Genomic DNA, 51,400 nt, shown 5'->3' with positions numbered 1-51,400 from the left:
GAGGGTTACGGCGGTTATGGCGGGAAGGAAACACCCGGTTACATTCCGAACCCGGAAGTTAAGCTTCTCTGCGCCGATGGTACTGCACTCGGGAGGGTGTGGGAGAGTAGGTCACCGCCGGACAATCGTTAATATGGGGGAGGCCCTCGACCAGTAGGTCGGGGGCTTTTCCTGTTTTGGCCTGCCATTGTTGGTGGGTGGGCCGGCTGAATGCGAACGAGGGCCACCCCCAGCAGCCGGGGTGGCCCTCTCTTGCGTTCGGGGACCGTGAGGTCAGGCGCGTTGCCACAGAGCGGGGACGTTGGGTGGTTCCCAGCCCGCCTGCGACAGATGGCCCTGCAGGCACCGGTACGTCGCGCCTCCATACGTGACCTGGTCACCCGCCTGATAGGTCACCCCAACCTGCCAGATGCCGCCGCCCGGAGGCGGGCTTGTCGTTGGGTCCGTGGGCGGAACGCCCGGGACGTTGAGCACGAAGTCGAAGGTGGCCTCCCTGCCGGTCCCCACCGTCCGTGCGTTCATCAGCAACGCCGGATCGAAGATGGTGTCGGTGTTGTTTCTGGGTTCGCCGGGGAAATAGAGCTGCGTGGTGAGCACGGGCCGGCCTGGCGCCTGGGCCTTCACGTGAATGTGCCGGGTGCGGCCGGGATAGAGGCCCGGCACGATCGTGGTGAGTCTGAAGGCGCCCTGGGCGTTGGTGTACTGGTGACCGCGGAAGTTGTAGGTGATGTTGTCGTACGCGCCGTTCCTGTCGGCCTGCCAGAAGTCGAGCAGTACGCTGGCCAGCGGTTGGCAGGCGAGCCCGAAGACGTACCCGCTGACGGTGAGTGCCCACCGGCGCGGGGCTCGTCCGCGTGGGCGTTCTCGCCTTCCACGATGTCCTCCTTGGGGGCGGCCTGCCGGGGGGTGGAGCAGGCTGTTCACCAAAGTGGCATTCGGGCGGGTCCGATGAGTGCCCTCCAGCTTTCTATCCGATCCGCGATATGTTCTGGCCCGCGTCCGGGCCGCTACGGGCGGTCAGTAGGGTTGAGGGGTGGATTATCGTGCGATAGAACGCGCGATCATGGAGCGTGGCGTCGAGTGGGATTTCGAGCCGACGCTTGACACGATCGCGGACCTCCTGGATGTGCTCGGCTCACCGCAACGGGCATATCAGGTCATACATATCGCGGGCACCAACGGCAAGACGAGCACCGCCAGGCTCGCCGAGGCGCTGCTCAAGGAGCGCAATCTGCGAGTGGGCCGGTTCACCAGCCCTCATCTGGTGTCGGTGCGCGAGCGGATCACCGTCGACGGGGAGCCGCTGAGCGAGGAGCGCTTCGCGGAGGTCTACGAGGAGATCATTCCCTACGTCGAGTTGATCGACGCGAAGGGGCGGCGGGTGCAGTTCTTCGAGCTGCTGACCGCGATGGCGTTCGCGGCGTTCGCCGACTGGCCGGTCGACGTCGCGGTGATCGAGGCCGGCATGGGCGGGTCCTGGGACGCCACCAACGTCGCCGACGGCGCCGTGTCCGTGATCACGCCGATCTCGCTGGACCACACCGACCGGCTCGGGTCCGACATCCCCAGCATCGCCGGAGAAAAGGCGGGCATCATCAAGCCGGGCACGACCGCCGTGCTCGCTCAGCAGGAGCTCGCCGCGGCCGAGGTGCTGATGCGCCGGGCGGCCGACGTCGGCGCGGTGGTGGCTCGTGAGGGGCTCGAATTCGGCGTGCTGAACCGCGAGGTGGCGATGGGCGGGCAACTGCTCACGCTGCGCGGGCTCAAGGGTGTCTACGATGAGGTCTACCTGCCGCTCTACGGCGCGCATCAGGCGAGCAACGCCGTCTGCGCGCTGGCCGCCGTCGAGGCGCTGACCGGGGGTGACGACCCGCTCGACGCCGAGCTCGTACGCCAGGCGTTCGCGCAGGCGTCCTCGCCGGGCCGGATGGAAATCGTACGCCGTACGCCGACGGTCGTGGTGGACGCGGCCCACAACCCCGGGGGCATGCAGGCGACGCTGGAGGGGCTGCACGAGGCGTTCGACTTCGCCAAGGTGATCGGCGTGCTCGCGGTCATGCGCGACAAGGACGTCGACAGTCTGCTGGAGCTGCTCGAACCAGTTCTCGACGAGATCGTCGTCACGCGTAACTCCTCGCCCAGGTCGATGTCGCCGGAGAAACTGGCGTCCCTGGCGGAGCCGCTCTTCGGCGAGGACCGGGTGCATGTCGTCGACCGGCTCGACGACGCCATCGACAGGGGCATCGCCATCGCGGACGCTGAAGGCGAGTTCAGCGGCACCGGCGTGTTCATCGCCGGATCCGTCGTCACGGCCGGGGACGCGCGGCGCCTGCTCAAGGTGGACGGTGAGCGATGAACTTCGAGGTCACGCCCGGTATGCGAAGGCTCGGCGCCAGCGTGCTCGGCATGGAGGCCATCGTGGCGGGGCTGATCACGCCGGTGGCGATCACCGTGGCCGGTGTGGAGCCGTGGCTGGCCGTGACCGCGGGCATCGGGCTCGCCGTGCTATGCGTCGTCGTCGCAGGCCTGCTCAAGCGGCCTTTCGGGTACGTCGCCGGTAGCGTCGTGCAGGTGCTGGCGATCTGCACGGGCTTTCTCGTGCCGACCATGTTCTTCCTCGGGGCGATCTTCGCGGCGCTCTGGATCACGGCGATTATCGTCGCTCGGCGTATCGAGGGCGCTACTTCCCGCTAAAGTCGGCCTACATGGCCGTTCCCCCGATCCAGCGGTCGCCTCGTCCGGCTGCCCCCAGACATCCGTGGTTGCTCGACACATTGCTCGGGCTGCTCGTCGTCGCCGCGCTGCCGCTGGCGATCGTCGCGATACCCAACACGCTCTCCGTCGTCGCCGAATTGCTGCCCGCCGACATCGACCAGGTCGGCTGGCGTCGTACCCACGGTCTCGCGCTGCCCGCGCTGATGCTGACCGTGCCGCTCGCGTCCCTGGCGCTGCGGCGGGTGAAGGCGGCTCACCTCCTGCTCGCCGGGGTGGCGCTGGTGGCCGTGACCGACGCCGCCGGCGGGTACGCCGCCTCCGAACTCGCAGTCGGGGTCATGCGCGTGCTGCGCGGCGCCGGATCCGGGCTGATCGTGACGGGCACGCTCGTGGCCGTCTGGGACCGGGTGCCGGCGCTGCGTGCGCTGTGGGTGGGCGTGTTCAGCCTGAGCCTGCTGGCGGCGCAGGCCCTGACGCTGTGGCCGCTGGACGACGTGAGCAGTTGGAAGGTGACGCTGCAGCCGTACCCGATGGTGACGGGTGCGGCGCTTGCCCTGGCTGCGGCGTACATGGTGGCTTTGATGCTGTTCGGGAGGTCTGCCTCGCCGGTGCCCGATACGGGCGAACGCGGGCGGCTGGGGATGGCCGTCCTGCTCGCGGCGGGCATCGGCGTCGTGGCGATCAGCACGGCTTCGGAGGGGTGGCGGGCCGTGCCCGTGATGCTGCTCGGGGCGCTGGCGATCGCCGGGCTGCTGGCGCTGGCCTCGGTGGGGGCGGCGGAGAGCCGTACGCTGGCGTACTCCATGGTGGCGGTGGGCGTGGTGCTGCTGCCCAGCGCGGCTCAGGTGACGCTGGTGGAGATGGGCGGGCTCGGCGGTCCTGGGCTGAGGGGCTTGTGGGTGCCGTACGGGGTGGCCGGGATGCTCGCGATCGGTGCCTCCGTCGTGGTGCGGCTGTTCGCGGTCGGCGCCGGGCGATGGCTGGCGCCGCTGGGGCTGCTGTCGATGGTCGCCGGGTTGTGCGCGGTGCGGCTGATGGTGCCATCGGAGGACGGGCTGGTGCTGGTGGCGCCGTTGACACTGCTCGCCGTGGGGGCGGCGGTGGCATTGACCGCGACGCTGCAGGAGGTGGGGATCGGGGCCGCGGTCTTCGGGTTGTCGTTGTGCTTCGCGGGGGTGCTGGCGGGGTTCCTGCTCGGTACCGGGGTGCAGATGAAGATGTTCGATGGGGTGACCTCGGCTCAGCAGCTGGTGGACAACTTCGTCGGAGCGCTGCACAAGTGGGCGTTGGTCGGTGGGTTCCTGCTGGTGGCGGTCATCGTGCTGGTGTCCGTGATGGCACGGCGGCCTCCGATGTCCGCGCAGATCTTCGATGGCGAGACGTCGCCTTCGGGGGGCGGTTCGGTCAGGGAGACCGCGTTTCCGGACGAGGAGGCGTCGGCGGCTTCGCTGGGTGAGGAGGCCTCGGGTGCGCGGAGTGGTTCCAGTGGTGAAGAGGGGTCCAGTGCGCGAGGCGGTTCTGTGGGTGGGGATGTGGCCGGTTCTGCCGGTACGGTGGTGTGGACCGGGCAGGACGTGCTGCTCGTGCGGTCGTCCGAGTCCGAGGCCGTACCTGCCGCTGCCGATGATGAGCGGCCGACCGGTGCCATTCCGCGCGTCGTACTGCCGGTGCCGTCCCAAGGGGCGTTCGGAGAGCGTGTGGGTGAGTCCGAGGCTGATTCGGCGGCCGGGGAGCTGCCGGCCGTGCCGCCGCCGAGCCAGTCACCTGAGGAATCCGCCTCCCCGTAGGCGGGGCTTTCCCCTACGGAAACGAGGGTGTGGGCGGGGGACGGTAAGCTGAGGGCCCGGCTATGGCGACGCGACGGCCCATGCCCCGCGAAGCGTTCTCGCGGTGAGGCCGGGCGCCTGTTGCCGCGACCCCACTCTGTTCGAAGGAGAACATCAAGTGTCCGAGCGCACTCTTGTCCTGATCAAGCCCGACGGGGTTAAGCGCGGCCTCATCGGTGACGTGATCGCCCGTGTGGAGCGCAAGGGCCTGAAGGTCGTGGCGATGGACCTGCGCACCCTCGACGCCGACACCGCCAAGACGCACTACGCCGAGCATTCCGAGCGGCCGTTCTTCGGGGAGCTTGTCGAGTTCATCACGTCCGGGCCGATCGTCGCCATGGTGCTCGAAGGCCCGCGCGCCGTCGAGGCGTTCCGCGCCCTGGCCGGCGCCACCGACCCGGTCAAGTCGGCTCCCGGCACCATCCGCGGCGACCACGCCCTCGAGATCGGTGAGAACGTCGTGCACGGCTCCGACTCGCCCGAGTCGGCCGCCAGGGAGATCAAGATCTTCTTCCCTGACCGGTTCTAGTCGGTCGGGTGACCCTTGGCGCGCCCGCGCAGCTCCGGCTGTGCGGGCGCGCGTCTTTGTCGGTCCGCCGCCGTATGGTTGCCCGTGGTGGGTGAAGCGGGTGAGATGGGTCTGTGCGGCTCGTGGGCGGCTTTCTGAGGGTGGCGGCGCCGTTCTTGGGGGAACGGATGCGGGGTTGGCGGATCGGGCGGCGAGCGGGCCGCTGAGGGACTGTGGCGTGAGGTGAAGAGCCCGTCGTGGTGGCGCGCCGACTCTACGCGGCGATCGGATGTTGTGGTGCAATCCGGGCAAAATTGCGGTTGAGGTAGGGGCTGGAGATTTTTGATGGGCGCGAGGGCTCATTGCGCCCATCGGTGGGTACGTCACGTTACGATTCGAATTCGATCCGTAGTCATTCGCGAACGACGTTACGGAGGGCTCCGTTCCCCATGGGCAGCAAGCTCGCGTTCCTCGGCCGTGACATGGCGGTCGACCTGGGCACCGCCAACACGCTGGTCTACGTGCGCGGCCGGGGCATCGTGCTCAACGAGCCGTCAGTCGTGGCGATCAACACCGTCACCAGCAAGATCGTGGCGGTCGGCATAGAGGCCAAGCGGATGATCGGTCGTACGCCTGGCAACATCGTCGCGGTCCGCCCGCTCAAGGACGGCGTGATCGCGGACTTCGACGTCACCGAGCGGATGTTGCGATATTTCATCCAAAGGGTGCACAGGCGGCGGCATTTCGCCAAGCCGCGCATCATCATTGCGGTGCCCAGCGGCATCACCAGCGTTGAGCAGCGTGCGGTGAAGGAGGCCGGCTACCAGGCCGGGGCCAGGAGGGTCTACATCGTCGAGGAGCCCATGGCGGCCGCCATCGGGGCGGGGCTGCCGGTGCACGAGCCCACCGGAAACATGGTGGTCGACATCGGCGGCGGCACCACCGAGGTGGCGATCATCTCGATGGGCGGCGTGGTCACCAGTCAGTCGATCAGGGTGGGCGGTGACGAGCTGGACCAGGCGGTGATCACGTTCGCCAAGAAGGAATATTCGCTGATGCTGGGCGAGCGCACCGCCGAGGAGATCAAGATGGCCATCGGCTCGGCCTGCCCGGGCGGCGAGGAGTCGCACGCGGAGATCCGCGGCCGCGACCTGGTCAGCGGGCTGCCCAAGACCATCATCGTGTCCAGCGAGGAGATCAGGAAGGCCACGGAGGAGCCGGTCAACGCCATCGTGGACGCGGTCAAGACCACGCTCGACAAGTGCCCGCCCGAGCTGTCCGGCGACATCATGGACCGCGGCATCGCGCTCACCGGTGGCGGCGCGCTGCTCAAGGGGCTGGACGAGCGGGTCAAGGCGGAGACGGGCATGCCCGTGCACCTCGTCGACAACGCGCTGGACTCGGTCGCCATCGGCTCCGGCAAGTGCGCGGAGGAGTTCGAGGCCCTCCAGCAGGTTCTTGTGCCGGAGTCGCGGCACTGATGAGAGACTCGCGCCGGGCCCGGCTGATCCTGGGAGTGCTGCTGATGGCGGCACTGGTCATCCTGACCGTCGACCACCGCACCGGCGACAGCTCACCGCTGGCCCCGCTGCGCTCGGCCGGCGCGTACGTGTTCGGGACGGCGGAACGGTTCGGCAGCGGGGTGGTGCGGCCGGTCGGCGGGTTCGTTCAGGCCGTTCTGAGCGCGCCCGGCGCCCAGGAGCGGATCGACGGGCTCAAGGAGGAGAACGCCAGGTTGCGGGCCGGGCTGGTGGCGGACAAGCTCGACGGGGCCAGGTCCAAGGAGCTCAGGAAGGTGCTGGGGCTGTCGGGAGCCGGCGGATACAAGGTGGTTCCCGCCAACGTGGTCGCGCGGCGCGGCCAACCGGGGTTCGAGGACACCGTGCAGATCGACGCGGGCACCGGCGACGGCGTCCGGTCGGAGATGACGGTGCTCAACGGCGACGGGCTGATCGGGCGCGTCGTCCACGCCTCCGCGCACACCTCGACCGTCGTGCTGCTCAGCGACCCGGCCTCGGCCGCCGGGGCGCGGCTGGAAGGCGGCAAGGAGATAGGTGTCGTGCACGGGGTGGGGGAGAACGGGCGGCTCGTCCAGTTCAGGCTCCTGGACTCGACGGCGCCGCTGACCCGTGGTGCGCGCATCGTCAGCTTCGGCTCCCAGAACGGCGCCCCGTACGTGCCGGGGGTGCCCATCGGGGTGATCGAGCGGGTGGAGTCCACGCCGGGGGAGTTGACGCGCATCGCGTACGCCAAGCCGTACGCGGATATGACGGCGCTCGACGTGGTCGGCGTGGTGGTGGAGGCGCCCAAGCGGAATCCACGTGACGCGGTGCTGCCTGACAAGGACGGCCCGCGGTGAGTGCGGGTGTGGGGTTTGTGGTGACTGTGGGGGATTGCGGTGACCGCGGGTGTGAGGGGCCGTTTGTGATCGGGGCTGCGGGTCGAGGCCGGGGTGGCTTTGTGGCGGTCCGGGGTGCTGGCCGGGGTGGGTTATGGCGGTCAGGAGTGGCGGTCGAGATGGGGCGAGCGGGGTGCCGGTTGAGGGGGGAGAGCGGTGATCGGGGGGCTGTGCGTGCTGCTGGCGTTGCTGGCGCAGGTCATGCTGGTCAATCGGGTGCCGCTGCCGGCCGGGGGCGCGCCTGATCTGGTACTGCTGGCCGTGATCGGCGCGGCGCTGGCGCGTGGGCCCGTCGCCGGGGCGGTGCTGGGCTTCTTCGCGGGTCTGCTGGTCGACGTCATGCCGCCCACCGCGCATCTCGTCGGACAGTACGCGTTCGTGCTGGCTCTCGTCGGATACGTGGCGGGACGCGGCGCGGGCGGGCCGGTGACGACCGTGGTGTTGTGCGTGCTGCTGGCGCCACTGCTGGCGGCGGCCGTGGGCGGGCTCATCTCCGATCCACGGGTGACGATGGCCACCCTGACCGGCTACGTGCCCGTCACCGTCGTCTACACGCTGCTCGTGTCCCCGATCGTCATCTGGCTGACGGCGCGTATCGGACGGCCGGGGTACTCGACATGATCCGGATGCGAGCCCGGCTGCTGGTGCTGCACGTGCTGGTGGTGACCATGCTGGTGGTGCTGGCCGGGCGTCTGTGGCAGGTGCAGGTGGTGCGCGGGCAGGAGTTCGTCACGCGGGCGACGGAGACCAGGACGCGGGCGGTGATCGTGCCGGCCGTGCGCGGGCAGATACTCGACTCGTCGGGGCGGCCGCTGGTGCGCAACAAGACGGCGCTGGTCGTCTCCGTGGACAGGACCATCCTGTCCAGGATGCCCGACGGCGGCGTCGAGGTGCTGCGCAAGCTCTCGAAAGTGCTCGGCAAGCCGGTGCCTGACCTGCAGCAGCGGATCACGCCGTGCGGGCCGGGGATCCGCAAGCCGTGCTGGACGGGGTCGCCGTACCAGCCGGTGCCGTTGGACGAGAAGGTCGACACCCGCGAGGCGCTGCAGATCCTGGAGCGGCAGGAGGAGTTTCCCGGGGTGACGGCGGAGATCCACTCCGTCAGGCAGTATCCGGGAGGCCGGGCCGGGGCGCAGATGCTCGGCTACCTGCAGCCGGTCACCGAGGCGGAGCTGGAAGAGCGGGAAGGGCTCAAGGCCAGCTTCTCCGGGGTGGACCTGGCCGGGCGTGACGGGCTGGAGTACGTCTACGACGACGCGCTGCGCGGCAAGTCGGGGCTGCGCAGGGTGCAGGTCGACCGGATGGGCAAGGCGCTCGGGCTCGAGGAGCAGGTGACGCCCGTGCCCGGCGACCACCTGGTGACCAGCATCGACTCGCGGATCCAGGCCGTGGTCGAGAAGGCGCTCGGCAAGGCGATGAAGTCCGCGCCGGCGGCCGACGGCGGCGCGGGGGTGGTGCTCGACGCGCGTACGGGCCGGGTGGTGGCGCTGGCCAGCGCGCCCGGCTACGACCCGGCGATCTGGGGCGGCGGGATCTCCGCGCGCGGATACCAGTGGCTGCTGTCGGAGAAGTCGGGCAAACCGCTGGTGTCGCGGGCGATCAACGGGCAGTTCGCGCCTGGTTCGACGTTCAAGATCTCGTCGGTGGCCTCGATGCTGCGGGCGGGCTACCCGCTGAACGGCACCTACTCCTGCCCCGGTTCAGTCGCGGTGGGCGGCCGGGCGTTCAACAACTTCCGCGGCATCCCGCTGGGCACGCTCACCCTGCACACGGCGCTGGTCAAGTCGTGCGACACGATCTTCTACAGGGCCGCCTACGAGCAGTACCTCAAGGACGGCGGGCGGACCCCGAAGAAGGCGCCGAAAGAGGTGTTCGCCAACACGGCCAGGGCGTTCGGGTTCGGCCGGCCGACCGGCGTGGACCTGCCGGGCGAGTCCGGCGGCCGCATCCCCGACCGGGCGTGGAAGAAGGACCTGTGGAACAGGACCAGCGCGGTGACCTGCGAGCGGTCGCGCAAGGGCTATCCGGAGGAGAAGGACAGGTCGCGGGCCGAGTTCCTCAAACGGCTCGCGCTGGAGAACTGCACCGAGGGGTTCCTGCTGAGGCCCGGTGACTCGGCGAACTTCTCCATCGGCCAGGGCGACGTGCTCGTCACGCCCATGCAGCTGGCCAGGGCCTACATGGCGCTGGTGAGCGACGGCAAGGTGCGCAGCCCGCGCATCGGGTGGGCGCAGGTGCGGCCCGACGGCAAGGTCGTCAAGACCATCCCCGTGCCGGTGGTCGGCAAGCTGCCGATCAGCGAGAAGGAGCGCCGCTACATCAAGAACGCGCTCAGCCAGGTCGCCGCCGACGGCACCGCGGCGGGGGCATTCGCCGGGTTCCCGATGGACAAGATCCGCATCGGCGGCAAGACGGGCACCGCGGAGGTGTGGGGCAAGCAGGACACCTCGTGGTTCGCGTCGTTCGCGCCGACGCGGAACCCGCAGTACGTGGTGGTCGTCATGGTCTCCCAGGGCGGGATGGGCGCGCAGACGGCGGCGCCGGCCGTACGCGAGATCTATGAGGGGATCTACGGCATCAAGCGGCAGGCGGCCGTGCCCGGCGGGCGGCTCACGACGAGGTTGCCGACGTTCGCGCCGGACGGAACGGTGGCCGGGGGGTGACCGGCCGTACGATCGCCGCGCGACGGCCCTCGCTCTTCCGGCGGGTGGTCGCCGAGGACTCGACGGTGCGGCGGCTCGACGGGCTGATGCTGGTGGCGGTGGCCGGGTTGTGCGTGATCGGCACGCTGCTGGTGTGGTCGTCCACCAGGACATGGGCGCCCGGGGCCACGGGGCTGGTGAAGAAACACCTGCTCAACGAGGTCATCGGGGTGGTGCTGTGCGCGATCGTGACCATGATCGACCATCGGGCGATGCGGGCGTACGCGCCATTGGTGTTCCTGTTGTCGCTGGTCGGGCTGGGGCTCGTGATCACTCCGCTGGGCGCGACGATCAACGGGTCGCATTCGTGGATCCTGCTGGGCGGTGGGTTCGCGGTGCAGCCGTCGGAGTTCGCCAAGGTCGGGCTGCTGCTCATCATGGCGATGTTGCTGGCGCAACCGGCCGAGGGGACCGATCGGCCGCGAGGGCTCGACATCGTCCTGGCGATCATCGCCTCGGCGATCACGATGGGGCTGGTGATGCTCCAGCCCGACCTCGGCACGGCGATGGTGCTGGCCGTGATCATGGCCGCCGGGCTGGTGATCGCGGGAGTGCGCAAGCGGTTGATCGCGGCGCTGGCGGTGGTGGCGGGGCTCGGGGTGTTCGCGGTGTTCTACTTCGAGATGCTGGAGCCGTACCAGGTGGCGCGGTTCACGGCGTTCGTCGATCCGAGCGTCGATCCGCGGGGCGTGGGCTACAACAGCACCCAGTCGATGATCGCGATCGGCTCCGGGCAGCTCCTGGGCAAGGGGCTGCTCGGCGGCGGGCAGACGACCGGGCGGTTCGTGCCCGAGCAGCACACCGACTTCATCTTCACGGTGGCGGGGGAGGAGTTCGGGTTCCTCGGGTCGGTCACGGTCGTGTTGCTGCTCGGCGTGGTGCTGCTACGCGGGCTGAAGATCGCCAAGCGGTGCGAGGACAGGTTCGGGACGCTGGTCGCGGGGATGATCGTGTGCTGGTTCGCGTTCCAGGCGTTCATCAATGTGGGGATGACGATCGGGATCATGCCGATCACGGGGTTGCCGTTGCCGTTCGTGTCGTATGGCGGCACCGCCACTTTCGCCAATCTCATCGGGATCGGGCTTCTTCAGGCCATCAGGATGCGCGGGCAGTCGTTTAATTAGAAGCATGTTCGTGGCCTATTGCGACGAGTGCGAGGAGCGCTTTCTGCTTCCCGCGAACCACGTCATCGGAGTGCACAATCTGGCGAGCGGCGTCATCGCCGTCGAGCTGACCTGCTACGAGGGGCACCACATCCTGGTGCTCAGCGGAAACGACATCGACATCCCCGGACCCGCCACCGTCTGAGCGCCGCTACGCTGGGCACTATGCCTGTCGAGTCGATTTTCCACCGCCTGGAGGCGCTGCTGCCCAAGGTGCAGAAGCCCATCCAGTATGTCGGGGGTGAGCTCAACTCGACCGTCAAGGACTGGGACTCCGCCGACGTGCGGTGGGCGTTGATGTACCCGGACGCCTACGAGGTCGGGCTGCCCAACCAGGGCGTGGCGATCCTCTACGAAATCCTCAACGAGCTCCCCGGCACGCTGGCCGAGCGGACCTACACGGTCTGGCCGGACCTGGAGGCCCTCATGCGGGCCGAAGGCGTCCCGCAGTTCACCGTCGACGCGCACCGGCCGGTGCGCGCCTTCGACGTGCTCGGGGTGTCGTTCTCGACCGAGCTCGGCTACACCAACATGCTGACCGCGCTCGACCTGGCCGGCATCCCGATGCTGGCCGTGGACCGCGGCGAGGACGATCCGATCGTGCTCGCGGGCGGCCACGCGGCCTTCAACCCCGAGCCCGTCGCCGACTTCCTCGACGCGGCCGTGCTCGGCGACGGAGAGCAGATCTCCATCGCCATCACCGAGGTCATCCGCGAGTGGAAGGCCGAGGGCAGACCCGGCGGCCGTGACGAGTTGCTCATGCGGCTCGCCGAGTCCGGCGGCGTCTACGTGCCGAAGTTCTACGACGTCGACTACCACCCGGACGGCCGCATCAAGCGCGTCGCGCCCAACAGGGCGGACGTGCCGTGGCGGGTGCACAAGCACACCGTGATGGACCTCGACGAGTGGCCCTATCCGAAGAAGCCGCTGGTCCCGCTGGCGGAGACGGTGCACGAGCGGTTCAGCGTGGAGATCTTCCGCGGCTGCACGCGTGGGTGCCGGTTCTGCCAGGCGGGCATGATCACCCGCCCGGTGCGCGAGCGCTCGATCACCACGATCGGCGCCATGGTGGAAAAGGGCGTCAAGGAGTCCGGCTTCAACGAGGTCGGCCTGTTGTCGCTGTCCTCCGCCGACCACTCCGAGATCGCCGACGTCGCCAAGGGCCTGGCCGACCGCTACGAGGGCACCAACACCTCCCTGTCGCTGCCCTCGACCAGGGTCGACGCGTTCAACATCGACCTGGCCAACGAGTTCTCCAGGAACGGCAGGCGTTCCGGCCTGACGTTCGCGCCGGAGGGCGGCTCCGAGCGGATGCGTAAGGTGATCAACAAGATGGTCACCGAGGAAGACCTCATCCGCACCGTCACCACGGCCTATTCGCAGGGGTGGCGGCAGGTCAAGCTCTACTTCATGTGCGGGCTGCCCACCGAGCAGGACGAGGACGTGCTCGGCATCGGCGACCTCGCCAAGAAGGTCATCAAGGCGGGCAGGGAGGCGACCGGCAGCCGCGACATCCGCTGCACCGTGTCCATCGGCGGCTTCGTGCCCAAGCCGCACACACCGTTCCAGTGGGCCGGGCAGGCCGACCACGAGACCGTCGACCGGCGGCTCAAGGCGCTGCGCGACTCGCTCAGAGGCGACAAGCAATACGGCCGGGCCATCGGCTTCCGTTACCACGACGGCAAACCGTCCATCGTGGAAGGCATGCTGTCGCGGGGGGACCGCAGGGTCGGGGCCGTGATCCGGGCCGTCTGGGAGGACGGCGGCAGGTTCGACGGCTGGAGCGAGCACTTCTCCTACGACCGCTGGATGGCGGCCGCCGAGAAGGCGGGTGTCGACGTCGACTGGTACACCACGCGTGAGCGGGAGGAGAACGAAGTCCTGCCGTGGGACCACCTCGACGCCGGGCTCGACCGCGAGTGGCTCTGGCAGGACTGGCAGGAGGCGGTCTCCGGTGGCGAGGTCGAGGACTGCCGCTGGACTCCGTGCTACGACTGCGGGGTCTGCCCGACCATGGGCACGGAGATCCAGATCGGTCCCACGGGGCGAAAACTCCTTCCGCTGACGGTGGTCTAGCGCGCTCAGTGGGCGCATCGTGCCTCGGCGTACACGGAGCATGCCCCGGAGCGGCTTATCCTGAGACAAGGAACTCTTACAAACGGAAGGACGACAAGCTCTGAAACCTGTTCCCGAAGGGCCTCCGCCCGCGCCCACGGTGCAACGCCTGCGTGTGCGTTACGCCAAGCGCGGCCGACTGCGCTTCACCAGCCACCGCGACATCTCGCGGGCCGTCGAGAGGGCGGTTCGCCGTGCGGGTGTCCCGGTTGCCTACAGCGCGGGCTTCTCGCCCCACCCGAAGATCTCCTACGCGGGCGCGGCGCCGACCGGTGTCGCCAGCGAAGCCGAATACCTCGAGATCGGCGTTACCACGCCGTGCGACTTCGACCAGGTCAGACAGGCCCTGGACGCGTCGCTGCCTCCTGGCCTCGATGTGCTCGACGTTGTGGAGGCGGGTCCGGGAGGGCTGGCCGACCGCCTGGAGGTCTCCGACTGGGAGGTGCGGCTGCCCGGTGCCGATCGCGAGCTCGCCGAGGTGGCGGCGGAGAAGTTTCTCGCGGCGGGCACCGTGGAGGTCGAGCGCCTCACCAAGAAGGGTCCCCGCCGCTTCGACGCGCGAGAGGCCGTCCTGGAGCTGACGGTGTCCGACGGAACAGATAGAACAGACAGAACCGCAGCTCAGGTGGATGGAGAGCCGTGTGTCATACTGCGCATGGTTGTTCGGCACATGACGCCTGCCGTTCGACCCGACGATGTGCTCACAGGGCTGCGCCTTGTGGCTGACTTCGCGCCGCCGGTTCCCCCCGAGGTGACCAGGCTGGCGCAGGGGCCGCTGGACGTCAGCACCGGTGCGCTTGCCGACCCGCTCGACCTGGACCGCGACAAGACGCGCGGCGGCGAGGCGGGACCGGCGGGTGAGCACGTCGCCGGTTAAGGAGGTGCCCGGCATGAGCCTGGCACGACTGCTGACAGGACTTGGCGCCGGTGCCCCCGTTCCGGGGACATCGGCGGACAACGAGACACGAGGGCTCCTGCGCGGCGCGGCGACGCGCCCGGGAGCTGACGGGAGAACGCCCGCATGCTCGACAACGAGCCCAACGCCGGGGCCACTGGCCCTGACGGGGAGACAACTGAACAGCCAGAGGTGACCGCGCGTCGCCGCTCCGCCAGCCGGCCCGCGGGTCCTCCGCCGGAGCTGCCGGAGGAGCCGGCCTCGGTTCCGGTCACCGTACCTGCCGCGCAGGCCGCGCCTTCCGTGGCCGACGTGCAGCCGGTGCAGATCAACGCCGCGCAGCGGGCCGCCGGTGAGCCCGATCCCGGGATCCTCGCCGCCGCCGCCGAATCCCGCGCGGTGACCCCCGACACCGGGGCGACCGAGGTGGTGAGCCCCGCCGAGGCCGCCGTTGCCGAGGCTGTCGCCGAATCCGCGCAGGAGGCCGCCCCCGCGCCCGATGTCGCGCGGGAAACCACGCCCGAGGAGAAGCCCAAGAGGGCCACGAGGACGCGCTCCACCGCCACGACGACGCGGCGGCGTACCACGAAGAAGGCCGCGGAGGCCGAGGCGGAGGCCGAGCAGGCGCTGCCGGAGGGCGGCGCGCCCGCCGAGGAGGCGCCGGTGAAGCGGCGCAGGACGCGCAAGAAGGCGGAGCAGGAAGAGGTCGTCGCGCCCGCCGGGGAGGCCGCGGCATCCGCCGGTGTGGAGACGCCGGAGGAGCAGGTCGTGGCCGGTGGCGAGGCGGCGCCTCCCACTGGTGGGACCGAGGGCGACGAGGACATCATCGAGATTCTGCCCGAGGACGAGCCCCTCGACGACGAGCCCGCGGGCGAGGACCTGGACGAGGACGCCGTCAGGCCGAGCCTGCTCGCTGACCCGTTCGGGCTGTCCGCGCGCGGGCAGGATCAGCCGGGCACCGCGTTCCAGCGCCCGGCGGCCATCTTCGCGCCGCTGTTCCAGGCGCCGGACCCCAGCCAGGCCAAGCCCGCCGTGACGCGGCGGCCCGAGCCCGAGCCCGTCGCCGAGCCGGAGGAGGCCGAGGAGGCCGAGGAGCCGGTCGACGAGTCGGCGACCGAGGAGGAGACCGACACCGACACCTCCGACGAGCAGGAGGAGGAAGGCGGCGGCCGGCGCCGTCGCCGCCGCCGGGGCGGCAGGGGTCGTGGCAAGTCACGCGAGCGTGACGAGTCCGACGAAGGCGACGAGGAGCAGGGCGAGGAGAGCCAGGAAGAGGAGGCCACCACCTCGCGCCGTCGTCGTCGCAGGCGCCGTCGCGGCGCGGACGAGGGCGCCGCCGAGCCGGCCACCGACGATCCGCCGAACACGGTCGTCCGCATCCGCGCGCCGCGTTCGGGGCGGGCGACCTCGCTCGACACCGCCACCGACGGCGTGCAGAGCGTGCGCGGCTCCACCCGGCTCGAGGCCAAGAAGCAGCGCCGCCGCGAGGGGCGCGAGCTCGGCCGCAGGCGGCCGCCGATCATCACGGAGTCGGAGTTCCTGGCCCGCCGTGAGTCGGTCGACCGCATGATGGTCGTACGCCGCCAGGGCGACCGTACGCAGATCGCGGTCCTGGAGGACGGCGTGCTCGTCGAGCACTACGTCAACCGTGAGGCCAGCCAGTCCTACGTCGGCAACGTCTACCTCGGCAAGGTGCAGAACGTCCTGCCGTCGATGGAGGCGGCGTTCGTGGACATCGGCAAGGGGCGCAACGCCGTCCTTTACGCCGGTGAGGTCAACTTCGACACCGTCGGCCTCGAAGGGCAGCCCAAGCGCATCGAGTCCGCGCTGAAGTCGGGTCAGTCGGTGCTCGTGCAGGTCACCAAGGACCCGATCGGGCACAAGGGCGCGCGGCTCACGTCGCAGATCAGCCTGCCCGGCCGCTACCTGGTCTACGTGCCCGACGGGTCGATGACCGGGATCAGCCGCAAGCTGCCCGACAAGGAGCGCACCCGGCTCAAGAGCATCCTGAAGAAGGTCATGCCGGAGAACGCCGGCGTGATCGTCCGTACCGCCGCGGAAGGGGCGTCGGAGGACGAGCTGGCCCGTGACGTGGCCAGGTTGTCCGCGCAGTGGGAGAACATCCAGAAGAAGGCCAAGGGGGCCAGCCCGCCGGAGCTGCTGTCCGCCGAGCCCGACCTGACCGTCCGGGTCGTCCGCGACGTGTTCAACGAGGACTTCACCTCGCTGGTCGTCCAGGGTGACGACGCGTGGGACACGGTCGACGAATACGTGAAGTACGTCGCGCCGCACCTGGCGGAACGCCTGTCGAAGTGGGACGGCGAGCAGGGCGACGTGTTCGGGTCGTACCGGATCGACGAGCAGCTCGGCAAGGCGCTCGATCGCAAGGTGTGGCTGCCGAGCGGCGGCTCGCTGGTGATCGACCGTACGGAGGCGATGACCGTCGTCGACGTCAACACCGGCAAGTTCACCGGCCAGGGCGGCAACCTCGAAGAGACCGTCACGCGCAACAACCTGGAGGCGGCCGAGGAGATCGTCCGCCAGCTCAGGCTCCGCGACATCGGCGGCATCATCGTGATCGACTTCATCGACATGGTGCTGGAGTCCAACAGGGACCTGGTGCTGCGGCGGATGCTGGAGTGCCTGGCGCGCGACAGGACCAAGCACCAGGTGGCCGAGGTGACCTCGCTGGGGCTGGTCCAGATGACGCGTAAGCGGGTCGGTCAGGGGCTCCTGGAGGCGTTCTCGACGCCGTGTGACTGCTGCAACGGGCGCGGCCTGCTCGTCTCCACGGAGCCGGTCGAGGCCAAGCCCGAGCCGCGTGGCACACAGGGGAAGATGGCCATCGAGAAGGCAGTCTCCGACAAGGTTTCCGCGGCGAAGGACTCCGCTGGTCGTGATACTGTGACCGGTGCGCTTGAGGACGTCCCGGTTGAGGACGACCAGGCCGGCCAGACTTCCGGCAGAGGGCGGCGACGCTCCCGCCGAACCAAGTCGGCCGAGTAGCACTCGGCGGGCTTCCGACGTTCCGTCCGGTTCGCCTAGGTGACCGTTAATCCGGTACCCTGGTGAATCGGTGCGTCAGGTGACGTGCCCTGTTGGCGCGCTTACTCGGGGTTCGTCGGTCGGAGACGGGCCGAATGACAGGCGCAGCATTCGGAGTCAACGGTCATTCCCGCATGGGGTGGCCGAGGATCGCAACAGTGAGTAAGTAGAAGGGTTCCGCGGTGTACGCGATCGTTCGTTGCGGCGGCAGGCAGCAGAAGGTCTCCGTCGGTGACGTCCTCGAGGTGGACAAGGTCGCCGGCGAGGTCGGCTCTTCGGTTTCGCTGCCGACGGTGCTCGTCGTCAACGAAGGCGACGTGACGACCGAGGCGGGCAAGTTCATGGTCAGCGCCGAGATCCTCGGTGAGACCAAGGGCCCGAAGATCCGCATTCTCAAGTACAAGAACAAGACCGGTTACAAGAAGCGCCAGGGTCACCGCCAGCGGTACACCCAGGTGAAGATCACCGGTATCGACCAGGCCTGATCGGGAGTTTGAGAGATGGCACACAAGAAGGGCGCGTCGTCCACCCGGAACGGCCGTGACTCCAACGCTCAGCGCCTGGGCGTCAAGCGCTTCGGCGGCCAGCTGGTCAACGCGGGCGAGATCATCGTCCGCCAGCGTGGCACCCACTTCCACCCCGGCGACAACGTCGGGCGTGGTGGCGATGACACGCTGTTCGCGCTCGCTGCCGGGCACGTGCAGTTCGGTCTCAAGCGCGGGCGCCGGGCCGTGAGCATCGTTCCCGTCGCGGAATAGGTTTTTCCTTCCGCGCGTTTTAGCTTGTCGCTTCAGGGGTGGATCGCTGATTGCCGATCCACCCCTTCGCGTTTTCCAGGTCCCAGAGGGCAGTCTCGGCAGGGCCTCTTTTGCTGGAATGAGACGCCCCTGACGGGGCGATGGAGGAGTGCGGGATGCCGGACTTTGTGGACCAGGTGGTCCTTCACATCGGTGCCGGTGACGGGGGGAACGGATGCGCCTCCATCCACCGGGAGAAGTTCAAGCCGCTCGGCGGCCCCGACGGGGGGAACGGCGGGCGCGGCGGTGACGTCGTCCTGGAGGTCGATCCCAACACCGCCACCCTGCTCGACTACCACAGGCGGCCGCATCGCAAGGCCGAGAACGGCAAGCAGGGGCAGGGGTCCAACCGCGACGGCGCCAACGGGGCGGACGTGGTTCTGCCCGTGCCCAACGGGACCGTGGTCAAGGACGCCGCCACGGGTGAGGTGCTGGTCGACCTCGTGGGGGCCGGCACGCGGTACGTCATCGCCGAGGGCGGCCACGGCGGTCTCGGCAACGCGGCGCTGGCCACGACCAGGCGGAAGGCGCCCGGGTTCGCGTTGCTGGGGGAGCCCGGGGACACGCTCGACGTCATGCTGGAGCTCAAGAGCGTCGCGGACGTGGCGCTGGTCGGGTTCCCGAGCGCCGGGAAGTCGTCACTGATCGCCGCGCTCAGTGCGGCCAAGCCGAAGATCGCGGACTACCCGTTCACCACCCTGATCCCCAATCTGGGGGTGGTGACGGCGGGCGACCACGTTTTCACCGTGGCGGACGTGCCGGGGCTGATTCCCGGGGCGTCGCAGGGCAAGGGGCTCGGTCACGAGTTCCTGCGGCACGTCGAGCGCTGCGACATGCTGGTCCACGTCATCGACTGCGCCACCATGGAGCCGGGACGGGATCCGATCACGGACTACGAGGTGATCGAGGCGGAGCTGCGGGCGTACGGCAAGCTCGAGGACCGGCCGCGGCTGATCGTGCTCAACAAGGCGGACGTGCCCGACGCGCGGGAGCTGGCCGAGCTGGTCACGCCCGAGTTCGAGGAGCGGGGGCTGCGGGTGTTCACGATCTCCGCCGCCACGCACGACGGGTTGCGGGAGCTCACGTTCGCGATGGGTGAGTGGGTCGCGGCGGCCAGGGCGAACAAGCCGGTCGAGGAGCCCACGCGGCTCGTCATCAGGCCCAAGCAGCTCGGGGACGCCGGGTTCCGGGTCCGCCGGGTCAACGAGAACCTGTTCCAGATCACCGGGGAGAAGCCCGAGCGGTGGATCAGGCAGACGGACTTCACCAACGACGAGGCCGTGGGATATCTCGCCGACCGGCTCGAACGGCTCGGCGTGGAGCAGGAACTGGCCAAGGCCGGGGCCACCGCCGGCGCGGAGGTGGTCATCGGGCCGATGGAGGGCGGTTACGTCTTCGACTGGCAGCCCACGCTCAGCGCCGAGTCGGTGCGGCAGGGGCCACGCGGCTCCGACAACCGCTTCTAGCCGCCGCCTCTGGGGGTGACGCGGGACCGGCCCGGCGGCCTCGGGGCGGGGGTTACGGGCGCAGGGTGGCTTCGGCGCCGCCGTCGGCGTACAGGATCTGGCCGGTCATGAACGCGTTGTCCGGGCCGGCCGTCCACGCCAGCAACGACGCGATGGCCGCCACCGGCCCGGGGAAGCCGAGCGGCTGCGGCATCGCGGCCGCCACGAACTCGCGGGTGGCAGGGTCGTCCAGGAACATCCGGTGGGCGGTCTCCGTGTCCACGACTCCCGGGGCGACCGCGTTGAGCGGGATGCCGGACCCCGCCCAGCCGGGGCCGCTCGGCCGGTCGGACGCCAGGAGCAGCGGGCGCAGGCCGTCCAGCGTCGCGATGGTGCCGAAGAAGCTGAGCCGTACGGTGAGCGGGCTCGGCGCGGCGATGCCGGCCACGGCCACCAGGCCGTCGATCCTCCCGCCGGAGACGGCTTCGACCTGCGAGACGAGATGCGAGCGACCGTCCTGGGCGGTCAGGTCGGCGATCACGTCGGCGTCACGCACGTCGCAGCGGATCACCCGCGCTCCGGCGGCCGACAGGTGGTCCGCGGTGGCCGCGCCGATGCCCGAGGCGGCGCCGGTGACCACATAAGTACGCTCTTCCATGGGTTATTACTACATTGACTGTACGAATGCAGTCAATGTAGTGAATAACCGTGCCCGTTCGGGAGCGGATAGGCTGCCCTACGTGCGGGAACAGATCAGCTCAGCGTCGAAGGTCGTCGTCAAGGTCGGCTCTTCCTCGCTCACGACCCCCCAGGGCATGATCGACGTCGATCGCGTCGATGCCCTGGTGGACGTACTGGCGGCGCGGCGGCGTACCGGGACGCGGATCGTCCTGGTCTCCTCCGGGGCGATCGCGGCGGGCCTCGGCCCCCTCGGGCTGAGCGCGCGACCGCGCGACCTCGCCACCCAGCAGGCGGCGGCGTCCGTCGGGCAGGGCGTGCTCGTCGCCCGCTACACCTCCTCCTTCGCCCGCTACTCCCTGCGCGTCGGCCAGGTCCTGCTGACCGCCGACGACATGATGCGCCGGGCCCACCACGCCAACGCGCAGCGCACCCTGAACCGGCTCCTCGAGCTCGGCATCGTGCCCATCGTCAACGAGAACGACACCGTGGCCACCGACGAGATCCGCTTCGGCGACAACGACCGGCTGGCCGCGCTGGTGTCGCATCTGATCCACGCCGACGCGCTGCTGCTGCTGTCCGACGTGGACGCCCTGTACGACGGCCCGCCGAGCCGCAGCGGATCCCGGCGGCTGGCCGACGTCCGCGGGCCGGAGGACCTGGCCGGGGTCGAGCTGGGCAGGAACGGCGCGGCGGTCGGCACCGGCGGCATGGTGACCAAGGTGCAGGCCGCCACGATCGCCACCGGGGCCGGGGTGCCCGTGGTGCTCACGGCGGCCGCTCACGCGGCCCAGGCGCTCAGCGGAGCCGAGGTCGGCACCTACTTCCACCCCGGCGGCCGGCATCCGGGCACGCGCCTGCTGTGGCTCGCGCACGCCACCACCGGGCGCGGCCGGCTCCATCTCGACCAGGGCGCGGTGGAGGCCATCGTGGCGCGGCGCAAGTCGCTGCTGCCGGCGGGGGTGACGTCCGTGGAGGGTGAGTTCGCGGCGGGTGATCCCGTGGACCTGTGCGAGCCTCAGGGGCTCGTCGTGGCCCGCGGCCTGGTCAACTTCGACGCCGCCGAGATCCCCGGCCTCCTCGGCCGCTCCACCAGGGAGCTGGCCAGCACGCTCGGTCCGGAATATGAACGCGAGCTCATCCACCGCGACGACATCGTCATACTGGAAGCCCGCTCTTGACCAGGTAAGAGCGGGGCTTGATGAGCCCGGAGGAGCGGAACAATGAGTACTGAGTTCCTGAAGGTCGCCCGCGCGGCACGAGAGGCCGCCGCCGAGCTGGCCCCGCTGCCGCGGGCGCCCAAGGACCGGGCGTTGCGCGCCGTCGCCGACGCTCTGGTCGCGCGCTCCTCGGAGATCGTCGAGGCCAACGCCAAGGACGTCGAGCAGGCCAGGGCGCAGGGCACCGCCGAGGCGATGATCGACCGGCTGCGGCTCGACGAGGCCAGGATCGGCGCCGTCGCCGAGGCCGTACGCCAGGTGGCCGACCTGCCCGACCCGGTCGGCGAGGTCGTCCGCGGCGGCACCCTGCCCAACGGGCTCGAGCTGCGCCAGCTCAGGGTGCCGCTGGGCGTGATCGGCATCATCTACGAGGGTCGGCCCAACGTCACCGTCGACGCCGCCGCCCTGTGCCTCAAGAGCGGCAACGCGGTGCTGCTCCGCGGCTCCTCCAGCGCCTATTCCTCCAACACCGCCCTGGTTCGGGTCATGCAGGAGGCGCTGGCAGGCACCGAGGTCCCCGCGGGAGCCGTGCAGCTCGTGCCGGGCCGGACCCGTGACTCGGTCAAGGAGCTCATGCGGGCCAGGGGGCTGGTCGACGTGCTGATCCCGCGCGGCGGCGCGTCGCTGATCAACTCGGTGGTCGAGGAGTCGACCGTGCCGGTGATCGAGACCGGCGTCGGCAACTGCCACGTCTACGTCGACGCCGCCGCCGACCTCGACCTGGCCGTGCGGATCCTGGTCAACGCCAAGGTGCAGCGGCCGTCGGTGTGCAACGCGGCGGAGTCGTTCCTCGTGCACGCCGACGTGGCGGACGCGTTCGTGCCGAAGGCGCTGCGGGCGCTGGCCGAGGCGGGTGTGACCGTGCACGGTGACGCGCGGATCGCCGGCTACGGCGAGGTCGTGCCCGCCACCGAGGACGACTTCCGCGCCGAATACCTCTCGCTCGACATCGCCGCCGCCGTCGTCGGCTCGCTGGAGGAGGCCGTGGCGCACATCAAGCGCTACGGCTCCGGCCACACCGACGCCATCGTCACCGGGTCGCAGCAGGCCGCACGCAGGTTCGTCGCGCTGGTCGACTCGGCGGCCGTGGCGGTCAACGCCTCGACCAGGTTCACCGACGGCGGCGAGTTCGGGTTCGGGGCCGAGATCGGCATCTCCACGCAGAAGCTCCACGCGCGCGGCCCGATGGGGCTGCCCGAGTTGACCTCGACCAAGTGGGTCTACACCGGTGAGGGGCATCTGCGCACGTCAGAGGGCACGGTGGTGGCCGGTTAGTCGGCGTGTCGGCCTGACCGGGGCCCTGCGTCCTGGCTTGACTGGGAGGCATGGAAATTGTCATCGCCCTCGTCTTCTCGGCCGCGGTGCTGTTCTGCGCCGATCGGCTGCTGCTCTGGCTGGAGAGCCGTGGCCACGTCAACTGGCGCAGGAAGGGCCGCAAGCCGCTGTCGGAGGAGCCCACGGCCGAGCTCGAGACCATGCTCTCCGAGCACACCCGCCGATAATCCTTCGGCGTGGCTCAGACGTCGACTCACGTCTCAGCGCTAAGGTTGTGCCCCTTATGGGCGTGCCCGGCGGGGAGGGACGGTGAGCAAGCTCGGCAAGGTCGGGCCGTACACCCTGGTCGAGCGGCTCGGGCGGGGCGGCATGGGCGAGGTCTACCTCGCCACGACCCGCCGCGGCGAGCGCGTGGCGCTCAAGGTCCTGCACGACCTGGCGGAGGACACCACCTCACGCGTCAGGCTGGAGCGCGAGGTCCGCGCGCTGCGCAGGGTCGAGAGCCCGTACGTCGCCAAGGTGCTCGACGCCGACCTCAATGGCGCCAGGCCCTACCTCGTCATGGAGCACATCGAGGGCGCGACGCTGCTCGAGCTCGTACGCCGCAGCGGTCCCCTCGACGTCACGCAGCTCGTCGGCATGGCCCAGGGCATCGCCACCGCGCTGGCCATCATCCACGCGGCCGGAGTCGTCCACCGCGACCTCAAGCCCGGCAACATCATCATGGGCGCGGAAGGGCCGGTGCTGATCGACTTCGGCATCGCCCAGGTGCTCGACGCGACCAGGCTCACCATGACCGGCACGTTCCTCGGCACGCCCGGCTACACGGCGCCGGAGATCTTCGCCGACGAGCACGTCGACTCGCCGGCCGACGTGCACGCGTGGGCGGCGACGGTGGCGTTCGCGGCCACGGGGCGGCCGACGTTCGGGCGGGGGACGGCCGAGGCGCAGATGTACGCCGTGCTGAACGGGCAGGCCGACCTCAAGGGCGTGCCCGTGGAGCTGCTGCCGCTGGTGCGCGCGGCACTCAACAGGGAGCCAGGCAAGCGGCCCACGGCGGCGATCCTGGCCGATCGGCTGTCTCGGCTGGCCAAGGCCACCGGGGCGGCCGATCCCGAGCCGCCGGCGGCCGGTGCGCGCGTCGCCGAGGTGGCCGAGGAGGCGGGCAAGGGGACGGCCGTGCGGAGCAGGACCGCGGAGGAGGCCGTGCGCGGCGAGGCCAAGTCCGCGCGTGGCAGGCCGAACAGCGCGGGGGCGGATGGGAAGGTGCCTCCGCCGCGCGGGGGGCGTACGAGTGCTGAGCGGAGCCGTACCGGATCGGACGGGAAGGGCGCGGCGGCGCGTGGCCGGACGACTGGGGAGGGGACGGCGGCGCGTGGCCGGACGGGAGGCGACGGCGCGGCAGGACGCGGCCGGACAGGAGCCGATGGAGCGGCGCGTGGCCGGACGGGTACTGACGGCGCGGCGGCGCGTAGCCGGGCGGGGGCCGACGGCGCGGCGGCGCGCGGCCGCGCGGGGGCCGAGGGGAAGGTGCCCGCGCCGCGGAGCAGGGCGAGCGTGGACGGCAAGACGACCGGGCCGCGCGCCAAGGCGGTCGCGCCGCGCCAGCGCGCCGCGGCGGCCGTCAGGAGCAGGCCGGTCACCAAGCCGCAGGACCGGCGCAGGCCAGGGCTGCGGTCGGAGTCTGCCACGACGCTGCCCGCGGGCAACGGCGCGCTGCTGCTGCTCGCGGTGCTGGCCGTGCCGTGCGTGGTGATCTCCGTGATCCTGCCGATCGCGGCCATCGCGATCACGACGGTGTTCGTGGTGCTGACCAGGACACTCTGGATGAGCCACTGGATGATCAGGAACCGCACCTCGAACCGGTCGCGGATGGCGCTGCGCGTGCTGTTCTTCCCGATCGCGCTCGCCGGGGCCGCGGCGACCGCCGTCGTATGGCCGGGATTGCCCGTCGCGGTGGCCTCGGGCGGGGCGCTCTGGGTGACCGGCGGCGGTCAGATCGACGCGAACTGGTGGCAGCAACCCGCGCCCGTGACGGTGGCGGGCGTGGTGTTCGGGATGCTGTGCGGCGGCATCACCGGGCGCGAGATCGAGCGGATCGGCGGCCGGCTGCCAGACCTGCGCAGGGAAGGGCTGCGCGCACTGGCCGTGCTGGGCGGGTTCGTCGCCCTGTGCGCGGCTGCGGTGCGCGCCATCGCCCTCTTGCTCTGACCCGCCGCTCTCCACGGCAGGTCGCACTGTGCTCCGGGCCGTCGGTCTCACGGCGGGTCGCGCAGGGCCAAGCCGTTCGTCTCACCGGTGGGTCACGCGGTGGCGGCCCGTCGGTCTTACAGTGGGTCGCGCAGGGCCGAGCGGTTGGTCTCACCGGTCGGTCGCGTGGTGCCGGGCCGTTGGTCTCACGGTGGGTCGCGGTGCTCTGACCCGCTGTCGGCGGTCCCGCAGCGGGCCAACGCGGCTGATCAAGCTGATCCGGCCGCGTGCGGCGATCCGGTCAGCCCTGTCCGCCGTCGCGGCGGGAGAAACGGTTGAAGATGCGCTCGCCCGCGTTGACCGCGCCCTCTGCGACGTCGCGCAGCACGCCGATGAACGGGTCCTGCGACTGCGACCAGGACGCGCGGTAGGACTCGGCCGCCGCCTTCATCTCGTCGGTCACCCGTGCGTTGTGGTCGTCCTCCCTGCGCGGGTAGTCGCCGCCCAGGATGCGCTCGTAGTCGCCGCTGCGGTGCCACTTGTCCAGCTCCGCCACGCGTACGACGGCGAACGGGTGCGTGGTGCCGAGCAGGTTGAGCACCTTGAGGAAGCCGTCGCGCAGGTCGCCCGCGGTGTCGTATTCCTGGTACTGCTCCAGGAACGCCTCGATGTTCATCTCGTGCACGTAGGAGCCGCCGGCGAGCTTCATCAGCGCGCGCTTGGCCGCCTCCGGGTCCTGGCCGGTGAGCAGGCCGCCGCGGTCTGAGGACAGCTCGGACTTGCGGTACCACTCCTCGAGGCCCGCCACGATCGCCCGCAGGCCGATGTAGCCGAGCGGGATCCACGCGACGCGCGTGGCGAGGCGGGTGAGGATGTCGAGCATGGTGCGGTAGACCGCGTGCCCCGACAGGATGTGCGAGGTCTCGTGGCCGATGACGAAGCGCTGCTCCTCCTCGTTCATGAGGTTGAGCAGACCGGTGGTCACGACGATGAACGGGTCGTCGAAGCCGATGGCCTTGGCCTGGACCTGCGGGTCCTGCTGGACGTAGATCTCGGGGATCCGGTGCAGGTCGAGGGTGTAGGCGGCGTCGCGGCCCATGTCGTGGAGGGAGCGGAACTGGGTCTCGCTCACCCGCACGGCCGACGCGAGATACATCAGGCGCAGCCGTCGCTCGCTGATGAGGCCGGACATCTGCTTGAGAACCGTGTCGAACCCACTCAACTTACGCAGAGCGACCAGGGCTGACCGGTCTGCGGGGTGTTCGTAGGCTCGGGACGAGATGCCGGGCAGTTGGACGCGGTTGCGGTCCGGGGTGGTCGTCATGCCCGGCATGCTACGTCCGCAACGGAAGTGATGCGCGGTCATCACCAAGGGGGGTCCCATCATGTTGTCATAGGGCGTCCGCGTAAGGTCCGTTTCATGATGAACGCGCCTGGTGTTCAGGGGAAGCGGCGAGTGGGAGTGATGGGCGGGACGTTCGATCCCATCCACCACGGACACCTTGTCGCCGCCAGCGAGGTTGCTCACCATTTCGAACTCGACGAGGTCGTCTTCGTGCCGACGGGACGGCCGTACCAGAAGTCCGGGCGTGAGGTCTCGGCCGCCGAGGACCGCTACCTGATGACGGTCATCGCGACCGCGTCGAACCCCCGCTTCTCCGTGAGCAGGGTGGACGTGGACCGCCCCGGACCCACGTTCACGATCGACACTTTGCGGGATATTTCGGAAATTTACGGCCCCGAGGTTGACCTGTACTTCATCACCGGCGCCGACGCGCTCGGCGCCATTCTCGGCTGGCAGGACGCCGATGAGCTGTTCGAGCTGGCCCATTTCGTCGGCTGCACCCGTCCGGGGCACACGCTGCACGACCCCGGGCTGCCCGAGGGCCGTGTCACGCTGCTGGAGATCCCCGCGCTGGCCATCTCGTCGTCGGAGTGCAGGCAGCGGGTCGCCAAGGGGGAGCCGATCTGGTATCTCGTGCCCGACGGTATCGTTCAGTACATCAACAAGCGGGGGTTGTATCACTCTGGGGGATGACGGTTACGGGCGTCGGGTGTTGTATCTGGTGGCATACGTGAGGGGTTTCGGCCTGGAAGGGTACCCTCAACATATGGGCATGCTGCCGACACAGGAGGACAGACCCGCATCGTGACCGCATCCGACAGATCCGTCCAGCTCGTGCGCATCGCCGCGGAGGCCGCGGCCGACAAGCTGGCCGATGACATCCTCGCCTATGACGTTAGCGAGCAGCTCGTCATCACCGACGCGTTCGTGCTCTGCTCCGCCACCAACGACCGCCAGGTCCGCGCCATCGTCGACGAGATCGAAGACAGGATGCGCGCCGAGGCCGACGTCAAGCCCGTGCGCCGCGAGGGCGAGCGTGAGGGCCGCTGGGTGCTGCTCGACTACATCGACATCGTCGTGCACGTCCAGCACGAGGAGGACCGTACGTTCTACGCGCTCGAGCGCCTGTGGAAGGACTGCCCGGCCATCGCCTTGCCGGAGAGCGTCATGCAGGCCAATCTGCAGCGGGCTCGCGCGTGAGCGAGCCGAGCGCATCAATCATCCGACTCGGTGACCTGGCACATGCGGGTTCCCGGCGGTCCAGCGAGGCACGTGCATGAGCAGACGGATCGTCTGTCTCCGGCACGGGCAGACCTTGTGGAACGTCGAGCGGCGGTTCCAGGGTCACTCCGACATCCCCCTCGACGAGACCGGTGTCGCACAGGCCGCCAGGGCGGCGTCGCTGCTCGCCTCGCTGCGGCCGACCATGATCGTCTCCTCTGACCTCCAGCGGGCCAACGACACCGCGCTCGCGCTCGCGCGCATCGTCGGGCTCGACGTGGCCGTGGACAAGGACTTCCGCGAACGCGGCGGCGGCCAGTGGGAGGGGCTGACGCGCGAGCAGATCGCCGCGCGCTGGCCCGAGGAGTTCGTCGCCTGGGAGGCGCCTGACGGGGAGCCCGTCGGTGAGGTGGCCGTCCGGGTGGCGGCCGCCATGCGCAGGTGGGCGGCCCGGCTGGACGACGACGGGCTCCTGGTCGTGGCCTCGCACGGTGCCGCGTTGCGGCTCGGCATCTGCGAGCTGCTCGGGCTGCCCGAGCAGCTGTGGCCGGCCCTGGGCGGGCTGAGCAACTGCTCCTGGTCCGTCCTGCAGGAAGGGCGCAAGGGGTGGCGGCTACTCGAGCACAACGCCGGCACGCTGCCCGAGCCGGTCATCAGCGACGACCGGCCTGAGGTTTAGGCGGCTCGTACGGCTCGGGGGCCGTGCGGGTGGCGTAGTCCTTGAGGGTGATGGCGCTCGCGGCCCGCTCTGTCATGCGCTTGATCATGTTTTTTCCCGGCATGTACGGGAGCAGGCGCATGATCTGATTACGCCGCCATATTTGTGACTTTTTCGTGGGGACAAGGTATTTGTCGGCACCTTTTGCTTGGTTCTGGCACATCTGGACATATGGCCTTATCTGGCGTTCGTACGCGGTGAAGGCGGCCCGGTGGTCGCGCTGCGTCGCCAGCTCGCCCGCCAGGACGTAGGCCGCGATCACCGCCAGGCCGGTTCCCATGCCGCCCGGGCCGGGGGCGTAGCCGGCGTCGCCCAGCAGGACGACCCTCCCGGTCGAATAGCACGGCATGACGACCTGGGCGGCGGGGGCGAGGTAGAAGTCCTCGGCCGTCCGCATCTCCCTGAGCAGGGATGGGACCTCCCAGCCCAGGCCGGAGAAGGCCCGCTCGACCAGGGCTCGCTCCTGGGAACGGTCTTGGGAGGCCCGCAGCGGTGCGACGAAGTCGAGCGCGGCCCTGGTCTGGCCGCCCACGCTCATGATGGTGGCGCATGGACCTCGACTCGATCTTCGAGTTCGGGCTGCGGCGGCAGCTCGACGGACTGGCCGTTCTGGTGGTCAGGGCGCGGAGCGGACGCGATTAGGCGAATGGGCGCGGATGGCTATATGCTCTCGGAGCGCCGTAACGGGTGGACTCGGAGCGGTGACCAGGGGCTATGGCGCAGTTGGTAGCGCGCCTCCATGGCATGGAGGAGGTCTGGGGTTCGAATCCCCATAGCTCCACCCCTCAGGTTCTCCGGCCGGCCCGCGTCGGCCACTTCTCTCCGCGCCAGCGCCCGGCTCCCTACGGAGTCTCCCTTGGCGCTTGAGCCCCGCCGCCGCGCCTGGAAGGGACGCGAGGCGCCGGCGGTCGTCAGCGTCAGTCAGGGCCGTCGCCCTCACAAGAAATGGGCCCGCCTTTGTGTCAGGCGTTGGGCCCGCCTGAGTGTCAGGCGTCGAATGTCTGCTCGCCGAGCACCTGGAGGAACTCGAGGTTCGCCGCGGTGGCCGAGCCCGGTTGTGGCCGGAAGATGACCAGACGGTGGCCGGTGATGGAGCTGAGGACGAAGTCGCACTGCACGTCGAGAGGCCCCGCGTGTGGGTGGATCAGCTGCTTGCGGGTGGAGCGGAGGGGCTGCACGGCCATGCGATCCAGGCCGCCGGCGGCCTGGCGATCACGGTGACGGGCGACGTGGCCGACGAAGGCGCCATGGCGGAGGCGTTCGACGCGGTGGAGGCGGCGTTCGGCGGGATCGACGTCGTCGTCAACACCGCGGCCGCCCTGGTCCTCCAGTCGCTCGCGGAGTTCGACCTCGGCGCTCTCGATCGCATGCACCGTACGAACATCCGCGGCACGTTCGTGGTCGCGCAGCAGGCCGCCCGCCGGTTGCGCGCCGGGGGTGCCATCATCACCTTCTCCACGTCGCAGACCGAACTTGGCTATCCCGGCTACTCCGGCTATGCCGCGCCAGCAAGGCCGCCGTCGAGACCATGACGCTCGTGCTGGCCCGGGAGTTGCGGGGCCGCGACGTCACCGTCAACGCGGTGGCCCCCGGACCCACCGCCACCTCCATGTTCCTGGAGGGCAAGGACCAGGCGACGATCGACCGCTTCACCTCGCAGCCTCCGCTCGAACGCCTCGGCACCCCGGCGGACATCGCTGAGGTGGTCGCCTTCCTGGCCGGTCCGGCACGCTGGGTCAACGGCCAGGTCCTCTACGCCAACGGCGGCATCGCCTGAGCGGTCCCCGGGTCCGGGGACTCCCGGTAGAGCACGAGGTGCTCGTGGTAGAGGACGCCGTCGCGGACGTCGCCGGTGGCCGTGAAACCGAGGTCGTCGAAGTAGTCGATGTGATCGCCCGTGACGGTGTACCGGCCGGTGTAGGCCCGGGGGCGGCCGTCGCGCTCCTCCTCGTACCGGCCGTCGGGGCGCAACTCCTGGCGGATGCGCCCGTCGGCGGTGACCCACATGCCGACGTGCGGATGCGGGCTGGCGCTCCGGTCCGCCTGCGCCTCCGCCGACGCCTCCGCCGACGCCTCCGCCGACGGCGCCGCTGATGCCGGCGCTGACGCCGATGCCGATGCCGATGCTGATGTCGGCGCTGACGTTGATGTCGGCGCCGCACCTCTGCGGGCTGCGTCGGCGCAGGCGGTCATCGTGGTGAGGGCGCCGAGGATGAGCAGCACTTTTCCGATCATGCTCGCTGAACCTCCATGGTCTGTGCCGCCCTGGCGGCGGCGTTGCCGAGTCTGCCGAGGCCGAAGGTGCGGTGGGAGAGGTGAGTCGTTCCTGGGAGGGCCGCACCCACGCATGCGGGCTCCGCGCGAAGAGGCTGGAGCCAGGTCAGGCGGTGTGCGTACGGCCCGCGGTCACGGCTTTGAGCTCGTTCAACGACTCGTGGATGAGTTGCGGCAGGTCCGCCTGGCCGGGGTCGTTGATCCAGCGTTCGTACGCGATCTTGAATACGGCGATCCCCGCCTCGGCGGCCAGGCCGGCGGTCGAATCCGCGACGCCGCGCCGGCGCAACGTGTCTGCCTCTCGGTAGTAATCGATCGGCTCTCGGCGGCTGCCGGCTGCCGGCGTCAGTCGTTGAGCGCGTACCGGCTCAGGAGGTTGAGGGCGTCCTGCGCCGCGGAGCCCTCCTCGGTGGTGATCACGCCCAGGGACTGTTCGGGCGAACGCGCGAGCACGAGGTTCTGCTGGGTGACGGTGAGCTCGCCGACCAGCGGATGGCGCAACCGGTAGGACTCCGCCTCGCAGGGCTTGACACGGTGGTCGCTCCACAGGGCGGCGAATTCACTGCACTTCATGGTCAGCTCTCCGACCAGGGAGGCCAGGAGCGCATCCTCGGGATGCCGCCCCGCGACGAGCCGCAGGTATCCCACGACCGCTCGCGCCTTGCGTTCCCAGTCCGTGTACAACTCGCGGGTGTGCGGGTCCAGGAACAGCATCCTGGCCAGGTTCGGGCGGTCGGGGAGACGGTCGGGAGAGCCGCGGTCGAGGTGCCCGGCCAGCAGGGCGTGGCCCAGGGGATTCCAGGCCAGCACGTCGGTACGACGGCCGAGGACGAGTGCGGGCACGTTCTCGAACGAGCGCATCAGATCTCGGGTGAGGGCGTCGACGCGCTCCACCGGCGGGCGCTTGAGAGGGCGGGGACGCTGCGAGGCGAGCTCCCGCAGATGCGCGTGCTCGTGTTCGTCGAGCCGCAGGGCGGTGGCGAGCGCGCCGAGCACGGCGTCGGACGCGGTGCCGGACTGGCCCTGTTCGAGCCGCGTGTAGTACGACGCGCTGACGCCGGCCAGCAGCGCGACCTCCTCGCGGCGTAGACCCGCCACGCGTCGCCGATGGGGCAGCGGGACCAGGTCGATGTCCTCGGGCCGCAGGCGTGCGCGCCGCGCCCGCAGGAACTCGCCGAGTTGAGCGGAAACCGTCATGACCTCAGTGTGCCTCGCCTCCGGACCCGCAGCCTGCCCCGGCCAGTGGTAGGCAGAACCCGGCCTGGCTGCGGGTACGGCCCCGGACACATGCTGGCGGGGATTCCAACCGAGAACCATGCGGGAGCCGCCGTGCGGGAAACAGTGCTGGGTGACGTCACGATCACCCGGATCAAGGAGTACTACGGATCGGTCGAGCTGTCCGCGGGGACCTTCTTTCCCGAGGCGCAGGAGGAGACCTGGCGGGAGCACGAGTCCTGGCTGGCGCCCGACTTCGTCGACGCCGCCACCGGCGTCATCGTCTCCGCGATCCAGACCTGGCTGCTGCGCAGCGAGGGTAAGACGATCCTGGTCGACACCGGCGTCGGCAACCACAAGGAGCGGCCGTACTCGCCGGTGTGGAGCCGCCTGAGCACCGGCTTCCTCGACGAGCTCGCGACGGCGGGCGTCCGGCCAGAGGACGTCGACCTGGTGATCAACACGCACCTGCACGTCGACCACGTCGGCTGGAACACCCGGCTCGACGGCCGTACGTGGGTGCCGACCTTCCCCAACGCCACCTACCTGATGCCACGGGCCGACTTCGACTTCTGGAACCCCGCCAACGGCCACGAGCCGAAGCTGGGCCGCGGCAACCAGAACGTGTTCGAGGACAGCGTCGCACCCGTGCACGAGGCAGGGCAGACCCTGCTCTGGGAGGACTCCCACACCATCGACGAGAACCTGCGTCTCGACCTCGCGCCAGGGCACACGCCGGGCTCGTCGGTGCTGGCGCTGGAGTCCGGCACCGACAGGGCGCTGTTCGTGGGTGACCTGCTGAACACCGCGTTGCAGGTCGTCGAGCCCGACGTGAACAGCTGCTTCTGCGAGGACCCCGCGGCGGCCAGGGCCACCCGCCGGCGGCTGCTCGGCCAGGCCAGCGACACCAACGCCCTCCTGCTGCCCGCGCACCTGGGCGGGCACGGCGGCGCGGAAGTCGTACGAGATGGTGACAAGTTCGCCATCAAGACCTGGGCCCCGTTCGCCCGGCTCTAAAGCGAGATTCGCGGTTCTGAAGCGAGAAAGGAGAAGAGCTGTGACCCAGCCGATCGTGACCACCACCGAGGGGGCCGTGCGCGGGAGCGCCGACGGAGACGTGCGCCGCTTCCTCGCCATTCCGTACGCCGCCCCGCCACGGGGCGCCGGCCGGTTCGCGCTGCCCGAGCCGCATGAGCCGTGGGCGGGCGTGCGCGGTGCCCGGCTGCCCGGGCCGACCCCGCCGCAGCCCCGCAGAGACGCCTTCGGCGTGCTCGACATGTCGCCGTACTTCGGACCTGGGTGGGTCCGGGGTGACGACTACCTGACGGTCAACGTCTGGGCGCCGCGGGATGCCGAGGGCTGCCCGGTCATGGTGTTCGTACACGGCGGCGGCTTCGTCGCCGGCTCGACCAGGTCCCCGCTGTTCGACGGCGCCGCGTTCGCCCGTGACGGCGTGGTCCTGGTGACGCTCAACTACCGGCTGGGCGTCGCGGGGTTCCTCGACCTGCCAGGGGCGCCGCGCAACCGCGGACTGCGGGATGTCATCGCCGCGCTGGGCTGGGTGCGGCGCAACGTCGAGGCATTCGGCGGCGATCCCTGCAACGTCACCCTGTTCGGCCAGTCCGCGGGCGCGACGATCGTCGGCGGGATCCTCGCCACGCCCGAGGCGGAGGGGTTGTTCCGGCGGGCGATCGTGCAGAGCGGCAGCGGACTGGGCGCGTTCTCTCCCGAGCAGGCCGCACGGGTGACCAGGGCGGTCGCGGCCGCGCTGGGCACCGAACCGACGGCGGCCGGCTTCGCCCCCGTGCCCGACGAGCGGTTCGTCGCGGTCATGGCCGGGCTCGGCGGGCTCGACCTGCGGACGGAGGACCGGCTCGACCCGCTCGCCGGGCTCAGCGCGTTCAGCATCGTGTTGGACAGGCAGCCCGCCGAGAGCCCCTTGGCGGACGCCGGCCTGCTCATCGGCACCAACCTGGAGGAGGGCAACCTCTACCTCGCGCCGCAGGGCGACCTGACGACCTCGACGGCCGAGGACGTACGGAGGACCGCCGCCCAGGCGCATCGCGCCCCCGGCGAGCTCATCGCGGCGTACGAGGCCCGGTCACCGGGGGCCGGCCCCGCCGGGACGCGGTCGGCGATCCTCGGTGACGCGCTCTTCGGCGCCGGCACCCGGAGGCTGGCCGAGGCGCACGGCGACGCGTACGCGTACGAGTTCGCCTGGCGCTCCACCGCCGTCGAGGGCCGGCTCGGTGCCGCGCACGCGGTGGAGCTCCCGTTCGTGTTCGATCACCTCGATCTTCCCGGGCTGCGGGGACCGGCCGGGCTGCTCGGCCCGGACGAGCCGCCGGCGTCGCTGGCCAAGGAGATGCACGCGGCGTGGATCTCCTTCGCACGCACCGGCGACCCCGGCTGGCCGCGACTCGCGCAGGGCGGGCAGGTCCGCCGATTCGACACGGTCTCCACGGTCACCGGGGCGCGTGACCTGTCCATGTGGTAGCGCGGAGCTCTGGTCCGCGCGTCGTGGGTAGGCCGAGCTCTGGTCCGCGTGTCGTGGGGCTGCTGGGGTCTTGGTGTTTTCGGGGCTTCGTTTTTTTGGGGCTTGGCGGTGGTCTTCAGCGGCCTTTCTCGTAGATGAGCAGACCCTGGGACAGGTGGAGAGGGACCATGATGAGCTCGACCACCAGGGCCTTCCAGGCGTAGTAGAGGTTGACGGCTTTGTTGAGGTAGGCGAAGGGGAGGTTGTACAGGACCTGGTGGAGGAGGAGGCGGCGGCGTCTGGCCGCGTAGAGGAGGGCGGGGACGGTGAGGAGGAGCTCGCCGCCCACCCACCAGGCCATCGTGCGGGCCACGGGCTCATGCATGGCGAGGGTGAGGATCAGCGGACTCGCCCACCACAGCGGGGCCAGGAGGATCTCGAGGAGGGCCACGATGATCCAGGTGGCCAGCATGGGTTTGCGGGTGAGCAGGCGAGGCAGGTGGAGGCGGACATTCTGCATGAAGCCCGCCATCCACCGCCACACTTGTTTGCGTAGGTAGGGGAGAGTTTCGGGGTCGGCTGCCCACGCCATGGCGTCGGTGACGTAGACCGCTTTGCGGCCGTCGAGCTGCTGGCTCCACGTGTAGTCCATGTCCTCGACGATCGTGCGCTCAGGGAAACCGCCGAACGCCGTCAGCGTCGTGCGTCTGAACACCGAGCAGCAGCCCGAGCACACCATGGGGCTGTCGGCGAGCTGCTGGATCGGGCGGTGCCAGTGGAAGCCGAAGAGGTATTCGGTGGATCGGCCGCGCTCCCATGGGGTGCGGGCGAAACGGGTCTGCACGTTTCCCGCGGCCACCTCCACTGCTGGATCGTCGAACGCGGGCTTGATCCGCTCGATGTAGTCGGGTGCGAGCACGGTGTCCGCGTCCACGGCCAGGACCAGGTCGGTGTCGCAGTGTGGGAGCGCGTGGTTTTGTGCTCTGGCCTTGCTGCCCAGGTTGTGGGATGGGCGAAGGACGGTCACGCCGTACGACGCGGCCACCTCGCCGGTGCGGTCGGTCGAGCCGTCGTCCACCACGATGACCTTCTCTGGTGGGATCGACTGAGCGGCGATGGATCCCAGCGTGGCGGGGAGGCCGTGCTCCTCGTTGTGCGCCGGGACGATGACGGTGAGGGTGAGCGTCACCTGCGCCTCCTCAGCTTGGTGGCCATCAGGGTCACCAGGCCGACCGCAGCGTAGACGATCAGGCTGAAGCCCAGCGTGGGCGGTCCTCCGGGCATCCTCGGATTCCTTTCTGGTGGGTGGTGGCGGTGGTGCCGGAAACGAGGATGCCGGGGTTGGAGGGGGGCGGAGCGGCCGAACGTGGTTCTGTGGATGAGGTCGAGACTGTACGCCTTGTCCTGTGGACACCGCCGGACGTGAGAAGTGTGCTTGCCGGACGTGAGCGGCCTGGTGTGTCGGCAGGCGGACGTGACAGCGCTGGTTCATCGGTGGCCGGACATGAAAAAGGGCCGGACCTTCGATGGTCCGGCCCAGTGGCCCGCATGACCGGGAACGGCGCGCCCGTCAGTGCTGGGTCACGTGATGGTGGGCCGCCTTGCTGGCGGGTACGGCGGTGAGGCTGAGCACCACCGTGATGACACCGACGACCCAGGACGTCCACGACGCCCCCACGGCCGTGGCGTACGTGATCACCCACGGGGCGACGAACAGCAGCACGCCCCAGAGGGTGTTGAGCCATTCCGTCGCGACGACACCCGGGTTCGCGAGCGAAACGAGTGAGGTGATCACGATCAGCGCGCCAAGGACGATCAGCGCGGGAGTGGCGCCGGAGGCACCGACGACCCAGATCGGAGAGAGCGCCGCGTAGAGGCCGGCGACCAGGGTTACCCAGTCCTGCCAGCGTGACCATGCCTTCATGAGAACCTCCGCCAAAGGCGTTTGCGAGGCTGGCCTTTTGGTCAGTCGATCCACTGCAACCGCAGGTGGCGGGCGGCGATTCCCCCTGCGGCTGTGATGCTCCGCACACCGCTTGACGTGCAACATTCCATACTTACCGCACGCGAAACTAATTTTCTAGGTATCTGGCTGTGAAGAAAATTTCTTCCTGCGAGTTCTTGACCTGTGCGTTGACAGTGGGAAAGCTGTGGCCGGAGTGCTCCAGGTGAAAGGACCCTCATGGTCACTGTCCGCGCGTTCGCGTCCGGGGACGAGAACTCCCTGGTCGAGGCCTGGAACCGCAGCATGCCAGGCGATCCCACGACCTCCGGCTGGTTCCGCGACTGCGTCCTGCTCGATCCCAACTTCGACCCCTACGGCTTACGCGTGGCCGTGGCGGACGGGCGCGTGGTCGGCTGCGCGTACGCCGTCCGCAGGCGCACACCACTGGCCCCCGGCACCGACCTGGAGCCGGACCTGGGATGGATCCCGTTCTTCTTCGTCGAACCCGGGCATCGCGGCGGTGGGCTGGGGCGGCGGCTCCTGGGGGAGGCGCTGGGGTTCCTGGAGTCGGCCGGCCGGACGAAGGTGGATTTTTCGTCGTATACGCCGAACTATGTGCTGCCGGGCGCGGACGTCGAGCTCTACCCGGACGGGTTCCGGTTGCTGGAAGGGCTCGGCTTCCGGACGCTCTACTCGCCGGTCGCCATGGACCGGACGCTGGTCGGGTACGTGACGCCGGCCGACGTACACGACCTGCGGGCCGGCAGGGAGAGCGAGGGGTACGCCGTCCGCAGCCCGCTCGATGGCGAGTTACCCGAGCTCATCCGGTTCGCGGCGGAGGTGTTCAACCCCGACTGGGGCGAGGCGATTCGCCAGCATCGCGACCCCAAATGCATGGTTATCGCGAAAAAAGACCAAATAGTCGGGTTCGCCCTCTACGCGGCCTACCGCGGCGTCCCCGAGCGGTTCGGCCCCTTCGGCGTCGCCCCCGAGCAGCGCGGCACCGGCCTCGGCAAGATCCTCCTTCACCGCACCATGACCATGATGCGCGCCGAAGGGCTCCACTCCTCGTGGTTCCTCTGGACCGGCGAAGCCAGCCCCGCCGGCCACCTCTACACCAAAGCGGGCTACCAGATCACCAGACGGTTCCATGTGATGAGGCGGGGCGCGTGAGCGAGCAGACCACCCACGTACTGGCCATCGGCGCCCACGCGGGCGACCTCGACCTGACGGCGGGCGCGGTGCTCGCCCAGCACGTCCTGCGCGGCGACCGCGCCACGCTGCTGCATCTCACGCTCGGCGAGCGCGGCCACCCCCGGATGTCCGTCGCCGACTACGCGAAGCAGAAGCGCGAGGAGGCCGAGACGTTCGCGGGCGAGATCGGCGCGGACGTCAGGTTCCTCGACTACGAGGACGGCCTGCTGCCCGAGGACGAGGAGGTCAAGATGCGGGTCGGCGACCTGATCAGGGAGCTGCGGCCGGACGTCGTCCTGACCCATTGGAGCGCCTCCATCCACAAGGATCACGCCCGTACCCACCGGATCGTCGAGGACGCCCGCTTCTACGGCGGGCTGAAGACCCTCGAACGCGAGCGGCCCGCCTACTGGGCGAGCGAGCTCTACTACGCCGACAACTGGGAGGACGCCGAGGGCTACGCGCCCGACGTGTTCGTCGAGCTGAGCGAGGAGGCGTATGAGATCTGGTCGCGGGCGATCACCGGCTACGCGTACGCCCGGGGCGAGACCTACGGCTTCCCGTACGTCGACTACTACCGCGCGCTGACGATCGTGCGCGGCGCGCCTGCCGGGTTCGCCAGGGCGCAGGCCTTCGCCGCGCCGAAGGGCTCGCGTGACCTGCGGACCGCGTACTTCGGGAAGGCGGCCGCCCGATGAGACGGATGATCGCGGTTCTCGCCGTCCTGGCGCTGGCCGGCTGTTCGGGCGGGGGCTCCACGGGCGGCATGGGTACGAGCGCGCCGCCCCTGGTCATCCACGCCGCGGACGCGGGCACGTTCCAGGAGGACTTCAACCCGTACCACCTCGAAGGCGTGAACTTCGGGACGAGCGGGATGATCCACGAGACCCTGATGTACTTCAACAAGCTCAAGCCGGGTGAGGTCACGCCCTGGCTGGCCTTGGACCACGAATGGTCGGACAAGGGCAGGTCGCTCACGTTCACGCTCCGCCAGGGGGTGAAGTGGAGTGACGGGCAGCCGTTCACGGCCGAGGACGTGGCGTTCACGTTCCTGATGCTGAAGGACAACCCGCAGCTCAACAGGAACGCGCTGGAGATCGCGGACGCCGAGGCGCTGGCGCCCGACAAGGTACGCGTCGACTTCGAGAAGACCTCCTACGCCAAGCTGTTCAACATCGCGGGCAACTCGCCGATCGTGCCCAAGCACCTGTGGGAGAAGCAGGCGGACCCGGTCACGTTCACGAATCCGAAGCCGGTCGGCACCGGGCCCTACAAGCTGACGAGGTTCTCCGCGCAGCTCTACGAGATGGAGCGGAACCCGTCCTACTGGCAGCCGGGCAAGCCGGAGGTGCCGGTGCTGCGGTTCCCCGCGTACACCGCCAACTCCATCCAGACGGCGCTCCAGCAGGGCGAGGTCGACTGGGCGGGCGCGTTCGTGCCGGACATCGAGAAGATCTACGTGCAGGGCAAGCCGGAGCAGAACAAGTTCTACTTCCCGCCCGAGGGCGTGGTGACGCTGCTGCCCAACCTCACCCACCCGATCCTGGCCAAGCCGGAGGTACGCCAGGCGATCAGCCTCGCCGTCGACCGCGACAAGATCGTCAAGGTGGCCGAGCGGGGCTACACGAAGGTCGCGCATCCCACCGGCGTGCCGATGCCGGGCGGGGAGGCGTACGTGGCGCCCGAGTACCGGGACGCGGCCTTCAAGGTGGACCTCGAACGGGCCAGGCAACTGCTCGAAGGGGTGGACCCGGCGGAGTTGACGTTCGAGCTGCTGGTGCCGTCGCCGTTCACCGACTGGGTGAACGCCGCCCAGCTCATCCGCGAGGACCTGGCCAAGATCGGCATCACGGTCGAGACCAGGGGCGTGGCGTTCCAGGACTGGGTTTCCAAGACCGGCAAGGGCGACTACGAGCTGTCGATCAGGGCCACCGCGTCGGGGCCGACGCCGTACTTCCAGATGCGCTCGATGCTGTTCGGCGGCCTGGCCGAGCCCGTCGGGGAGCCCGCGACCGGTAACTACCAGCGGTGGAAGGACGCCGAGACCGACCGGTTGATCGACGCGTACGCCGCCACCGAGGACGAGGCCGAGCAACAGCGCGCCACGCAGGGACTCGGCAAGATCATGGTCGAGAAGCTGCCCGCGCTGCCGCTCTTCTACAGCCCGTCGTGGGCGGAGTACCGGACGAACAAGTACGTCGGCTGGCCCTCCGAGCAGGACCCGTACGCGATGCCGTCGCCGTACACCTCGCCGGACGCGGCCGTGGTGCTGCTGCGGCTGAAGCCGGCGGCCACGTGAGGTTCCTGGCCCGGCGGCTCGGCTTCTACCTGCTGACGGCCTGGGCCGCCGTCACGCTGAACTTCCTGATCCCCCGGCTCATGCCGGGGGACCCGGTCGACCTGCTGGTGGCCAGGATGAAGGGGAACGTCGAGCCCGAGGCCATAGACGCGATGCGCCGCGCGTTCGGCATCAGCGACGCGAGCCTGTGGCGGCAGTATCTGGACTACCTGGGCAATCTCGCTCAAGGCGAGCTGGGCCGCTCGATCACCTTCTTTCCCACCGAGGTGTCCAGGGTCATCGCCGACAGCCTGCCGTGGACGATCGGGCTCGTCGGGGTCGCCACGCTGATCAGCTACCTGGTGGGCACCTCGCTCGGCGTGCTGCTGGCGTGGAAGCGCGGCACCTGGCTCGACGGGATCCTGCCTGCCGCGACGTTCGCGCACGCGGTGCCGTACTTCTGGGTGGCCCTGGCGCTCGTGTTCGTGTTCGGGGTGACGCTGCAGTGGTTCCCCGCCAGCCGTGGGTACGGGCTCGACGTGATGCCGGGCCTCACCGGCGACTTCGCGGGGAGCGTCGTCTACCACGCGGCGCTGCCCGCGCTGACGATCGTGATCGCGTCGATGGCCGACCGGATCCTCGGCATGCGCAACGTCATGGTGACCACCCTCGGCGAGGACTACGTCGTGATGGCCGAGGCCAAGGGGCTGACCTCCAGGCGGGTCATGTGGGCGTACGCGGCCCGGAACGCGATCCTGCCCAACATCACCAGTTTCGCCCTGAGCCTCGGCTTCGTCGTCGGCGGGTCCGTGCTGACGGAGATCGTGTTCTCATATCCGGGGATCGGGTCGATGCTGCTCAAGGGGGTCGAGAACGAGGACTTCCCGCTCATGCAGGGCATCTTCCTCGTCATCTCGCTGGCCGTGCTCGTCGCCAACTTCCTGGCCGACCTGGCGTACGTGGTGCTCGACCCGCGTACCAGGCAGGAGTCCGAATGAAAATCAAGATCGGGATCGGCATCCTCGCCTTCTTCACGCTGATGGCGCTGCTCGGGCCGCTGCTCATCACCGCCGACCCCGCCGCGACCAGCGACGCCGGGCTGCGGGGGCCGTCGGCCGGACACTGGCTCGGCACCACGCAGAGCGGGCAGGACATCCTCACCCAGATCGTCTACGGCGCCCGCGTCTCGATGGGCGTCGGCCTGCTGTCGGCGGTGATCGCCACCGTGGTCGCGGTCGTCGTCGGCCTGGCCGGCGGTTACTTCGGCGGCGCCGTCGACGAGGTGCTCTCCGTGCTGACCAACATCTTCCTCGTCCTGCCCGCCCTCCCGCTGATCATCGTGCTGGCCGGCTACCTGCCGCAGCGCGGCGTCGGCTCGGTGGCGGTGGTCATCGCGGTCACCGGCTGGGCCTGGGGCGCCCGCGTGCTGCGCGCCCAGACCCTGTCCGTACGGCGCCGCGACTTCGTCCAGGCCGCACGGGCCGGCGGCGAGGGGGCGTTCCGGATCATCTTCTTCGAGATCCTGCCCGTGCTGCTGCCCGTCATCGCCACCAGCTTCCTGGCAACCGTGGTCGGCGCGATCCTGGCCGAGGCCGGGCTGTCGTTCCTCGGCCTGGCCGACCTGTCCACCGTGAGCTGGGGCAGCATGCTCTATTTCGCACAGAACGGTCAGGCGCTGCTCATCGGGGCGTGGTGGTGGTTCATCCCGCCGGGGCTCTGCATCGCGCTCATCGGCACCGGGCTGGCGCTGGTGAACTTCGGCATCGACGAGATCGCCAACCCCCGGCTGCGAACGATCAAGGTGCCCAGGAAGGCACGCCGCGTGCCCAGGGAGGCTCGCGTATGAACGTGCTGGAACGCCGGGCGCCCGGGAAGGCTCGCGCATGAACGTCCTGGAACTCCGCGACCTGTCCGTCGACTACCTGTCCGCCTCCGGAGCCGTGCACGCCGTCGCCGGCATCTCGCTCGACCTGCGGCGCGGCGAGATCCTCGGCCTCGCGGGGGAGAGCGGCAGCGGCAAGTCCACACTGGCGAACGCCGTCGCCCGGCTGCTGCGCCCGCCCGCCGCGATCACCTCCGGCTCGGTCGTCTACCGCCGCCAGGACGGCTCCCCGGTCGACGTGCTCGCCCTGAGACGCGAGGAGCTGCGCGCCTTCCGCTGGAAGGAGCTGGCCGTCGTCTTCCAGAGCGCCATGAACTCGCTCAACCCGGTCAGCACCGTCGGCGCCCAGATCTCCGACGTGCTGCGCGTGCACGCCCCGTCGATGTCGCGCGGCGAGCGTACGGAACGGGCCGTGGAGCTGCTGCGACGCGTCGGCATCAGCGCCGACCGGCGGCGGGCGTACCCGCATGAGCTGTCCGGGGGCATGCGGCAGCGTGCGGTCATCGCCATCGCGCTCGCGCTCAACCCCGAGATCATCATCATGGACGAGCCCACGACCGCGCTCGACGTGGTGGTCCAGCGCGACATCCTGCACGAGATCAGGGAGCTCAGGCAGGAGTACGGCTTCGCGGTCGTGTTCATCACGCACGACCTGTCGCTGCTCATGGAGATCTCCGACCGGATCGCCATCATGTACGCCGGCAGGGTCGTGGAGACCGGCACGGCGAAGGGGCTGCATCGGGCGCCGCGGCACCCGTACACGGTGGGGTTGCTGCGCTCGTTCCCCCGCCTGCGCGGGCCGCGCGAGGAGCTGCTCGGCATCCCAGGCACGCCGCCCGACCTGAGGGCGTTGCCGGAGGGATGCGCCTTTCATCCGCGTTGCCGGCTGGCCGTGGCGGCATGCTCCGCGGAGCTGCCCGAGCTCTCCGGCGACGCGGAGGGCGAAGTCGCGTGCCTGCTGAACGGCGGGCGCGGAGTGGAGGAGACCTCATGATCGTTCTGGAGGGGCGGAACCTCACCAAGTACTTCACCGCCGCCCGCGGGCCCCGGGGACGGCTCGGCAGGCGGCCTCCCGTGCGCGCCGTGGACGACGTGTCGATCGCGCTGCGGGCCGGCTCGGTGACGGCGCTCGTCGGGGAGAGCGGGTGCGGGAAGAGCACGGTCGCGCGGCTGCTCGCGCAGGTGTACCCGGCCACGTCCGGCGAGGTCCTGCTGCGCGGCGAGCCGGTACGCGCGCACCGCGGGCCGGCGTTCAGGGACTATCGGCGGCAGGTGCAGCTCATCTTCCAGGACCCGTTCGCCTCGCTGAACCCCTTCCACCGCGTGCGCTACCACCTGGCCAGGCCGCTGCGCCTGCACGGGCACGCCCGCTCGGCCGCGCACGAGCGGGAGCTCGTCGCCGAGCTGCTCGAACGCGTCAGCCTCACGCCGGTCGAGCAGTTCATGGACAAGCTGCCGCACGAGCTGTCCGGCGGGCAGCGGCAGCGGGTGGCGATCGCCAGGGCGCTGGCGGTGCGGCCCGTGGCGCTGATCGCCGACGAGCCCGTGTCGATGCTGGACGTGTCGATCCGGCTCGGGGTGCTGCGGCTGCTGGAGCGGCTGGCCGACGAGAGCGGGCTGGCGCTCCTGTACATCACGCACGACATCGCCAGCGCCCGCTACTTCGCTTCGGACATCACGGTGATGTACGCCGGGCGGCTGATCGAGAGCGGTCCCGGCGAGGAGCTGACGCAGGGGGCCCGGCATCCGTACACGCGGTTGCTGCTGGAGTCGGCGCCGGATCCGGACCGGGTGGCCCCGGCGCGGGGGGAGCGGCACGGGGAGCCGCCGAGCCTGATCGATCCGCCGGGCGGCTGCCGGTTTCATCCGCGCTGCCCGGTGGCCCTGCCGGTGTGCGGGAGCGAGGCGCCCGGCCGTACCGAGCTGGGGGAGGGGCGCTGGGTGCACTGCTGGCAGGCTGAAAGCGCCCTCACACCCTGAGTTTTCCGGGTTCACGCTGTGAGGTCGTGCCACCAGCGCGCTCCGCGCCCCGCCCCTTCGCCAGCTGCCGCGCGCCGCGTGCGGCTTCGGGCCGTTTGGGCGTCCTGAGGGTCCTGGGCGTTCCGTGCGTCCCGGCGGTCCAGGGGTTTCTGTCGTTTTCGGGTATTCCGGAAATTTCGGGGGTTCCAGCGATTCCCAGAGTTTCGGGGGGTGCGGGGGTTCCGGATAGAGGTGGCGTAGGACCTCGCGGACGCCGATGGCGGCCCATTCGGCGCCGTACGCGAGCGCGGCCAGCGCCTCGACCCCAGCCGAGAGCAGGGGGAGCGGCAGCGGCCGGTACGGTGGCCCGTCCTCGACGACCAGCGCCACCGGCACCCCGTAGGAGGCGATCGTCCGCATGAGGGCCGCCCCGTCCTCGGCGACCCACCGGGCGTGTACGGGCAGCACCGCGATCACACCCTCCCACTGGACGGCCTGTTCGAGGATGGCGTGCAGGGCTTCCTCATCCCCTTTGCCGATGTATCCGGAGTCGGTGAGCGGGGCCGTGGCGCCCGACTCGACCTGGTCCGCGATCCAGTCGGCGGAGAGCCGCGCCGTGCCCCGGACGCGGGCCGACCCCGCGTAGCGGCGGCGGTCGGCGAGGACCGGGCCGTCGTAACCCCGGCGGCGCACCATGCGGATCGCGTCGTGCGCCGCCTGACCGGTGAAGACCAGGCCGGAGCCGGGATGCCCGGTCAGCGCCACGGCGTCGTAGACGTCCCTGGCGCTGACCTGGACCAGCAGCCGCTCGTGAAGGTCCATGGCCGCGCGCTCTCTGGGGCGGGGGAGTCTTCACCCTGAAATATCCCCATAAATCGCGGTATAAGTGCTCAGCTGGGCCGGTAGCGTTCGGCGAGCACCCTCGCGGCGGCCGCCAGGCGGTCGCGCAGCTCGGCCGGATCCAGCACCTCGGCGTCCACGCCCAGCCTGAGGAACTCGCCCAGCGCGTGCTCGATCGACTCGATCGGCACGGTGACCCGCGTCCAGCCCTCCTCGTCCGGCGGCTGCGCGCTCTGCCGCGCCGCCGCCACCGTCCCCGGCGTCATGAGATCGGCCAGCCGCTCCAGGCCGCGCGGCGACAGCCGCACGGTCGCCTCGCCCCACCGCAGCCTGGCCTCGAACTCGGCGAGGTATTCCCGCCAGTACGCCGTCAGGCAGAAGCCCTCAGGCCTGGCGAAGGTCTCGGGAAGCGGGTGCAGTTCGAGGATCTGCGAGACGCGGTAGGTCCGCACGTCCTCGCCGGCCCGCGCGACCAGGTACCATCGCCCCGCCTTGAGCACCAGCCCGTACGGGTCCAGCCGCCGCTCCACCTCCTGGGGCGCCTGCCAGCGGCGGTACCTGACCTGGACGCGGCGCTCGTTCCAGACGGCGTCGGCCACGGCGGGCAGGAACGTGACCGGCTCCTGGTCGCGGTACCAGGTCGGGGCGTCGAGGTGGAACCGCTCCTGGATGCGCCCGGCCCGGTCGCGCAGCTCGACGGGCAGCGCGGCCATGAGCTTGAGCTGCGCGGCCGTCACCACCGCGCCCAGACCCAGCTCGGCCGCGGGACCGGGCAGGCCCGCCAGGAACAGCGACTCGGCCTCGTCCGCGGTCAGGCCGGTGAGCCTGGTGCGGTAGCCGTCGAGCAGTTGGTAGCCGCCGTGCGGGCCCGCGTCGCCGTACAGGGGGATGCCGGCGGTGTGGAGCGACTCGACGTCGCGGTAGATGGTGCGTACGGAGACCTCCAGCCGATCGGCGAGCTCCTGGGCCGTCATCCGGCCGCGCGTCTGCAGGAGCAGGAGGATCGAGACCAGGCGGGAAGCACGCACATTCGCTGACACTACATGTCAGTGACTGGTCGCTACCTTTCCGCCCATGAACGACTTCGACTTTCTCGCCGGTCACTGGAACGTCGCCAACCGCCGCCTGGCCGGCGACGAATGGGACGAGTTCCCCGGCCACTCGGTCGCCACCCGGCATTTCGACGGGGCGGCGAGCTTCGACGAGGTCACGTTCCCGACCAAGGGGTTCAGCGGGCTGACGGTCCGCGTGTACGACCACACGACGCGGCAGTGGTCGATCTACTGGGCGAGCAGCGCGAGGGGTGTGCTCGACACCTCGCCCATGGTGGGCGCGTTCGATGGCGACCGCGGCGAGTTCTACGGCGAGGAGACCCACGAGGGCAGACGGGTGCGGTGCCGTTTCCTCTGGAGTGTGCTCGGCCAGGACGGCGCGCGATGGGAGCAGGCATTCTCGGCCGACGACGGGAAGACCTGGGAGACGAACTGGACCATGGACTTCACGCGCGCATGACGCTCCCCGGCGGGACGCGGGCTCAGCCGCGTACCCACAGGACGGCGGCCACGGCCAGGGCCGCGATCGCCAGCACCAGCCCGCCGGCCACGATCGCCCACCACCAGGAGGACCGCGGCGGCCTGGCCTCGTAGTGCGGGACGTCGGGGAACATGTCCGGCGTGTACGGCAGCCGCCGCGTGTTCGGCGCCTCGGGCGGCCCCTGCCGGGGCGGCGGCCCCTGCTGCGTTGGTCTGGTCGGATGGGGGAAGCGGTGCCTGATCGTCTGGTTGGGATCAGGGTTCGGCCGGCCAGGCTGCTCTGGAGTCATGATCCCCTCAGGCGCGCTGCGGAGTTATCGACTTCCATTGTCACACTTTTACCGGCTGTTCCGTCCGTACTGGCATGACATCTGTGCTCGTGACGGGCGGCAGCGGACGGCTCGGTCGCCCGCTGCTGGCCCTGCTGGTCGAAGCGGGGTACGACGTGCGCGCGGTGAGCCGTGCCGCCCGCGCTCAGGATGGCGGCGTGCGGTGGGTCGTGGCGGACCTGACCACCGGCAGGGGCGTGGCCGAGGCCGTGGCCGGGGTGGACGTGATCGTGCACCTGGCCTCGGCGCCGTACAAGGGCCGTTACACGCTGCGGGTGGAGCTGGACGGCACGTCGGCGCTGCTGGCGGCGGCGCGGGCGGCCTCCGCCGGGCACGTGATCTACACCTCGATCGTGGGGGCAGACCTGGTGCCGTGGGGATATTTCCGGACGAAGGTCCGCGCTGAGGGGCTCGTGCGGGACAGCGGGGTGCCGTACACGATCGTGCGGGTGACGCAGTTCCACGAGTTCGTCGACCAGGCGCTGCGGGGGATGGCCCGGCTCGGCGTGGTGGTCGCCGATCCGGGGATACCCGCGCAACCGGTGGACGTTCGCGATGTGGCGCGGCACCTCGTGTCGCTGGCCGGGCGCGGCCCCGGCGGCGGGATCGAGGAGTACGGCGGTCCGGAGGTGCTGACGATGGCCGAGGCCGCCGAACGCTGGCTGCGAGCTCGGGGGAGGCGCCGGCCGATGGTGCGGCTGCGGCTGCCCGGCGGGCTGGGGCGGGCGTTCAGGGCCGGCCATCTGACCACGGAGGCCCGGCCGGCCGGTGAGATCACCTGGAACGCGTACTTGGGAGGGTCGTAGGCGTCAGCCTCCGAAGGGGGGCTGCTGCGGGTTCTGCCAGCCGGGCTCCTGCTGCGGTTGCTGCCAGCCGGCGGGGGGCTGTTGCCAGCCCTGTCCCTGGGGTCCCGCGGGCTGCGCCGGGTCGCGGCGGGCGACCACCGCCCAGATCAGCAGCCCCGTGCCGGTCACGGTGAGGATCAGGTTGATCAGATTGGTGATGGTGAACGTCGGCCCCATACCGAGATAGTCGGCCAGCAGTTCGTACAGGAAGCCCGACAGGACGCTGAACACCGCTCCGAGCAGGAGCACGAAACAGCCGATCATCCCCATCACCGCCGCTCGTCCGTGGTCTCGCCGCTTGATCAGCATCATGATGATGCCGCCGATCAGCAGGACGGCCATGAGGATGAAGTGGACGGCGCTGATGATCAGCGCGGACGTCTGGATCATTCAAGGATCTCCGGGGGTAATAGGGGAACTCGTTGACGCTACGGGGATTCGCGCAGTTCTTCCACTGCGCCGCTGATCGAATCCCGGTTCAGTGGGCCTTGGTAGCGCACGCCGTTCATGAAGATCGTGGGGGTGCCGCGCACGCCGCTCGCGTGGCCGGACTCCTCGTCGCGGGCGATCCTGGCGACGTGGGCGGGCACGTCGGACCAGGGCTCGACGGCCAGTTCGGCGGCGTAGTGCTCGAGGTCGGCGTCGGTGAGGAAACGCTGGTTGTCGAAGAGCATCGTGTGCATCTCCCAGAACCTGCCCTCGTCGGCCGCGGCCTCGGACACGATCGCGGCGGATGCGGCCCGGGGGTGCAGGGTGCGTAGCGGGAAATGCCGGAACACCAGGCGTACGTCCGGATGGGTGCGGCGCAGCTCCTCCAGGATCGGGTGGAGCCGGCCGCAGTACGGGCATTCGAAGTCGCCGTACTCGACGATCGTCACCTTGGCGTCGGCGGGCCCGCGTACGTGGTCGTCCGGGCCGACGGGCACGGTGAGCGTCTCGGGCAGCTCCTCGGCCGGCTCGGCCTCGGGCGGCGCGCAGACCCCGCCCCGGTCCCACGCCAGCCGGAAGATCACCCATCCCAGCGCGGCGGCCAGCAGCGATCCCGCCAGAATCCCGATCTTCGCCTGATCGTGCAGGGCCGAGTCGTCGAAGGCCAGGTCCACGATGAACAGCGCGACGGTGAACCCGATCCCCGAGACCGCGGCCCCGCCCAGCAGCTGCCCCCAGACCAGGTTGCCAGGCAGGATGCCCCACCCGAGCCGGAGCGGCAGCCACGTGCCGAGGGCGATGCCGGCGAACTTCCCGACGAGCAGGCCCAGGGCCACGCCGATGGACACCGGCGAGGTGAGCGCGGCGCGCAGCGTCTCGCCGTCGAGCCGCACCCCGGCGTTGGCCAGCGCGAAGATCGGCACGATGACGTAGCCGCTCCAGGGCAGCAACCGCAACTGCAGCCGCTCGTTGACGGAGACGGCCCGCTGGACGCGCAGCGTGGCCTCCCGCGCCGCCTGCGCGCTCGGCTCGCTCGTGAACCCCTGCACGGCCTCCCCGGCGAGCAGCAGTTTCTGGTCGGTGGGCGCGTAGACAAAGACGAGGACGCCCAGCGCGATGCCGACCAGCGTCGGATGGATGCCGCTCTCGAGCGTGGCCACCCAGAGCGCGAAGCCCAGCACGATGTACGCGGGCGCCCGCCAGATCTTCAGCCACCGCAGCGTCACGATGGCCGCGAGCAGCACCACGGCACTGATCAGGGCGGGAACGGACAGGCCCGCGGTGTAGAAGAGCGCGATGATGATGATCGCGAGCACGTCGTCGACGATGGCCAGCGTCAGCAGGAACGCCCGCAGCGGCTCGGGGCACCGCGCTCCGACGACGGCGAGCACGCCGAGCACGAAGGCCGTGTCGGTGGCGATGGGCACCCCCCACCCGCCCGCGCCGGGCCCGCCGAAGTTGAGCAGCAGGTAGATCCCCGCAGGCACGAGCATCCCGCCGAGCGCCGCCACCGCCGGCACGGCGATCAGCCGCCGGTTCGTGAGCTGCCCGAGCCGGACCTCGTAGGAGACCTCCAGCCCGATGACGAAGAAGAACAGGGTCATGAGCCCGTCGTTGACCCAGTGCCGCAGGTCCAGGGAGAACTCCGCGGTGCCGAAGGAGATCCCCATGCTCGTGTGCCAGAAGGACTCGTAGGTGTCACCCCAGGGCGAGTTGGCCCAGAGCAGGGCCAGCGCGGTGGCGACGAGCAGCACGCTCGTACTGCCGACCTCGGTCCTGAAGAAGGCACGCAGCATCACAGATCCCCCTGACGGTCCGATCCTAGAGCCGCGCCTCGAGACCCGGTCGGCCGCCCTCAGGCGAGGAACAGGTAGACGGCCGCGTCCCTGGCCAGCAGGAACCCGGCGATCGCCAGATCGCGGCCACCTCCAGCACCCCGGCGGTCAGCCCCAGCGGCACCATCGCCCGGGGCCGCCCGTCCGCGGGTGGACAGCCCGAGCATGAGCGCCACTCCCACCAGGTGCTGCGGGCGGGCGGCGGCCGGGTGATCAACATCAGCGCGGTCACGGCCAGGCAGCCGATGCCGTTCCTCGCGCCGCTGTGCGGCAGCAAGGCCGCGCTGGCCGCGATGTCCCAGGCGCTGCGCATGGAGCTGGCCGCGTGGGGGATCCCGGTCGTGCTCGTCGAGCCGGGCAGCACCGCCACCGCGATCTTCGACAAGGCCGGGGCGGCTTCCAGGGCCGCGCTCGCGCTGGCCGAGCCGCGCCGGGCGGCCCTCTACGCCGCCCACCTGGCCGCGGTCGAGAAGGCGCTGGCGCGCCAGAAGCCCGCCCCGGCCGCGCCGGTGGCCGTCACCGTGATCAAGGCGCTGGAGGCGCGCAAGCCCAAGCGCCTGTACGTCGTCCCCGGCGACGCGCGCCTGATCGGCTTGCTCACCTGCCTGCCCGTGGGCCTGCGGGAACGTCTGGTCCTCGGCAACCTCGGCCTGAGCGGGTTGCGGGCCGGCGACGCCGGATCGCCCGCGGGGGCGGGTTCGGCCCCATGACGTGACCGGCGTCCGGTGCGCGGGGCGTACATAATGCGTCTGATGCGTCGGCACGGGGGGTGTTCCGCATCGGCAGCAGGCCCGCGCACCGACACCTGGGAGTTCTCATGAGCAGCCGCCGCTGGGGCCGGTCCGGCACCACCAGGGACGCGCTGCTGCGCGCCGCCCGTGAGGTCTTCCTGGCCAAAGGGTACGCCGACGCCACCGTCGCCGACATCGTCGAGGCGTCCGGGATCAGCGTCGGCAGCCTCTACCACCACTTCGGCGGCAAGCCGGGCCTGTTCCTGGCGTTGTGGGAGCAGTTCATGCGCGGGCAGGAGGAGCGCACCTCCAGGGCGGCCAGGGCCACCGAGGGCACGAGCGAGCGGTTCCTGGCCGGGGCCCGCGCCTACCTGGAGGGCTCGTGGGACCAGCGCGAGGTGGCCAGGTTGTTCCTGGAGAACGACGGGCCGGTCGAGTTCTCGACGCTGCGCAGGCAGCGCGGCTGGGACTGGATCGGCGGCAACAAACGCCTGCTCGGGCTGGCGGACACGCGGGAGAGCCACGTGCTCGTGGTCCTGCTGACCACCATGATGGGCGAGGCGGGGCGCGAGGTGGCCGCGTGCGAGTCCGACGAGGACGCCAAGGTCACCATCGACGAGGTGATCCGGCTGGTGCGGCGCATGCTCTCTACTGCCGACGGCGTACCGGCGCCGCCTCCTCAGGGATGATTCGCCCGTCATGGCAGGGTGCGAGCGTAGGGAGCATGGACGCACTTCGCCGGGCGCTGGGCCTGCTCTCGCTGCTCTACGTGCTGATCTTCCTTTTCTTCGGGCTGCTGCACGCCGGGATCACGCTCGGCCCGATGCGCGAGCCGGTGATCGTGCCCGCAGCGATCGTGGAGACGCTCTGCGGCGCGGCCCTGCTCGCCGGGGCGTACGGCGCGCTGACCGGCAGGACGTGGGTCTGGGACGGGCTGATCTACGGTCACGCCGCCGCGCTCGGCGGGGTGGTGCTGGGGATCGTGGCGCTGGCGCTCGGCCCCGGCACGGCGACCGCGCTGCTCGTCTGGTATCACAGCTCGATGGCCGCCGCGCTCGCCGCCGGCTTGGCCGGCTCCTTCTACGTCTCCAGGGTCCGCAGGTAGGCGGCGGCCTCGGTGACCTGGTCCTCGGTGAACACGCGGACGCCGCTCCGCTCCAGCAGCGCCGTCGTGACGCCCTGGCCCGGCGTACGCCGCCCCGCGAACGTGCCGTCGTAGATCGCCAGCGCGCCGCACGACGGGCTGCCCTCCTTCAGCACCGCCAGCCGGACGCCGGACCGCCGCGCGACGGCGAGCGCGGCCCGCGCCCCGGCCAGGAACTCGGCCGTCACGTCGGACCCGTCGGTCGCCAGGACGCGGGCGGCGCCGGAGAGCACGGC

Annotated in this window: 55 protein-coding genes, 1 tRNA gene and 1 rRNA gene; 41 read left to right on the top strand and 16 right to left on the bottom strand. The window is 70.3% G+C overall.

All coding sequences use genetic code 11. From position 1 onward, the window contains the following. Window positions 1-6 precede the first annotated feature (6 nt). Window positions 7-123, top strand: a 5S ribosomal RNA gene (gene rrf / locus ITP53_RS19105). A gap of 150 nt (window positions 124-273) precedes the next feature. Here rrf and ITP53_RS19100 read toward each other — a convergent pair. Beyond that, on the bottom strand, window positions 274-924 hold the full coding sequence (locus ITP53_RS19100; RefSeq protein ID WP_328815033.1) for a carbohydrate-binding protein: 651 nt from the start codon (window positions 922-924) through the stop codon (window positions 274-276). A 139-nt stretch (window positions 925-1,063) separates the two neighbouring features. On the opposite strand from ITP53_RS19100, the gene ITP53_RS19095 reads away from it, so the two are divergent. The 16 genes from ITP53_RS19095 to obgE all read left to right on the top strand — a co-directional run bounded on the left by ITP53_RS19095 (window position 1,064) and on the right by obgE (window position 19,630). Next, on the top strand, window positions 1,064-2,356 hold the full coding sequence (locus ITP53_RS19095) for a bifunctional folylpolyglutamate synthase/dihydrofolate synthase (protein WP_195896766.1): 1,293 nt from the start codon (window positions 1,064-1,066) through the stop codon (window positions 2,354-2,356). Continuing rightward, entirely contained in the window at window positions 2,353-2,694 is a 342-nt protein-coding gene (locus tag ITP53_RS19090) for a DUF4233 domain-containing protein (RefSeq protein WP_207756118.1), read from the top strand. The genes ITP53_RS19095 and ITP53_RS19090 overlap by 4 nt, the downstream gene beginning before the upstream one ends. Window positions 2,695-2,762: 68 nt before the next feature. Beyond that, on the top strand, window positions 2,763-4,502 hold the full coding sequence (locus tag ITP53_RS19085; RefSeq protein ID WP_195896763.1) for a hypothetical protein: 1,740 nt from the start codon (window positions 2,763-2,765) through the stop codon (window positions 4,500-4,502). Window positions 4,503-4,659: 157 nt separating this feature from the next. Next, complete coding sequence (ndk, locus tag ITP53_RS19080) at window positions 4,660-5,070, top strand: nucleoside-diphosphate kinase (protein WP_195896762.1); 411 nt, start codon at window positions 4,660-4,662, stop codon at window positions 5,068-5,070. A gap of 428 nt (window positions 5,071-5,498) precedes the next feature. Next, window positions 5,499-6,530 (top strand): rod shape-determining protein, encoded by a 1,032-nt coding sequence (locus ITP53_RS19075; protein ID WP_195896761.1) that lies wholly within the window; start codon window positions 5,499-5,501, stop codon window positions 6,528-6,530. Continuing rightward, a complete protein-coding gene (gene mreC, locus ITP53_RS19070) occupies window positions 6,530-7,408 on the top strand; it encodes a rod shape-determining protein MreC (protein WP_195896760.1) in 879 nt (292 codons plus the stop codon). Before ITP53_RS19075 ends, mreC begins: the two co-directional genes overlap by 1 nt. A 195-nt stretch (window positions 7,409-7,603) precedes the next feature. Further along, entirely contained in the window at window positions 7,604-8,068 is a 465-nt protein-coding gene (mreD, locus tag ITP53_RS19065) for a rod shape-determining protein MreD (RefSeq protein ID WP_195896759.1), read from the top strand. Beyond that, window positions 8,065-10,110 carry a penicillin-binding protein 2 gene (mrdA, locus tag ITP53_RS19060; protein ID WP_195896758.1) on the top strand — a complete coding sequence of 682 codons (2,046 nt, stop codon included), beginning with the start codon at window positions 8,065-8,067 and terminating at the stop codon, window positions 10,108-10,110. Before mreD ends, mrdA begins: the two co-directional genes overlap by 4 nt. Next, on the top strand, window positions 10,107-11,273 hold the full coding sequence (gene rodA / locus ITP53_RS19055; RefSeq protein ID WP_195896757.1) for a rod shape-determining protein RodA: 1,167 nt from the start codon (window positions 10,107-10,109) through the stop codon (window positions 11,271-11,273). Before mrdA ends, rodA begins: the two co-directional genes overlap by 4 nt. Before the next feature lie 4 nt (window positions 11,274-11,277). Continuing rightward, on the top strand, window positions 11,278-11,457 hold the full coding sequence (locus ITP53_RS19050; protein WP_195896756.1) for a hypothetical protein: 180 nt from the start codon (window positions 11,278-11,280) through the stop codon (window positions 11,455-11,457). Window positions 11,458-11,477: 20 nt separating this feature from the next. After that, the gene (locus ITP53_RS19045) at window positions 11,478-13,388 is read left to right on the top strand and encodes a TIGR03960 family B12-binding radical SAM protein (RefSeq protein ID WP_195896755.1); all 1,911 of its coding nucleotides are present in this window, start codon (window positions 11,478-11,480) and stop codon (window positions 13,386-13,388) included. A 154-nt stretch (window positions 13,389-13,542) separates the two neighbouring features. Further along, entirely contained in the window at window positions 13,543-14,304 is a 762-nt protein-coding gene (locus tag ITP53_RS19040; RefSeq protein WP_328815027.1) for a TIGR03936 family radical SAM-associated protein, read from the top strand. Window positions 14,305-14,448: 144 nt separating this feature from the next. After that, window positions 14,449-17,328, top strand: a complete 2,880-nt coding sequence (locus tag ITP53_RS19035) for an Rne/Rng family ribonuclease (RefSeq protein ID WP_195896753.1) — start codon at window positions 14,449-14,451, stop codon at window positions 17,326-17,328. 221 nt (window positions 17,329-17,549) lie between these two features. Then, a complete protein-coding gene (gene rplU / locus ITP53_RS19030) occupies window positions 17,550-17,852 on the top strand; it encodes a 50S ribosomal protein L21 (protein ID WP_195896752.1) in 303 nt (100 codons plus the stop codon). A 15-nt stretch (window positions 17,853-17,867) separates the two neighbouring features. After that, window positions 17,868-18,125 carry a 50S ribosomal protein L27 gene (gene rpmA / locus ITP53_RS19025; RefSeq protein WP_090773491.1) on the top strand — a complete coding sequence of 86 codons (258 nt, stop codon included), beginning with the start codon at window positions 17,868-17,870 and terminating at the stop codon, window positions 18,123-18,125. A gap of 155 nt (window positions 18,126-18,280) precedes the next feature. Then, window positions 18,281-19,630 carry a GTPase ObgE gene (gene obgE, locus ITP53_RS19020; protein WP_195896751.1) on the top strand — a complete coding sequence of 450 codons (1,350 nt, stop codon included), beginning with the start codon at window positions 18,281-18,283 and terminating at the stop codon, window positions 19,628-19,630. Window positions 19,631-19,682: 52 nt separating this feature from the next. On the opposite strand, the gene ITP53_RS19015 is transcribed toward obgE, so the two are convergent. Next, a complete protein-coding gene (locus ITP53_RS19015; protein ID WP_195896750.1) occupies window positions 19,683-20,267 on the bottom strand; it encodes an SDR family oxidoreductase in 585 nt (194 codons plus the stop codon). Between the two features lie 82 nt (window positions 20,268-20,349). Here ITP53_RS19015 and proB point away from each other — a divergent pair, with 82 nt between their 5' ends. The 4 genes from proB (at window position 20,350) to ITP53_RS18995 (ending at window position 24,993) form a co-directional block, all read left to right on the top strand. Next, complete coding sequence (proB, locus tag ITP53_RS19010; RefSeq protein ID WP_407941261.1) at window positions 20,350-21,468, top strand: glutamate 5-kinase; 1,119 nt, start codon at window positions 20,350-20,352, stop codon at window positions 21,466-21,468. Between the two features lie 42 nt (window positions 21,469-21,510). Then, window positions 21,511-22,782, top strand: coding sequence for a glutamate-5-semialdehyde dehydrogenase (locus tag ITP53_RS19005; protein ID WP_195896749.1), 1,272 nt, complete (start codon window positions 21,511-21,513; stop codon window positions 22,780-22,782). 50 nt (window positions 22,783-22,832) lie between these two features. Next, window positions 22,833-23,009 carry a hypothetical protein gene (locus tag ITP53_RS19000; protein ID WP_195896748.1) on the top strand — a complete coding sequence of 59 codons (177 nt, stop codon included), beginning with the start codon at window positions 22,833-22,835 and terminating at the stop codon, window positions 23,007-23,009. 82 nt (window positions 23,010-23,091) lie between these two features. Further along, on the top strand, window positions 23,092-24,993 hold the full coding sequence (locus tag ITP53_RS18995) for a serine/threonine-protein kinase (protein WP_195896747.1): 1,902 nt from the start codon (window positions 23,092-23,094) through the stop codon (window positions 24,991-24,993). Between the two features lie 280 nt (window positions 24,994-25,273). Here ITP53_RS18995 and ITP53_RS18990 read toward each other — a convergent pair whose 3' ends face one another. After that, the gene (locus ITP53_RS18990; protein ID WP_407941260.1) at window positions 25,274-26,305 is read right to left on the bottom strand and encodes a M48 family metallopeptidase; all 1,032 of its coding nucleotides are present in this window, start codon (window positions 26,303-26,305) and stop codon (window positions 25,274-25,276) included. 87 nt (window positions 26,306-26,392) lie between these two features. Here ITP53_RS18990 and nadD point away from each other — a divergent pair, with 87 nt between their 5' ends. The 3 genes from nadD to ITP53_RS18975 all read left to right on the top strand — a co-directional run bounded on the left by nadD (window position 26,393) and on the right by ITP53_RS18975 (window position 28,217). Next, a complete protein-coding gene (gene nadD, locus ITP53_RS18985) occupies window positions 26,393-27,010 on the top strand; it encodes a nicotinate-nucleotide adenylyltransferase (RefSeq protein WP_195896745.1) in 618 nt (205 codons plus the stop codon). A 111-nt stretch (window positions 27,011-27,121) separates the two neighbouring features. Beyond that, on the top strand, window positions 27,122-27,517 hold the full coding sequence (gene rsfS, locus ITP53_RS18980) for a ribosome silencing factor (RefSeq protein WP_195896744.1): 396 nt from the start codon (window positions 27,122-27,124) through the stop codon (window positions 27,515-27,517). 76 nt (window positions 27,518-27,593) lie between these two features. Next, window positions 27,594-28,217 carry a histidine phosphatase family protein gene (locus ITP53_RS18975; protein ID WP_195896743.1) on the top strand — a complete coding sequence of 208 codons (624 nt, stop codon included), beginning with the start codon at window positions 27,594-27,596 and terminating at the stop codon, window positions 28,215-28,217. Here the strand turns inward: ITP53_RS18975 and ITP53_RS18970 are convergent. Continuing rightward, window positions 28,192-28,788 carry a Rossmann-fold NAD(P)-binding domain-containing protein gene (locus tag ITP53_RS18970; RefSeq protein WP_195896742.1) on the bottom strand — a complete coding sequence of 199 codons (597 nt, stop codon included), beginning with the start codon at window positions 28,786-28,788 and terminating at the stop codon, window positions 28,192-28,194. The two genes, ITP53_RS18975 and ITP53_RS18970, sit on opposite strands and share 26 nt — an antisense overlap. Window positions 28,789-28,964: 176 nt before the next feature. Between ITP53_RS18970 and ITP53_RS18965 the strand changes: the two genes are divergently transcribed. Beyond that, window positions 28,965-29,037, top strand: a tRNA-Ala gene (locus ITP53_RS18965). Between the two features lie 205 nt (window positions 29,038-29,242). On the opposite strand, the gene ITP53_RS18960 is transcribed toward ITP53_RS18965, so the two are convergent. Next, entirely contained in the window at window positions 29,243-29,440 is a 198-nt protein-coding gene (locus tag ITP53_RS18960; protein ID WP_195896741.1) for a hypothetical protein, read from the bottom strand. Window positions 29,441-29,473: 33 nt separating this feature from the next. On the opposite strand from ITP53_RS18960, the gene ITP53_RS60325 reads away from it, so the two are divergent. Both ITP53_RS60325 and ITP53_RS60320 read left to right on the top strand, forming a co-directional pair. Then, window positions 29,474-29,788, top strand: a complete 315-nt coding sequence (locus ITP53_RS60325; protein WP_328815018.1) for an SDR family oxidoreductase — start codon at window positions 29,474-29,476, stop codon at window positions 29,786-29,788. Further along, complete coding sequence (locus ITP53_RS60320; protein ID WP_328815016.1) at window positions 29,785-30,033, top strand: SDR family oxidoreductase; 249 nt, start codon at window positions 29,785-29,787, stop codon at window positions 30,031-30,033. The genes ITP53_RS60325 and ITP53_RS60320 overlap by 4 nt, the downstream gene beginning before the upstream one ends. Here ITP53_RS60320 and ITP53_RS57660 read toward each other — a convergent pair. From ITP53_RS57660 to ITP53_RS18940, 3 genes are all read right to left on the bottom strand, one after another. Next, entirely contained in the window at window positions 30,009-30,491 is a 483-nt protein-coding gene (locus tag ITP53_RS57660) for an Atu4866 domain-containing protein (RefSeq protein ID WP_236050972.1), read from the bottom strand. The genes ITP53_RS60320 and ITP53_RS57660 overlap by 25 nt on opposite strands. Window positions 30,492-30,636: 145 nt before the next feature. Beyond that, window positions 30,637-30,819 carry a hypothetical protein gene (locus tag ITP53_RS18945; RefSeq protein ID WP_195896740.1) on the bottom strand — a complete coding sequence of 61 codons (183 nt, stop codon included), beginning with the start codon at window positions 30,817-30,819 and terminating at the stop codon, window positions 30,637-30,639. A gap of 56 nt (window positions 30,820-30,875) precedes the next feature. Continuing rightward, window positions 30,876-31,727, bottom strand: coding sequence for a helix-turn-helix transcriptional regulator (locus ITP53_RS18940; protein ID WP_195896739.1), 852 nt, complete (start codon window positions 31,725-31,727; stop codon window positions 30,876-30,878). 132 nt (window positions 31,728-31,859) lie between these two features. On the opposite strand from ITP53_RS18940, the gene ITP53_RS18935 reads away from it, so the two are divergent. Both ITP53_RS18935 and ITP53_RS18930 read left to right on the top strand, forming a co-directional pair. Beyond that, entirely contained in the window at window positions 31,860-32,762 is a 903-nt protein-coding gene (locus ITP53_RS18935) for an MBL fold metallo-hydrolase (protein ID WP_328815011.1), read from the top strand. Window positions 32,763-32,802: 40 nt separating this feature from the next. Further along, window positions 32,803-34,242, top strand: a complete 1,440-nt coding sequence (locus tag ITP53_RS18930) for a carboxylesterase/lipase family protein (RefSeq protein ID WP_328815008.1) — start codon at window positions 32,803-32,805, stop codon at window positions 34,240-34,242. A gap of 115 nt (window positions 34,243-34,357) precedes the next feature. Here ITP53_RS18930 and ITP53_RS18925 read toward each other — a convergent pair whose 3' ends face one another. Then, entirely contained in the window at window positions 34,358-35,410 is a 1,053-nt protein-coding gene (locus ITP53_RS18925; RefSeq protein ID WP_207756117.1) for a glycosyltransferase family 2 protein, read from the bottom strand. A 381-nt stretch (window positions 35,411-35,791) separates the two neighbouring features. Then, window positions 35,792-36,145, bottom strand: a complete 354-nt coding sequence (locus ITP53_RS18920) for an SPW repeat domain-containing protein (RefSeq protein WP_195896735.1) — start codon at window positions 36,143-36,145, stop codon at window positions 35,792-35,794. A gap of 258 nt (window positions 36,146-36,403) precedes the next feature. Here ITP53_RS18920 and ITP53_RS18915 point away from each other — a divergent pair, with 258 nt between their 5' ends. Genes ITP53_RS18915 through ITP53_RS18885 form a run of 7 tightly spaced genes read left to right on the top strand, consistent with a single transcriptional unit; the run spans window position 36,404 to window position 43,500 of the window. After that, window positions 36,404-37,339: a GNAT family N-acetyltransferase gene (locus ITP53_RS18915; RefSeq protein ID WP_195896734.1), complete on the top strand. Its 936-nt coding sequence runs from the start codon at window positions 36,404-36,406 to the stop codon at window positions 37,337-37,339. Beyond that, window positions 37,336-38,058: a PIG-L deacetylase family protein gene (locus tag ITP53_RS18910; RefSeq protein WP_195896733.1), complete on the top strand. Its 723-nt coding sequence runs from the start codon at window positions 37,336-37,338 to the stop codon at window positions 38,056-38,058. Before ITP53_RS18915 ends, ITP53_RS18910 begins: the two co-directional genes overlap by 4 nt. Further along, window positions 38,055-39,659 carry an ABC transporter substrate-binding protein gene (locus tag ITP53_RS18905; RefSeq protein WP_207756116.1) on the top strand — a complete coding sequence of 535 codons (1,605 nt, stop codon included), beginning with the start codon at window positions 38,055-38,057 and terminating at the stop codon, window positions 39,657-39,659. Before ITP53_RS18910 ends, ITP53_RS18905 begins: the two co-directional genes overlap by 4 nt. Continuing rightward, window positions 39,656-40,636, top strand: coding sequence for an ABC transporter permease (locus ITP53_RS18900; RefSeq protein WP_195896731.1), 981 nt, complete (start codon window positions 39,656-39,658; stop codon window positions 40,634-40,636). Before ITP53_RS18905 ends, ITP53_RS18900 begins: the two co-directional genes overlap by 4 nt. Beyond that, window positions 40,633-41,484 (top strand): ABC transporter permease, encoded by an 852-nt coding sequence (locus tag ITP53_RS18895; protein WP_195896730.1) that lies wholly within the window; start codon window positions 40,633-40,635, stop codon window positions 41,482-41,484. Before ITP53_RS18900 ends, ITP53_RS18895 begins: the two co-directional genes overlap by 4 nt. Window positions 41,485-41,521: 37 nt before the next feature. Next, a complete protein-coding gene (locus ITP53_RS18890; protein ID WP_195896729.1) occupies window positions 41,522-42,514 on the top strand; it encodes an ABC transporter ATP-binding protein in 993 nt (330 codons plus the stop codon). Next, complete coding sequence (locus ITP53_RS18885) at window positions 42,511-43,500, top strand: ABC transporter ATP-binding protein (protein ID WP_207756115.1); 990 nt, start codon at window positions 42,511-42,513, stop codon at window positions 43,498-43,500. Before ITP53_RS18890 ends, ITP53_RS18885 begins: the two co-directional genes overlap by 4 nt. Window positions 43,501-44,369: 869 nt before the next feature. On the opposite strand, the gene ITP53_RS18875 is transcribed toward ITP53_RS18885, so the two are convergent. Next, window positions 44,370-45,347: a helix-turn-helix transcriptional regulator gene (locus ITP53_RS18875; protein WP_195896726.1), complete on the bottom strand. Its 978-nt coding sequence runs from the start codon at window positions 45,345-45,347 to the stop codon at window positions 44,370-44,372. 46 nt (window positions 45,348-45,393) lie between these two features. Between ITP53_RS18875 and ITP53_RS18870 the strand changes: the two genes are divergently transcribed. Further along, window positions 45,394-45,831, top strand: coding sequence for a hypothetical protein (locus tag ITP53_RS18870; RefSeq protein WP_195896725.1), 438 nt, complete (start codon window positions 45,394-45,396; stop codon window positions 45,829-45,831). A gap of 22 nt (window positions 45,832-45,853) precedes the next feature. Here ITP53_RS18870 and ITP53_RS18865 read toward each other — a convergent pair whose 3' ends face one another. Further along, entirely contained in the window at window positions 45,854-46,141 is a 288-nt protein-coding gene (locus ITP53_RS18865; RefSeq protein WP_195896724.1) for a hypothetical protein, read from the bottom strand. Between the two features lie 74 nt (window positions 46,142-46,215). Here ITP53_RS18865 and ITP53_RS18860 point away from each other — a divergent pair, with 74 nt between their 5' ends. Continuing rightward, window positions 46,216-46,986, top strand: a complete 771-nt coding sequence (locus tag ITP53_RS18860; protein WP_195896723.1) for an SDR family oxidoreductase — start codon at window positions 46,216-46,218, stop codon at window positions 46,984-46,986. Window positions 46,987-46,989: 3 nt separating this feature from the next. On the opposite strand, the gene ITP53_RS18855 is transcribed toward ITP53_RS18860, so the two are convergent. From ITP53_RS18855 to ITP53_RS18845, 3 genes are read right to left on the bottom strand one after another with little or no spacing between them, the layout of a single operon-like run. Then, the gene (locus ITP53_RS18855) at window positions 46,990-47,415 is read right to left on the bottom strand and encodes a hypothetical protein (protein ID WP_195896722.1); all 426 of its coding nucleotides are present in this window, start codon (window positions 47,413-47,415) and stop codon (window positions 46,990-46,992) included. Between the two features lie 38 nt (window positions 47,416-47,453). Then, a complete protein-coding gene (nhaA, locus tag ITP53_RS18850) occupies window positions 47,454-49,250 on the bottom strand; it encodes a Na+/H+ antiporter NhaA (protein WP_195896721.1) in 1,797 nt (598 codons plus the stop codon). Window positions 49,251-49,309: 59 nt separating this feature from the next. Further along, window positions 49,310-49,456: a hypothetical protein gene (locus ITP53_RS18845; protein ID WP_195896720.1), complete on the bottom strand. Its 147-nt coding sequence runs from the start codon at window positions 49,454-49,456 to the stop codon at window positions 49,310-49,312. Between the two features lie 18 nt (window positions 49,457-49,474). Here ITP53_RS18845 and ITP53_RS18840 point away from each other — a divergent pair, with 18 nt between their 5' ends. From ITP53_RS18840 to ITP53_RS18830, 3 genes are all read left to right on the top strand, one after another. Then, complete coding sequence (locus ITP53_RS18840) at window positions 49,475-49,999, top strand: SDR family NAD(P)-dependent oxidoreductase (RefSeq protein ID WP_195896719.1); 525 nt, start codon at window positions 49,475-49,477, stop codon at window positions 49,997-49,999. Window positions 50,000-50,106: 107 nt separating this feature from the next. Then, window positions 50,107-50,709, top strand: a complete 603-nt coding sequence (locus ITP53_RS18835) for a TetR/AcrR family transcriptional regulator (protein WP_195896718.1) — start codon at window positions 50,107-50,109, stop codon at window positions 50,707-50,709. Between the two features lie 35 nt (window positions 50,710-50,744). Further along, entirely contained in the window at window positions 50,745-51,125 is a 381-nt protein-coding gene (locus tag ITP53_RS18830) for a hypothetical protein (protein WP_195896717.1), read from the top strand. On the opposite strand, the gene ITP53_RS18825 is transcribed toward ITP53_RS18830, so the two are convergent. After that, on the bottom strand, window positions 51,101-51,400 hold a 300-nt coding region (locus ITP53_RS18825; protein ID WP_195896716.1), incomplete at its 5' end, for a DUF523 domain-containing protein. The two genes, ITP53_RS18830 and ITP53_RS18825, sit on opposite strands and share 25 nt — an antisense overlap.

The sequence above is a fragment of the Nonomuraea cypriaca genome, assembly GCF_015645445.1.
Taxonomy (GTDB): domain Bacteria; phylum Actinomycetota; class Actinomycetes; order Streptosporangiales; family Streptosporangiaceae; genus Nonomuraea; species Nonomuraea cypriaca.
This window is presented reverse-complemented; position numbering and strand designations above follow the sequence as displayed.

Bases quoted from the DNA above. Each gene is read 5' to 3' on its own strand.
- ITP53_RS19095 (WP_195896766.1), top strand. From the start codon at position 1,064: ATGGAGCGTGGCGTCGAGTGGGATTTCGAGCCGACGCTTGACACGATC.
- ITP53_RS19090 (WP_207756118.1), top strand. From the start codon at position 2,353: ATGAACTTCGAGGTCACGCCCGGTATGCGAAGGCTCGGCGCCAGCGTG.
- ITP53_RS19075 (WP_195896761.1), top strand. From the start codon at position 5,499: ATGGGCAGCAAGCTCGCGTTCCTCGGCCGTGACATGGCGGTCGACCTG.
- mreC (WP_195896760.1), top strand. From the start codon at position 6,530: ATGAGAGACTCGCGCCGGGCCCGGCTGATCCTGGGAGTGCTGCTGATG.
- mrdA (WP_195896758.1), top strand. From the start codon at position 8,065: ATGATCCGGATGCGAGCCCGGCTGCTGGTGCTGCACGTGCTGGTGGTG.
- ITP53_RS19050 (WP_195896756.1), top strand. From the start codon at position 11,278: ATGTTCGTGGCCTATTGCGACGAGTGCGAGGAGCGCTTTCTGCTTCCC.
- ITP53_RS19045 (WP_195896755.1), top strand. From the start codon at position 11,478: ATGCCTGTCGAGTCGATTTTCCACCGCCTGGAGGCGCTGCTGCCCAAG.
- ITP53_RS19035 (WP_195896753.1), top strand. From the start codon at position 14,449: ATGCTCGACAACGAGCCCAACGCCGGGGCCACTGGCCCTGACGGGGAG.
- rpmA (WP_090773491.1), top strand. From the start codon at position 17,868: ATGGCACACAAGAAGGGCGCGTCGTCCACCCGGAACGGCCGTGACTCC.
- obgE (WP_195896751.1), top strand. From the start codon at position 18,281: ATGCCGGACTTTGTGGACCAGGTGGTCCTTCACATCGGTGCCGGTGAC.
- ITP53_RS19015 (WP_195896750.1), bottom strand. From the start codon at position 20,267: ATGGAAGAGCGTACTTATGTGGTCACCGGCGCCGCCTCGGGCATCGGC.
- ITP53_RS19005 (WP_195896749.1), top strand. From the start codon at position 21,511: ATGAGTACTGAGTTCCTGAAGGTCGCCCGCGCGGCACGAGAGGCCGCC.
- ITP53_RS19000 (WP_195896748.1), top strand. From the start codon at position 22,833: ATGGAAATTGTCATCGCCCTCGTCTTCTCGGCCGCGGTGCTGTTCTGC.
- ITP53_RS18990 (WP_407941260.1), bottom strand. From the start codon at position 26,305: ATGCCGGGCATGACGACCACCCCGGACCGCAACCGCGTCCAACTGCCC.
- nadD (WP_195896745.1), top strand. From the start codon at position 26,393: ATGATGAACGCGCCTGGTGTTCAGGGGAAGCGGCGAGTGGGAGTGATG.
- ITP53_RS18975 (WP_195896743.1), top strand. From the start codon at position 27,594: ATGAGCAGACGGATCGTCTGTCTCCGGCACGGGCAGACCTTGTGGAAC.
- ITP53_RS18960 (WP_195896741.1), bottom strand. From the start codon at position 29,440: ATGGCCGTGCAGCCCCTCCGCTCCACCCGCAAGCAGCTGATCCACCCA.
- ITP53_RS60320 (WP_328815016.1), top strand. From the start codon at position 29,785: ATGACGCTCGTGCTGGCCCGGGAGTTGCGGGGCCGCGACGTCACCGTC.
- ITP53_RS57660 (WP_236050972.1), bottom strand. From the start codon at position 30,491: ATGATCGGAAAAGTGCTGCTCATCCTCGGCGCCCTCACCACGATGACC.
- ITP53_RS18940 (WP_195896739.1), bottom strand. From the start codon at position 31,727: ATGACGGTTTCCGCTCAACTCGGCGAGTTCCTGCGGGCGCGGCGCGCA.
- ITP53_RS18920 (WP_195896735.1), bottom strand. From the start codon at position 36,145: ATGAAGGCATGGTCACGCTGGCAGGACTGGGTAACCCTGGTCGCCGGC.
- ITP53_RS18915 (WP_195896734.1), top strand. From the start codon at position 36,404: ATGGTCACTGTCCGCGCGTTCGCGTCCGGGGACGAGAACTCCCTGGTC.
- ITP53_RS18905 (WP_207756116.1), top strand. From the start codon at position 38,055: ATGAGACGGATGATCGCGGTTCTCGCCGTCCTGGCGCTGGCCGGCTGT.
- ITP53_RS18895 (WP_195896730.1), top strand. From the start codon at position 40,633: ATGAAAATCAAGATCGGGATCGGCATCCTCGCCTTCTTCACGCTGATG.
- ITP53_RS18890 (WP_195896729.1), top strand. From the start codon at position 41,522: ATGAACGTCCTGGAACTCCGCGACCTGTCCGTCGACTACCTGTCCGCC.
- ITP53_RS18885 (WP_207756115.1), top strand. From the start codon at position 42,511: ATGATCGTTCTGGAGGGGCGGAACCTCACCAAGTACTTCACCGCCGCC.
- ITP53_RS18870 (WP_195896725.1), top strand. From the start codon at position 45,394: ATGAACGACTTCGACTTTCTCGCCGGTCACTGGAACGTCGCCAACCGC.
- ITP53_RS18865 (WP_195896724.1), bottom strand. From the start codon at position 46,141: ATGACTCCAGAGCAGCCTGGCCGGCCGAACCCTGATCCCAACCAGACG.
- ITP53_RS18860 (WP_195896723.1), top strand. From the start codon at position 46,216: ATGACATCTGTGCTCGTGACGGGCGGCAGCGGACGGCTCGGTCGCCCG.
- ITP53_RS18855 (WP_195896722.1), bottom strand. From the start codon at position 47,415: ATGATCCAGACGTCCGCGCTGATCATCAGCGCCGTCCACTTCATCCTC.
- nhaA (WP_195896721.1), bottom strand. From the start codon at position 49,250: ATGCTGCGTGCCTTCTTCAGGACCGAGGTCGGCAGTACGAGCGTGCTG.
- ITP53_RS18845 (WP_195896720.1), bottom strand. From the start codon at position 49,456: ATGCTCGGGCTGTCCACCCGCGGACGGGCGGCCCCGGGCGATGGTGCC.
- ITP53_RS18835 (WP_195896718.1), top strand. From the start codon at position 50,107: ATGAGCAGCCGCCGCTGGGGCCGGTCCGGCACCACCAGGGACGCGCTG.
- ITP53_RS18830 (WP_195896717.1), top strand. From the start codon at position 50,745: ATGGACGCACTTCGCCGGGCGCTGGGCCTGCTCTCGCTGCTCTACGTG.